The organism is Streptomyces sp. NPDC050534, assembly GCF_044457745.1.
Lineage (GTDB): Bacteria > Actinomycetota > Actinomycetes > Streptomycetales > Streptomycetaceae > Streptomyces.
This window is the reverse complement of sequence record NZ_JBITHF010000021.1, coordinates 57,672-115,342: the sequence shown is the minus strand read 5'-3', so window position 1 is coordinate 115,342 and position 57,671 is coordinate 57,672. Positions and strand designations below refer to the sequence as shown.

Here is a 57,671-nt window from a genome sequence, read left to right as displayed (position 1 = left end):
CACCTGGGCGCGGCGATCGCGGTCGCCGAGGGCTACGCCGACGCCGATCAGGGCAAAGGCATTGGATTGACCGACGCCATGAATGTCGCCCTGGCCGCCGCCTACCGAACCGGCGTCCTGTTCACCACCGACCGACGCTTCCGCATGATCCGGCCCTTGACCGGACACAAGGCATTCCGCCTCCTGCCCGACGACCTGTGAGGCCCGCACAGCAGACGAGTAGCCGCCCGGGGCGCTGGCAGCCGGACGGGCTATCTACCAACAGGCCGTGCGGCAGGCTGCGCAGCCGGACGACGCCGCGGCTGACCATGCATGGTCGATCCCTGAGACCGGCCACCGCACTCCGGTCTGGCGTGGTGCCGGATCGCGACGGGCGATGGACGGGGTCGGCGGCTGCCGTCTCGTCGACGCCTGCGCCGCCTGGCTGCGCCCCTGAGAGTGCTGGCGCCGGCCCCGCGTTCAGCGCTGCAGGCCACGAACCTTCAGGCCAAATGCTGCCGCAGGCGCCCCACGGTGTACCCGCAGGCCCTTCACGCCGAGTTCCACCGCCTCGCGAGAGCTACTTCAGAGTGTTGCTACACGATGCGCGCGGTGCGGGCGGCAGCCATCCACACGGGGAATTCCTGGAGCAGCCGGTCGAAGAGGAACCCGTCACCGACGCTCCGCGGCGTGCGTCCGGCGTGGAAGAAGCCGGCGTTGTCGACGACGCGGCGGGCGGGACCGCGAGGGTGTCGAGCTTGCGCAGGAAGGCGAACTCGTGTCGGCGGGGTCACCGAAGCCGATGAACTGCCAGACGGGCGGCCTTGCACAGGTAGCGTTCGGCGGCGGACCTGCTGGTGGGCCCCCCGTCCGTCTGGAAGATCACCAGGGCCGGGGCATCGCTTGCGCAGTCCAGGTAGTGGTCGATGACCGCGTCCATCGCCCAGTGGTAGTTCGTGCGCCCCATGCGCCCGAGGTTCTCGTGCAACTTGGTGGCCTGGTGCTGTTTGCTTTTTGCAGGCCGCGCCACCTGCGGGTGATGTGGTCGACGAGGCCGTGGGGTTGGTAGGGGTCGTAGCCGGGGTCGGCGGACAGCTGGCGCAGCAGGGTGAATTGGTGGGGTGGGGTGCGCGCCGGCCGTCGCGGACGGGTGCCCATTCGCCGGCGACGAGCCACTGGCCCAGCTGGGCTTGGATGCCGGGGTGCCATGCAGCCCCGGGGAGGTCTTCACGCGCGCACCCGATCTGACGGTCACCCAATTCCGGTGCCTGTGTGGAAACGTTCACCGCGCCGGGCCCCCGTCGATGCTTGGGCACTTTCCGCGGCGGGGTGCGGTGCCCGGCCGCGCACCGTACCGGTAGCCGGCCCGCATCCCGGGTGGGCGCCGCGTTGCGGCGACCGCTCGCTGATCAGAGGGGTGCGCGCCCGTCCTTACGGGCCCTTCCCTGAGCCGGTATCAGCGCGTGAAAGGGCACGATCAGGGCGCCTTCCGGGCTGGGGGCCGGAGGCTGTCATCGAAGGATGTGGCCGGGATCCGTTGATTGCGTGACCACCTGCCCCTTGCCGAGGCGCAACACAAATCGGCATGTACATGCAACAATCGACTACATGAACTTACTCAAAGGATGGGGTAAGGCCACCGTCACGTTTCGCGACACGATCCAATACGCTCCGGGCGTTCCACTGGCCAATGTCGTCGTCTCTGATCGCGTCCGCATCGAAGGCGGGTGCGTGCACATCGTCGTGAAAGAGGAACCCAGCCCAACGGATGTGCGAGTCGTGTCCATCCCCGTGGACCGGGTGGCGCGCGTTGAGTGGAGGATCTCGAAATCCGAGTTTTGAAACCCGATGGCCCCGGGGGCGCATCGAAGCGGATCCGGGCCGTTCGCAGGGTGCTCAACGATGACCGCCGGCAAGCGACGCCGGCAACCGTCGACGGCTGCGCAGGATCTTTGACCGATTGCCTGCTGTGCGTCGGCGGCTGCGCCATCGGACGGTGCGGGTACCGGCGTCGGCGCGCGATCGCCCCGGGCCGGTGCCCCGGGATGTCGGACCATCGCGCCCCGATGTCGTGCGCGGTGCGCCAGCACCGGGCGCACGGCAACGACGTCTCGTCTGACCGCTCCCCGGTGGTGCTCCACCTCAGCGCCAGTCACGGCCCACGCCGAACTGTAGTAGACGCAGCCGTCTGGCCGGCCACCTCCAGCACCCCACACGTCCACAGCGCGCCAGCACCTCGGCCGGTGCCCCACAGCGGCCAGCACCACGGCGTCCTCGTTCGAGTGGTGCGGCCCGCATGTCCTTGACATGGCTGTGGGTTGGAGTTAAGTCGGAAGCAGCTAGCGAAAGTTGCCGGACCCTCACCTGCTCGCATCGCCCGGTTGGCCTCACAGTGCGCCGGGTGCTGACCCCCCTCCTAGCGTGGGGAACTGTCCGTTGCGACAGCCGCGGAGGAGGTCCTCATGGCCACAAGCGATCCGTCCGAGCAGCCTCCCAGGGGTGCGGCTGGAGGCCCGCAGAGCGGGGATCACGGCTGGAGCCGACCGCCGGGAGGTCCACCGGCCCCGCCGCCGAAGCGACGCCGCCGCGGCTGTCTCTGGGGCTGCTTGGGCGTCCTGGCCGTCGTCGTCGTCATCGTGGTCGTTGTGGTGGCCACGAACAGCGGAGACAAGACATCCACTCCGACGAAGCCCGCCCCTGCGGGATCCGGAGCGACATCGTCGCAGCCGTCTTCGGCGGTCAAGAAGACTCCCCGCGCCCTGCCGGCCATCCGCCTCGCGGGGAGGGGCAAGCAGGCGAGCCCCACCTTCACCGTGACCGATGGCCTGGCCGTCTTTCACTCGACGTGTTCCTCGTGTTCGGCCAACTTCGCCGTCGAACTGCTGGACTCCTCAGGGCAGACCAAGGACCTGTTGGTCAACAACATCGGGACGTACGACGGCTCAAAGGCAGAAGGCCTCGATGCCGGACGCTACCGGCTGAATGTCACTGCGGATAATGCCTGGTCGGTCACCGTCACGCAGCCGCGGCATGCATCCTCAGCCGCACTCCCGCACGCCTACGCGGGCAAGGGTGATCACGTCAAAGGTCCCTTCAACGCCGACCATGCAGTCAAGGTTCAAGGAACAAACCGGGGCCAGGGCAACTTCGCCGTGGAAGTTCTCGATGCCGACGGAGCGCTGCAGGACCTCCCCTTCAACGAGATCGGCACCTTCAACGGATCGGCCGTCTCACAGATGATCAACGGCGGGCCTTACTACATCAACGTGACGTCGGACGGGACATGGAAGCTGCAGCTGTCCAAGCCGTAGCTGCCGGTGCTCTTCAGGAGCAGTGGTCGCTGGCCGTCGTATCAGCTCTCATGGCGACGACAAGTGCCCGCCAGTACAAGAGCGTTGGTCCCGTAACCACCACCAGCCGGACAGGACGCGCACGGACCGCTGCTGATCGCACGACGTCCCCGCTGATGGCACGCAACAGCAGGCCGGGGACGTGCTGTCAGTATCAGCCAGTAGCCTGCGGCGGTCGGCTGGCGGCTGTCGTATCTGGAGGCTTGGTGGAAGCTGCTGCTCTGACCCGTCCTGTCCGACTGTGGTCGGCGCAGCAGGTCTTGCTGCGCCCGAGCCCTGTTCCCGCGGTGGCGGGAGTGTATGGGTGGCACTTCGAGCAGGCGCCCCACCAGGACCTGGACGCCGGGCGCCTGCTCTATGTCGGGATAGCCCCGCGGTTCATGGCGAACCGGACCAGCAAGCAAAACCTGCGCAAGCGCGTGCGCTACCACTATCGGGGCAACGCGGCCGGTTCGACGCTGCGGCTCACGCTCGGCTGCCTGCTCGGGCTCGAGTTGCGTCGTGTCGGCAGCGGCAGGCGCATGACCTTCGGCAAGGCGGGGGAGGCCACCCTCAGCCAGTGGATGGCAGACAACGCGCGCGTGTGCTGGATCGAGCACAGCGAGCCGTGGGCCCTGGAATCGCAGTTCATCTCTCAGCTCGATCTGCCGCTGAACCTCGATCAGAACCGCCACAACGCGTTCCATGGCCGCCTCAAGGAGCTGAGGGCCCAAGCTCGCGAGCGGGCACGGGAGTTGCCGATCAGTGCTTAGGCCCGCTGCTGCCAGACGCGGTGAGGTGTGCTCGCGGGCTTGGCCCCGGGGGTGTGCGGTTCTGCCGGCGATCCGATGTGGATTCCCGGTCCTGGGGCCTCGGACTACGGGGAGGTTTCGTTCTCGGCACGCTTGGCTTCCCGGCTCGTGGTCTGGCCGAAGAAGTACCCGAGGAGACAGGGCATCGGTGCGGTGCGGAGTTGGATCGGCTGTCTGGACCGATGTCCGCGGGGCTGTTTCGGTGGAGTCCCGTCCCTGCCGGGGCCCGGTCCCGGGTCGGGGGCGTCTCGGGTGGGACTGCGTCCGGCAGGGACGGGGGCTGGCGGGCCGGCCGGCAGTCCGGCTGGCCCGGGTGGTGTCCGGTATCTCGCCTGATGAGGGATCAAGACTGTTCAGGTGGCGAGGTGTTGGCATCGTCGTCCCGGCTGGCCGTTTCGATTGCGCGGAGTTCGCGGCGTCCGGTGTTGATGAGGCGGTGGACGGGGTCGTGTCTGCACAGGTCGTTGCGGTAGCGGGCTGGGGTGATCCAGAAGGTTCCGGGTGGGGTGGTGCGTTCGAGGGCGGGAACGCCGAGGTAGACGCCCGCGCTGAGTAAGGGGGTGTCGTTGCCGCCCGGCCAGGCGATGTGGCGTCCGTGGGGGCCGAGGGCGTAGTAGGCCGGCCCGACGCTGAGGTGGTCGTGGATGACGGGCCCGTCGAGCGTGTCCCGCAGCATCCGGGAGACCTGGTCGGGGGCGTCGCTGCCGGCGGCGGCGTGGATGAGGCGACCGGGAATGCGGATGGCGTTGAAGCGGCGGCCGAGGGGAAGCAGGGCAACCCCCTGCTCCGACCATTCCAGGTAGGCGCGTTCGGGTGTGGGGTGGGCGGTGGCGAGCCAGTGCCGGATGACCTCGGGAGCGTCGGGACGCCGGTCGCTGCGCCGGGGCAGCGGCGGCTTGGTCAGGGAGCGATGGGTGTGGGGGTCCATGAGGCTGGTCTCCGGGGCTTCCGATGGGCGGATGCAGTTGCTGGCAGACCTGCCGCGGATGGCGGGACCGGGCCATGGCGAGGCAGGTCTTCGCTTGGAGTGTCGGTGTCGGTGCCGGGGCCGTGGAGTGGCGTCGCGGGTCTGCTGGTTGGGCCCCTGCCCCGAGGCTCGGCCTGTCCAAGTGGAGGCTCGGGGCGGGGGATTGAGAGCTGCCGGCCACAGCAGACCGTGGCCGCCGGTGGGCCGGTGCGCCGGTGCGCCGGTCCGATGGAGCGGTGTGGGGTTAGTGGCGGCGGTAGGTCTGGGTGCAGCGGGCGTGGATGCGGCCTACCCGGACGGCGGGGCCGCTGGGGCTGACGTGGTCGTAGGGGAGGGTTTCCTCGTCGTCGTGCAGCGGCTGGTCGCAAGCCAGGCACATGACCACGCCGGTCAGGGCTTCGTAGTGTTCGCACAGGGCCGCCAGCCGGCGGGCGAGCCTGCGCGCGTGAACGAGCGCCCCTCGCGTGCCTGGTCTGAATTGGGTGCGCAGTGTAGTGCGGGCTTGGTCGGTGCAGGCGAGGGCGACGTAGCGGGGCACGTCCTCCGCATCCCGCTCGAGAGCGGCGTGTTCGACCTCGGGGATGAGCAGCTGCAGGTGCCCGCGCAGCAGGCTGTGCAGGATGGCGAGCGTGTCGTCGGTGGGTGGCTGCCTATCCGGATTGATCAGCCGGCTGATGCTGTGGCGCATCGTGTCGATGTCGACCGGCTGTGTGAGAGCGGCGGCCTGCACGGTGGCGTTCATTGCGCGGCACCTGCCGCGGGATGCGCAAGGCGGCGACCTTGTGGCTGTCGGGGCTTTGGCCGATGGGATGCAGGCGCTGTGCTGCGGGCTCGAGGCCCGGTACCGCCCCGGTCGACGTGTGCTCGGGGCGTGAGCCGGGTGCGCGGCGGGTGTTGGCGGGGTGGGACGGTGCGACGCGCCATGGTGGTCCTTCTTGGGGCAGCGTGGGTCATGCTCGGCAGGCCGTAGGGGAGGGGCTGCCGGCTTCTTGGTGCTCCAAGACTCCAGGCGGTCGGCGGCTGTTGGCTTCCCGCCCGTGGGTATCCCCGTGATGGGTAGGCTGGTTGGCTGCTTTCCCGGCTACTTTCTGCAAACGGGGCCTTGGATGACCGGCTACGAACCGCCTACCGCTCTTCCGCGTGCAGTGCTTGAGCGTGCGGACATGCGGGCGGCGCTTGCCGTGCATGATTTCGGTGCCGTGTTCGCGCTCGCCCGCCGTTACGCCGGGATCAGTTACGCGAGGATTGCTGCGGAGTGCGGCATCAAGCCGGAACGCGTGGGCGCCCTGGCGTGGGGCCGGGGCAGCGTGACAACCTTCGAGAAGATCACGCAGATCGCTGATGCTTTGCGTATCCCCGGCTCGCTTCTCGGGCTTGCTCCGCGTGCCTGGGAGGAGCGCGTTCACGCCCCCGATCCGGACGGAGACACTGCTGTGCGGCGCAGGGACTTTGTCAGAGCCTCGGCCGGCACCGGTCTGGCGGCGGGCCTGCCCGATCTGACCCGTCCGCGGGCGGGTGGCCGGCTCGGCAGCGACGTCCCGGTGCGTCTGCGGGAGCGGACTGCCCGGCTGCGGCGCTTGGACGACGTCCTGGGCGGGGGCGATACCTATCGGGTCTACCTGGGCGAGTACCAGGCCACCAAGGCTCTGCTCCGCGACGCCAGTTACACCGAGGAGACGGGCCGCGGTCTGTTGTCCGTCCTTGCCGAGCAGGCGCAGCAGGCGGGCTGGGCTGCCTTCGACGCGGGCCGCCAAACCGATGCGGCCGGTCTGTACGAGGCCAGCCACTACGCCGCAGCCGAAGCACAGGATGCCGCCCTGGCTGGCAACGCCCTGGCCTTCCTTGCCTACCAGAGCGTGGGCGGCAACCGCCGCACCGGCATCGACATCGCCGCCCGCGCGGTTGCCGAAGCAGGCCCCGACGCACCGCCGGGAGTCCGCGCGCTGCTGCAGGAACGCCTGGCCTGGGCGCACGCCGTCGCCGCGCAATCGACCGAGACCGAGCAGGCCTTGAGCGCGGCCGAGACCGCGCTCGCCGAGATCGACGACACCCCCCAGCCCGACTGGGTGTCCTGGGTGGACCACACCGAACTGCAGATCATGACCGGCCGCTGCTGGAGTGAACTGCACCGCCCGCTGCGCGCCGTGCCGGTCCTGGAAGCCGCGCTGGCCCGCTATGACGACACACACGCCCGCGACAAGAGCCTGTACTTGTCCTGGCTTGCCGGCTCCTACCTGGACGCCGGCGAGGTCGAGCAGGCCGCCGCGGCCGCCGACCGTGCTGTCGACCTGTGTGCGGAGGTGGCCTCGGTACGGCCGCGTCAGCGCCTGGCCCCGGTGCTGGGCCGCCTGCGCGAGCACCACTCATTACCAGCAGTAGCCGACGTACTGGAGAAGATCCGGCCCTGACCGCCTACTCGACCGGCTGGGTGCTGGCGGCGATCCACTCCAGGCACCCTTTCGACCCTGCCTCGATCGGCACGGCCGCAAGTTCCGGGTTCCGCCACGGATGCTGCTCCAGCAGATGAGCCTCCAGCTGGGGGTATCGGACACGCGTGGTCTTCAGCAGCAACTGCCACTCCTCGCCGGTGCCGAACTCGCCGTCATGCCAGAAGGCAGAGATCACGGGACCGACGATCTGCGCCCCGGCCGCCAGCCGCTCACTCACCACCGACCGTGCCAGCTCAACAGCCTGCTCTCGTGTCGCGGTTGCGGTGGATACCTGCAGGAAGTCAGCCATGCCCGCGAGATTACCCGGCGTGCCGTGGGCTCGCGTTGACGATGCGCCGTACTGGAGCTCAGGTGCTGGTTCCGCCGATGTAGTCGACGTGGCAAGCCGGGTGTGGCGCGCGGGAGGTCACGAATGGGTGACTGCTACACGTAAATGACACACTTTCTTCACATGCGGCGCTACCGTCAACGCTTCAACGACCTTTGGGGGGACCTGTGAGCAACCCGTACACCATGCCGCCGCAACCACCCGTGCCGCCGGTCAGGACGGCTCCGCGATGGGCCCGCAAGCGGTACGTGGTGCCCGCGCTCGGACTCGCCTTCTTCCTCGGTATCGGCGCAGGCGCCGGAGACCAGGGCAGCGGCAGTGATGCGAAGGCGGCGGGCGCCAAGGTGCAGCCGACCGCCACGGTCACCGCGACGGCCACAGCTACGAAGACCGCGACGCCTGCACCCGCGCCGACGGTGACGGCGACGAAGACGAAGACGGTCAAGGTGAAGGTGACCGTCACCGCGACCGCGGCCGACGGGAGTTCGCAAGGCGGCGGGGGCTCTGCCGGCGGGTCGTCTGCAAGCGGCAGCTCAAGTTCCTCGGGCGGTTCCAACGCCGCCGCAAGTGGCGCAACCGCCCTGTGCAATGACGGCACCTACTCGTATGCCGCCCATCATCAGGGCGCGTGTTCCCACCACGGCGGTGTAGCCGTTTTCTACCGGTAGACCGGCTTCTGGGCTCCATGGGCGCACCACTGAGGGGTGGGCTCTCACGCGAGTGGGGGAAGGAGCAGTGGGCCGACGGCTGCCTCAACGGCCTTGATGGTGCGGGAGCAGGCGGCACTGGCGATGGGGCCTTGAGCCCGTATGCCTCGCACGGTGCCCGCGCCGGGATGATCGGACGCCGTGCCTGCTTTGGGCAAGTCCCGGCGTCCGCGGCCTTGTCTGAGGTGACGTGGAGCGTTTCGTTCATCCGGTGTTGGAGTCGGTCGCCATCCTCAACGAGCGTGGACGCTGAGCCGCCAGCACCCGACCACCGCCGAGGCGTTCGGAGCCGACCCGGAATCAACGCCGCCCCGGACCGTGGCGAGGGTTGCGAAGCGTTCCTCGCAGCGGGCTTCGAGGAGGCCAGCCCAGCACTCGGTTTGATCGCTCTTGTGCCGCACGGGGCCAACGCGGGCGACGGGGGCAATTGGGAGCGGCTTCGGGCCTGGTGGAGTCTGGGTTCGCTGATTGTTTTTTGAGGGATGGGTTGGTTAGGAGCTGCTGGGGAGCAGTGCCAGCACTGTGGTTTGGACGAGTTGGGCTGCGGTGAGCAGGTTGGGGATGCCGCCGCAGTGTTGGACGAGGTTCCGAAGCATGTAGCGCAGGCTGCGTGCCTCGTGTTCGGGCCTGTTGAGGCGCGGCTCGATCTCGTCGAGGTCGTCCAGGGCGGCATCTACTTCGGGGTATTGGCCGCGCAGTCCTTCCAGGCGTCGCCGGAGGGCCTGGATGTTTTCGCGGGCTTCGCTGGCGGCTTCGTTGTTGATGTTGTTATTCATGGTGGCGTTCTCGGAGAACGGGGCGGCCATGGCGGGCCCGGTTATGTCGCCGTTGGCCATGATCCCGAAGTTGGGACCGTTTGGGGTTGGGTCGGGTTGGCGACGGCTGGTCATGCGGGGCTCCTTGGGGTCTTGTTAGTCAGTTCGTCATGGAGGGGTTGGTGGAGAACGGCGTTGCCTGTACGGGCCCGGTCACGGCGCCGCCGCTCATGACGCCGAAGTTGTAGATCGCGGTGGCCTGCTGCTGGTAGGCGGCGATGTCGACGTTGTGGTCGCGCAGGAAGAGCTCGGTGGAGTCGAAGACGCGGCGCTGCATCATCTGCACGTAGTAGCGGGCGTCGTCGCTCATGTGCATGTCCTCGAGCCAGCGAACGCTGTGGACCTCGCGAAGGCTGACCGGCCCGCTGCCGGGGTCGAGTTCGGGGCGCTGGCGTGGCTTGCGACGGATGAGCCGGTCGAGTCCGACGTAGACGTCACCGAGGGCGTTGAACGCCGTGCGAGCAAGCCACTTCACGTGGCGGGGGTCGGTCGTTTTGAGTCTGGCCACCGTTGGGTTGAGCGGGCCCATGATGTGGGGGCGGACGGTGACGCGCAGGAACCCGCCCTGGTAGGCGAAGTGGACGAGGATGGCGGCGATGAGGTCGCCGTTCCAGGCGGTGACACGGGCCCAGATGTAACGGCGGGCGACCTCCTCGGTGGGCTTGTCGCCGAAACTGTCCACGGCCAGGGTGTGCAGGCTGCGCCATGTGCCGTCGTCGATCTCGTCCCACCGCTTGTAGTGGATGCCGGCGATCCCGATGACCTCCATACGCGGGATGGGGTGCTCTCGGTGGTGGGCGGGCGCCGGGTCGTCTAGGCGGCGCGCAACATGGGTGTGCAGCTGGGCGACGGTGAAGTGCCTGAGCGGTTTGCGGGCCACCGGCTTGTTGTGCCTGGCCAGCGCCTCCAGGACGGCCTTGGCCACCTCGGCCATGTCGGGCTGACCCGCGCTCTGCGCCGGCGAACCGAATCCTGGAGGTGGGCCGGAAACGTCGTCTTCCTCGTCCTGACCCTCGGGAGCGGGTTCGACATCGATGCCGATGACCGCCTCGTGCCAAGCCTGCAGACCTGCCCCGAGGAACCGGTGCCGGTCACCGCTTGACCGACGTTCGTAGAGGTACGGCAGAGCGTGCGCCTGCACGATCGGCGCGGGTGCTTGCAGTTCGCCGGCCATCAGCGCGTTGAACCGCACCTGCGCCAGACAGCGCTCGACCAGATACACGCCCCACACACCGCCCAGCAGGGCCACCGCCGCCCATCCTGCTGTCAGAGCCCCGGAGATCGCCTGCCAAACTACGAGCGCGATCACCGCGGTGACAGCTATTCGTCGTCTGCGCATGTGGAGGATGGCACGGTCGCTGGCGTGGATGACGGGCTCCTGGTGGAACCCGTAAATCGGTACCGGTCGCGCCGACTTCTTGATGCGGCGCCGGACCCAGACCGCGAAGTCCTCGCCCAGCACGACCGACGGAGGCGCTGGCTCTGACGCGCCAGCGGATTTCTCTTTCTCCTTGAGAGGAACCAGCCACCGCAGGCGTTTCCGCATGGCTGCCTTGAAGTTTTTCCACTGTCTAACGAGGTGGGCGCGGAGCACGGCCAGCCAGTCCGTGCGTGCGAAGGCGGCGGCACTCAATCGGCGGGTGACACCTTCGGTGTACGCGCCGTGACGGATCACGTCCCCGGCAGCGTCCGCGGTCCCCAGAGGTACTGCAGGCGCCGAAAAGACCGACTGATGCTCTGCAAACGCCAATTCCCCACCCCCGTGTCCACTGAGCCGGCCGGGATGATGTCTCGGCAGGCGCAGAGGGGCATCGTCCACGTGCACGGCAAGTGCGGCCATAGCGCAAACCAGCCCAAGTCGCCCATGATGGCGTCCAAGTTGAACATTGACCGAAAGATGCCTCTAGTCCGAAGCCGACGGGCGATGCTGACAATCCACCATCGGTGCGAGACCTGTCTTGGGCTGCGACCAGCCAGGTCTGCCCGGAACCCCTGGCAGGCGCTGGATGTCTGCGGGTACGCAAGAGCCCATCTGGAGGAGCCGATGAGCGCCCAGACCGACGACGCCCCTGTGCCGTCATCGCCACTCGCGCCGACCGCACCCCGAGCCGGGTGGCATGCCTCTGCAGGAGGCGGACGTACACGCCAGCGCAACCACGCGGCGATCGCATCTCTGTCACGGTGATCCCGGCAGTGGGGCAGTCCTGAACCGTGCCGTTCGCGCGGGACATGTACGCGACCAGCCGCCGGCGTCCAAGGAGGGCACGGACCTGGAGCGCTACGCCACCCTCGACGCCCTGGGTAAGGTCGAGTTGGACCTGGCCCGGATGAAGAAGGCCGGAACGGTCGTGCGCGGCAGCATCGGCCACGACGCCAAGGTGACCGCCCTCGATTCGAAAGCCACCCTTTCGGATTGCGTCGATCTCTCCCGCTACGAGACCTACGACGCCCGGGCGCACAAGACGATCCTGCTGTGACAAATCCGTTAGTGATCACTAGGTGGATGACGTGCTGACGTGGGGACCTAGTGATCATCTCAGGATTTCTTGCCGTGGCCTGGAAGGGCTTTGAGCTGCGGCTTCTTCAGAAGCTTGGGAAGCTGCAGGGCCTCTGAGGTGCAAGTTCAGTGATCGTCTTGGAATGTAGCAATCGGCACGGGATTTTGTTATTGCTGTGTGGCTCGGTGGACTGGTTTGCGCTGGTCAGGGCGCTGGCGGGATCGTACCTGTGATCTCCAGAGTCCCGCTCGGCGTGGCGATCGCGAAAGCGTTCACCCAGCACGCCTCGCAGCGTGGCCCAGGATCACCCCGGGCGCCGATCTGTGCGGTGGTGGGTCAGCTCAAGGCCGAGAGTGAGCAGCCGCTGTCGGCCCAGCTCGTCGAACTGCTCCTGGAGTGGGCTCGCGGAAGAGATCGGCCAGCTCACCCGCAGAGGCGGCGAGTTCGCGATGCTGGGTGAGATAGTCGGCCATCGAGGCCCGGTGTACAGCCCGCACTTTCTCCAGTAGTGGACTGTTCACTTTTCCGGCGAGTGTGTGCCGCAGCGCGGTGCTGATGGCCTCGGCGCAGCCCGCGACAGCCTCGACGGTCATCGGAGCCTGCGCGGGCCCGAGCGCGCGCACCAGGCCACTGGCCGCGAACGCGCTGCCCGGCTCCATCACATCCCGTACAGCGTCCAGGAGTTCGGCCCGCCCCCTGCGTGTCAGGGCGCCGCAGGTTCCCCGGGCCGCCCGATAGCCAGACCGTCGTCAGGCTGGTCAGGGCTGTCCAGGGTGGCCGCAAGGCCAGCGGGGAGCGCCGCCGAAGGCGCCCTTGACTGACCGGAGCAGCCGCACACTCAACCGTCGGGCGGTCTGTCACGGCCTCAGCCCAGGTGGGGAACTACGTGACGCTGATCAATGAAGGTCTGGGGAATTACGTGACCGCCGACAGGCCGCGACCGAACAGATACCTGCTTCGCGTATCGGGAAGGACGGTTAGTCGGCAACCCACCAGAGAACTCTCACACGCCGAAAGCACCGCGGATCTGCTGGGCGAGATCTTCAGCGAGGGAGGCCGCGCGGTCCTCGGCCTTGACCGTCCGTACCAGAAATAGCATCGCGGGCCTGTAGGCAACCAACGTCCATACTGGCTGGCCATGGGATCCGCCGGCCGTCGGGGCGAGCGCTATCGCAGACGCCATCTGGAGCGCTTCCCTCAGTGTCGGCCAGTCGCTGGTAGGGGCGTCGAGAAGAGGCACGCATACCTGGGGCGACGTGAGGAATCCCAGCAGGATGCCTGCTCCCTCCGGAGGGACGCTGCACATGCACAGGGCAGCGAGAGCCCCTGTCGCGTTGGACCCCCGGTACCAGGCTGCTGGCCCACCTTCGGGCAAAGGACTGCCACCCGCCAACTCTTCCAGGGCAGCCGTGCTCAGCTCGTCAGGAGTCATATGCTCCTGGACAGTCCGCTCCTCTGCCGTGGTCAGTTGCCGATCGGTTGCACTGATCTCCACGGAGCGCCGGAACGGGAACTCAGGGTCCCCGATATCGACGCTCAGCGAGGCCGCGCGGCAGTAGCTATTCGGTGGGCTCGTCATCGGGCACCTCCCGCTTCCAGTACGCACCTTCGTGGCCGGAGGCGCCAGCGGGAAGACTCTGCTCAGCCGGAGTACGACGCGCGTGGCGTCGCTTCAGACTGCATGGTTTGTGCCGGTATGCGAGCCTGGAGAAGAGGTGGAGCGTGCGTCGGGTTTCGGCGAGGCCTGAGCGGCTGTGGCTAGTTAGCGATCCAAGTGCCTTCCTCTCGGAGATGGTCGAAATGAGCGGAAGTAGTGGACCTACTGAACAGTTGCTTTCCACTCTTGCCGCCGCTGCCGACGGATTCACGCAGGCAGGAGATCGACGCAAAGAAGCTGTGACCCGCTTCGAGCTCGGCAGCTACCTGTTGCAGATGGACCGTGGCGGTGCGGCGTTCGAACAGTTTCGCCGAGCTGCGGAGATCGTGGAGCAGAGGGGGTTCACGGCCCCGGCGGCCCAGGCGCTTCTTGGATGCGGGCACGCTCTAACGGCCGACGGCCGACACGAGGAGAGCCTTCAGTGGTTCGACCAGGCCATCAGCCAGTTCGTTCGTAGCCAGGACGAGGCCGGCGAGCTGGAGGCCTCGGCGGCCAAGCTTGAAGCGCTGGCCGACCTGCACCGGTGGTCCGACACCAAACTGAGCAGCAAAATCATCACCGCTACCGAACGCACTGACGACCCGCGACTGCTCACGTTCCGGCTCGTGGCCTATCGGTACCGGACGCAGGCGCGGCTGCAGTCAGGAGACCCAGTGGGATCCCTTGGGCCGGCACGGCACGCTGCGGACGTTGCCAGTCGGCTGGGAGACCCTCACACCGAGGCGACCTTCCGGCTGGCACTCGCCCACAATCTTCGGCTGCTAAAGGAATCGGACCAGGCGGCCAAGGAATACGAGCATGTGCTGGCCGTGGTGAGTGCTCTGCCTGATGCTGCCGATCTCGAAAGTGAGGCACTGGAGGGCTTGGGGGCAACGATCGATGGCTGACGTCCGAACTGGTGCGGACCGGTTCCTTCAGCTAGCGCATCGGTATGCGGATTCCGGAAATGTCCGCATGGAAGCGCAGTGTCGCTATCTGCGGGCACAGAGTCTGGTCCGCGACGTCCAGAATCTCGCCCGATCTGGGGCAGACGCATCGGCCCGGGTCGAGCTCCGGAAGGAGCTCGCGGCGGAGTACGAGCACGCGGCTGAACTATTCGCCAGCATCGGCTTTACACGGGAGGCGGGACACTCCTGGTACCAGGCTGCGCACGAGTACGACCATCTCGGACTCATACACCCCGAGTATCGCGAGAAGTGCTACGCCACTTGCCACACGGCTGCCGAGTACCTCGGCGCCGCCGGTGACTGGTGGGGGAAGGGACTCGCCGAAATCGTGGCCGGGCAAACCCTGCGGACGGATGTGATCGGCAGCCCGCCGGACTCACGCGGCATCCCCGCCCTTCGCCGCGCGGCAGAGGCATTCACGCACGCGGATCGCCCGGCGGAGGCAGCGGGAGCAAGAATGGCAGAGGCCGTCGTGCTGACGCAGACCGGTGACGAGGCGTGGATCACCGCTGCCGTCCATGCCTTGCACAACTATGAGCAGGCCCGGGCGAGCCTCCAAATACCCAAGGACCGAGAGATCAACGACAGGACCATCGTTGCCAACGGAGCTCTCGTCCTGACCCACGTGGTGAGCAGGACGGCGGCCACCCTGAGCGACCATCCGATGTGGGACGAGCTCGTCTGGCTTCTCAGCGAGGCACCCAAGGCACGCTCATTCCAGGACCAGCACCTACAGGACGACACCTGGAGTCGCCTGGCTGCCGACGACAGCACCCTGTCGGAGCTGATGACGCGCCGCAAGGAACTGACACAGCAACGCATCAACCTCGCGCGCATGATCAACGCAGCAGTAATCACCGGGCGCTCCAGCAAGGTTGAGGCGATGGACCGGGAACACCAGGTAGTTGAAGGTGAGTTGGAGGACATTGCCCGACAAGTGGCCAGGCGGTTCCAGCGACTCAACCATGACGCACCAGAGCGCATCGAACTGCTCAGCACTTCTCCCGTGACCCCGCAGGGGCTGCAGGCCTGCCTGGAGCCGGGCGAGGCGTACATCGGCTATCGATGGAACGACGGCGCTCCCCTGCGCTCCATCGTGACCCAAACCGTTGTGACCGTCGGGCTTGCCCTGGGCGTCACCTCAGAATTCGCCATAAGCGCCGCCTCCGCCGGACGCGACGGCGACAACTTGTCACGCAGCGACTCCGCCGATACGGACCGGCTGATCGGGCCGGTCCCGGAAGAGATCGACACCCTGATCATTTCTCCCCATTCGCTTCTCCTCGGTCTCCCATGGCACCAGTTGCCCAGCCCAAGTCAGACTGAGCCCAACCGCAGCCTTGGAGAGCGATACACGATCTCGATCGTTCCGGCGGCGGGAGTCCTGCGCCATCTGCGAACCAACCATCCGGGCGCCAGACAGGCCGGGCGGAAAACCGCCTACCTGGGCGTAGCCTGCAAGGGAGGCGGCGGCCGTCGTCCCCTGCGTTTCGTGGACCAAGAAGTGGCGGCGATCGGGCAGAACTACTTTGCCGATGACCCCGGGTCCGGCTTCCTTGTAACCGCGGACTGTGGCCAATTCCTGGAACGCGGATGCAATACGGGCCTGCTTCACCTCGCCTGCCACGCTGAACCAGACGGGCTACTGCTCTCCTGCGACGGTACCTGGACACGGCCCACTGACCTGCTTAACGCCCCTGGACGCGCTTTCGGCGCCGAGATCATCCTGCTGACCGGATGCAGTGCAGGCGACTTCTCTGAGGAAGAGAACAACGAGTTCCTCGGCGTCGTCCGCCAGCTCATCGTCGTGACCGGCGCTCAGGCCGCCGTCGTCAGTGTGGCTCCCGTCCCGGACGCCGCTGGTGTGCTCTTCGCCGAGCTGTTCGTATCAGCGCTGAAGGGCCAAAGCCCCGGCCGCCCTTGGCGAGTACCAGACCGGCCTCTTGCGATCGGTCCGGCCGTTGCCTGGGCACGACAGACCATGCGCCGCAGACTGCGTGTCGACGACGTCAAGACCCTGATCACCGGCTGTGAACACCCGCGACCGACGCGCTCCACCTGGTGGTCCCCGTGGTTCGTGGTGGGCGACCCTAAGGCGGCCACAAGCGCCCTCCAGAGGACCTGATCGGACAGTTGGGAGAGCACTGATGGACTACTGGCTGGATGTAAAAACCGCCGACCCCGAGGGCCTTACGGCTGCCGTCGACGCGGACGCCAAGGCTGCCGGCGCGGCATACGCGGTGGTATCTGACGATGGCATAAGCCTGCACAGCGAGTCGGAGGAGAGCCGACATCGGGGGGCAGTCGAACTGTTGTCGCTCCTGCTGACGATCCCGGTCGGGATCACGATTGACGTGGCCGCTGACCAGATCAAGAGCTATCTCGCCCGCCTCCGCCACAAAGATGGGGACCGCCAGATCCGAGAAGCGACGATCCGCTGGACTGAGGAGAGCGTCGACGCCGACGGCAACGTGACAACGAACGAAAGGGAGAGGCGGGTCGAACTCGACGACTCCTGACGCGCACAGCCTTCTCCCCAAGGAGCGCGGCCCGCAAATCAGCTGAAGGCAGGGTGGACTCGCCACATTACCTGCTGGCGTACTCTGTGTGGCATGGCACAGTTCTGCCTGGCCGTTCTGACCGGCGTAGTAGATCCGTTCGGCGAGTGGATCCCGGAATCAGGCCCGTGCATGTTCGTGAACTGGCGCGACCTGTAACCACCCAGGCTGACTCGCGCGATCACCCGAACGTACTGCTGAACTCACAGGCGCCGGTAGACGGCTCACCTCGTTATGTTAGCCACTGTAAGCGAGGCTGGCTTCTGCGCTGCCGTCAAGTGGCAGATCCATGACTCGGGATGAACAATAGAAGTGCGCAATCAGGTGACGAGTTGGAGCTATCGTGTCTCCGAAGGTAACAGCCTAGGCGAGCCCATGCACCATCTCACTTGTCCTCCGCTGCTTGAGTCATTCAATGTCAGGGATCGGTGAGAAAATGCCGCAACCCACCTGCGTAGTGAAATCCTGCCAAAAGCCCACAAATACCGTTCTTCACTTCGATGGCAACGGCCAGTGGCTTGCCGCTTGCCTGATACACCTCGGTATTGAGCAGAAGCAAGCTATTTACATGGTCAGTCAATTCCTCGATGTCTCCCCCGACTCCGTGGAAGTGTTCGATAAACGGCCCGACGAGGGGCTAACTCTGTTCGTCTGCCCGAACTGTGCGAAAAAGGCTCAGTTCCCGCCCCCTGCGAGTTTCGGCATGCCCGTTCCCGTCATCGGCCAACCGTAGGGCTCGGGGCCTGCATAGCCTCCGCCATCTGCTCGGCCGCGTCCGGGCGGACCATGCCCAGATGGACGTACGGCTTACCGGAGTGGGTGACCATCGGGCGCCCGTGCTTCGCGGCTGCCTGATGCACCGGAATGCGCATTGGGTTGCTGCCAGTTGATCGCGCATGCCTTGCAGCCGGGAACCGGCGCGCAGCACGGCGGGGGAGGGGCATCCAGGCAGTATCCGCCCCCCATGTCCCCGCGCGTCCTGATCATGCAGCGAAGCGGCGAAGTAGTGGTCAGAGGACTGAGGAGGCTGAACGCCTCGCGACCTGCTGGAAGCGCGTCCAACGCGCACAGAACCGCCCGTGCGGTGAAGCCGCGGCTCGTGCGTGGCCGGGTTGCGGTACATGCTGAACAAGCCCTTGACCAGGTTCGCCAGGCATTTCTGCTCGTCTAGCTCGGGGCCGGTGGCGTTGCGGTTGATAGCCACCCGGGCGGTGCCCCGGCCGTGCATGAGCACCGCGTCGATCAGACGCGCCCCGTCGAGGTGTTCCCCAGTGAGCTGCTGCAGCCGGTCGGCCACGACTTGACCGCCTCCAGGTCGGCGTGGAACGCGTTCTTCCCGGCCTCGCCTTCGCGGGCCAGCCGGCAAGTACGGCGATCCCTGCGACGATTCTCCCGAGTCGTGGGAGTACCACACGTCAACGGGCCCTTGGAAGTCGTCGCTTACGCAGTGCTCGAGAGACGACCTCAAGCCATTCGACGAAGCCACTTCCGGGCCGTGTAGTACTACCCCAGCCTCTGCGTGGCCCAGCCCCGGGTCACGGTGTTCTTCCATGCCGCATCATCGACCACCTTGGGTCGATGCTCGCGCTTCAGCCCCGTAAGCGGTTCGCCAAGGACACCGTGCTCATCGTGGACGGCCCCTGGTCCCCACCCCCGGTGAGACGGCCACCGGCACACGCAGCCGCGCCCGCAGAAGCGCCGATCGAGAGCCGGCCGCTCATGGGAGTCGACCCGGCGCAGAGCCCGGGCGCGCATGTCAGCTCATGGCGAACCGCACGTGAAGATGTCGCTAGAGGGCGAGGCAGCCGCCGTTGGGCGGCGGGGCCGTACCCGGTTCTCCTGGTTGGTCCGGGTCAAGGCCCGGGTCAAAATGTGGCCTTGGTGCAGGAGGCGGCTGGCACCGGTCCCGCAGAAGTCAGGTGATGTTGAATTCCGCTACCGCCGCTGTGGCTCGTTGGTCTGCTTCTGCTTGCAGGGTTTCCCAGTCGGCGGTCGCCTGGCGTGTTCCTGTTGCGAGGACTGCGGCGCGTACTGCGGTGCGGACGTCGCCGGGGCCCACCCGCAGTCCGGCTTCCCTGAGGTCCTGGATTTCCGACAGCGCCTGCGTGGCGGCCTGGTCGAGGTCGGGGGCTGCCCCGGCAGACGTGTCGTCAGCGTCCCGGCACAGCACGATGACGTCGATGCGGTTGGGCTCCGCCGCTGCGGTCTTGGAGAGACTGGTCGCCACTTCGGCGACCACGGCGCGGGTGGTGGTAACGGTGAAGCCGGCGTCGGACAGCGACCGCATCAGAGCGCACCAGCCCGTGGTCTGCGACTGGTGGAAGCTGAACAGGAGGCAGCCGCCGGGCTTGAGGACGCGTCGGCACTCGCGCCAGACGCGGGCTGCGGTGGCTTGGAATCCATCAGGGGCGGCGTTCTGTACTTCTTGGACGGCCCGGGTGCTGGGCATGTCTGGGTAGCCCTGGTAGGGGCGCATGGCGCTGAGCCAGGCGTGGAAGAAGTCGGCCAGTTCCGAGTAGTGGACGTTGTCGACGTAGGGGGGGTCGGTGACGATGAGGTCCACGCTGTTGTCGGGGAGATCCGTTCGCGAGGCGTCGCCGGTGGTGGTGTAGGCCGTTGCGGGATTCCGCACGAACTGCTGCCACGTCGTGCTCAGGGGGCGGGCGATGGGCAGCGAGGACTGGTCGACGGCGAGGATCCGGTCGGCCTCGGCCTTGAAGTCCAGCGGGGTGCTCTTGTACTGGGCCGCTTTGTGCAGCCGGGTGAGCACCCCGGAGAACCCGGCCGATCCCCCCTGGGCACCCCAGGGGTCTCCTTCGACGCTGCACCGCTCCGGTCGCAGTACGTGGTTGTGGAAGACCGAGCGGATCGGACCGGTACCCTCTCCCTTGTAGGAGCAGAACAGGTTGTGGTGTTCGACGGTTCTGCCGAACGATGCGATGAGCGCCTCGCGTTCCGCGGACGCCCCGGGCAGATCGCGCAGCGCCGCGCCGATCAGTCCGAGGCTGTAACGCTGGCGCTCGTTGAAGAACCGCTCCCAGGAGTCGTACCCCCAGCGCAGCGCCTGGATGGTGCTGACGCCTTCCTCCAGCGCGCCGAGCGGGCGTACGAGCTCATCGGGGGATGTGTCGGCGAGGGACTTCGCCGCCTTGTCGTACAGGCAGAGGTCGAAGTCGTCGATCGCCCGGTACTCACGGATGCCGTCGGCGCGCAGCACCAGCTTCGCGTACATGCGCCGTTCCGGGACGGCGCCGTTCAGCGCGGCGATGACAGGGGTGCGGTGCCCGTGACGGCACGTCATGAACCTTCCGCGGGCGGCTCCTTGGAACGGGAAGGTGATGCCGCAGGCGGGGCAGTGCCCGCTCTCGTCCTTGCTCAGGTCGGTGACGCAGATGCCCCGGCAGCCCGGGCATATGGCCTGGGCGCGCGGGTGCCTGCGCGGGTAGGCATGGCGGGCGAAGACCCGGGTGGTGAAGAGCTCCACGTCCTCGCCGCACTCCGGGCAGTACGCGAGGGCCACCCAGAAGTAGTGCAGGACCGGTTCGTTGGAGGCGGTGCGGTGCAGTTCCTGGACGGGGCGGGCGCACTTCCTGACGACCTGCCCGAAGAGGTCCGCGAGCACCTCGAGATTCCATGGCTGCAGCGCCTGCCGCTGGGTGAGCGTCGCGACGGGGTTGATGTCGCGGCCGACGACGGCGGCCCCGAGTTTGGCCGCCTCGACAAGGGTGGTGCCTGATCCGGCGAAGGGGTCATAGACGACGAGCCCCCGCAGCCTGGCCGCGGCGTCGGCAACGGAGTCGTCCGGCCCGGACACGGCAGCCAACAGTAAGTGGCGTGCGACGCTGCCCAGGCGCCTCGCCCACCACTTGTGCACGTAGGTCGCGGGCCGGTGCACCTCCTTGCGCCACGACTCGTGCTCGGCGATCCGGCTCCACTCCACTGGCGCCGGCCCGGCCTCGAGGAGTGAGACCGGGGGGAGGCCCGCCCCTGGCTTCTCGTTCATGTGTACGCCCCCGGTGGTCCGAACCCGGATCCACCGCCCTCGGATTGGGCCAGGAGCAGGTGACGGCCTGTCAACGTGCGTTACTGTAACGGCAGGTAGTGGGGGGATACCAGGTGGGTGATGGCGCGCGTGACGTATCTGGACTGTCTCGTCCCTCCCGACGCAGACCCGGCCGACTTCTTCGAGCGAGTGCAGGCCCTTCGCATGACGGACCGCGGCCGCACCGTCGATCTCGGCCCGCTGGACCGCGCCACCCTGACCCTGTTGTCCCACGCATTATCGAGTGATCAACGCAGCGTGTACCTGAGCCTCCCGCGCGGGCGCCACGACATGGCCGTGCTGATCGGGATCTACCTCCAGCTCATACGGCGCGGGGCAGAGCTGACCGGCGGATCACCTTGCCCGGTCCCTGACGGACCGGTGGTGATCGTCGGACTGCGCACCAACGTCACCGTACGGCTGGCACAGCTGGCGATCGGCAGGCAGAACCTCTCGCGAGCCCTGCGCATGCAGAGAATCCGCGGTGACGGGCGGGTCGTCGACCTCCAAGGAAAGATCACCAGAGCTGTCGACTCGCCCTCGGGGCTGTTCTACCTCAACACCGCGCTCGGCAGGCCCTCGCTGGGGACCAGCGTCGGCACTGTCGTCATCGACCGCACCAGCATGGCCAACGACCAGTCCTGGGAACGCGCGTTGGCCTGGGCGAGTGAGCACGACGCCGCCCGCGTCGTGGCCGTGGCCGACCTGGGCACCCAGCCGGGCAGCAGCCGGGCCTGGACGCAGTGGCCGTGGACTCCCGCGCTGCGCACCGACGTGCGGCACACTCTCGGGCACCGCCCCGCATACGGCCCCCTGACCAGCAACGCCCTCCTCGCCCACCGCCCGGCAGCCGCACCAAGCGCGGCGGTATACCGCCACGAGCAGCTCGCCGAGCTGTACCGGACGGTCGTGATGGGTGTGGTCGCAGCACGGCGTGTCCACACGTTGGAGCCCTGGCCACAGCCGATCGCCGACGCTGTGCGTCTGCTCAACCTGCTGTGGTCCAGCTGGGGCTCGATCGGGAGGCAAGACGCCTGGCAGGTGCTGATGGGGCGCGGCAGCGGCGCACGGGCGCTGGCCCGCTCGGTGTCCCGCGGGACATTGGAGGGCCGCGCCGGGCCGTGGGGGCTGTTCCGCGAGACCCAATGGCCCGACCTCCGGCGCGCCGTGCTGGACTTGTATGAACTGCTGTACGACGGCAATCCGCGCTGGGACCTGCTGCTTGCGCTGATCGATTGGGCGCGGGCCGATCGGGCAGGCGTCCCCGTTCTCGTCCGCACCCGCTCCCGCTCGGCCGCCGCGGCTGTCGCCGAGGAGCTGGCAGACGCACTCGGCGGTGATGCCGACTCCCTGCTGCTCGCCCCCCGGCCCGGGCCCGCCGCCGGCGGGAGAGCCGGTGCGCTGCACGTGATGCCCTATACGGAACGCCTGGCTTGGGACGCCTCGCCGAGGTTCGAGCTTCACCTCGGTGTCCCCTCGACCTTGCGCACCGGCGTGCTGTTCTCCGGTGCTGCCGATGAACACGTCGCCGTGGTGGAGCAGAGCGAGTACACGTGGCTGGAGCGTTCATCCGGCCGCGCGCTGCAAGACTGGCACGAGCAGGTACGCCAGACCGCCGCGGTGCTGAGGCTGGGCGAGGTACCGGAGCCGACGACGCCCCCGTTGCCCGTCGCGTACGGCCCCGTCGACCTCTCCGGACCGTCCTCCGCACCGGAAGAGCCGCCCCAGCACGACAGCCGGCTTGCCCTCGACCTCTCGGCGCTCTTCGAGGACTACGACGCCCCGGCCGGGACGATCAGCACCCCGGCGGGCCCCGGCCGCGGTGCCACAGCGGCGGCGGATGGGCCGGTGCCGGCCACGGCCGTGCTCACCGAGCCCGAAGGGGCGGTGCTCTGGCTGCGCAGCGACGAGCAGGTCGACGTCCTCATCGGCCAGCGCTACGCCAGGGTGCCCGTGACCGCGCTCACCCCCGGCAGCCGGCTCCTCCGCGCACGAGGCGACGGGCAGTCCAGACTCCACGACCGGCTCGTCATGGTGATGCACGACAGCGCCGAAGTGACCGCCATGGACACGGTGATCGGCTTCTTCCGCCAGGCCATCACCACCGTGTACGAGCAACGAGGGTCGTGGCCAAACGTACTCACCGCCCTGAAGAACCTCGGGAGCGAGGTCTCGTCATGGCAGGCGGTGAGCAAATGGGCCGACGGCAGCGTCATCGCCCCGGAGGACCCGCAAGACATCCACCGGGTTGCCCTGCTGGCCCGGGACACCCGCCTGACCGCAGGGGGCACCTGGCAGCGCCTGGCCCGCATGGCGGAGGAACTACGCCGCTTACACCGGGCGCTGGGCCACACCGCGGCGGCGGCGATGACCGAGGCCGAGCGGGGCACGGAAGGCCCTGCGCTTCGCCAGCTGAAGACACTGTGCTCCGGGATCGACGTCTCGGAGGTCCTCGAGGAGTTCGACCTGGTCGTCGTCCGCCGCGTCGGCGGCCAGAAGAGCGTGTCCGCGGCCGTCCTGGGCCGCGTGCCAGGCCCCCGCAGCGCAAGCAGCTCACCACAGGAGGCGCCGTGAACGATGCCAGCAACAACCCGCTGGCGCTGCACCCCGACAGCGCTGTGGACAACCAGCGGGAGACGGTGCTGATCGACCACCTGACGCAGGTCCTCGCCGACAGGCTCGCCGACCGCAGCGGCGCCCCGCACAAACCCCCGTGGACACCACGCGACCACGTGGTCGTCGGAGTGCTGCCCGCCGTCGCGGTCCCGCCGCCACAACCCCCGGCACCAGACGAGGCGACGGCCGACCCGATCCGTCGGCCCGTCGAATCCCTGCGCGGCACACAAGCGCCCCCGGTCCTGGCACTCGACTTCCGGGTGCGCACCATCCCCGGCCGCAGGACCGCGCAGCTCGCCGTCCACTGCCGATTCGCGCTCTACCTGGAAGACATCGCCAGCTACGCCGAACACATGGAGTACCTGCGCGGCGACGAAGGCCCCTCCGGCGCACAGGCCCGGCCGGGAGAGCTGCTGGGCGTCTGGCGCCGCCACGACGTTCACGTGCCGGACCTGGTGATTGAAGTGCCGCTCGGGGAAGGCGACCTCGATCCGCACGCGCTCAGCGAGGCCCAGCAGGTGCTGGACCGGGCGGTCCGCCGCGCGGTGGACGCGCACTTCGCCCGCCCCGAGGCCCGTCGCCCGCTCACCGCTGGGCCGCAGGGTCGTCAGGGTCGGCGCAGGCGCAACGTGCTCCCCGCGGAGGCCATGGCCGACGAGGAGGCATTCCACCACCACGTCGCGGCACTGCTGGACCGCGACGCGGCCCCTTGCGCACCCCAGCTGGTGCTGTCCGCGCACGCCCAGGCCCTGGACTGCGGCGACCACCTCATACGCGTCTCCCTGCACAACCAGAGCGACACGGCGCAGAGCGACTGGCAGGACCTCTCCGTGTACGACTGCCGCTTCGCGGTCCTGCCCGGGGACGGCATCAGCATCGTGCCTCAGCGCTTCCACCTCGCCCCACGTGACTACCGCCTGGAGGAACTGGCGGAGGTGATCGGTCGCGGCACCGGCTGCGCAGCAGTTCCCCACGGCGTCGGCCTGCGGACCGAGACCCTGCCCGTCCACGTCCAACGCACCGTCGTGCCTCGCCAAGCCGGGGTGCGGCACCCGCGGTGGCGCGAGCTCGCCGACGACCCAGCCCCGATCCTGGACTCCGTCGAGGTCGCGATGGCCCGCTACGCCCGGGAGTTCGCCACAGCCTGCCGTGCTGCTGAGCAATTGCCGCACCACAAGGCCATCGAAGCCGACCGCGCCCAGTTCGACGACGAGGCCAGGCGGTTCGGCCTCGGCCGCGAGTGCCTGGACATGGACCCGGACCTCAAGCGCGCCTTCCAGCTCGCCAACGAGGTCTTCGCCCGCGTCAACGACGGCCGCCCATACGACAGTTGGCGTCTCTTCCAGCTGGTCTACATCGTCTCCCACCTGCCGGCACTCGCCGTGCGCGAACACCCCCAGCGGGCAGACCTGCGCGCTGAACTCGACCACACCGACGTACTGTGGTTCCCCGCAGGCGGCGGGAAGACCGAGGCGTACCTGGGACTGATCCTCACGGCCCTGTTCTACGACCGGCTGCGAGGAAAACACGCAGGGGTCACCGCCTGGCTGCGCTTCCCGCTGCGCATGCTCAGCGTGCAGCAACTCGACCGCACCCTGCGCATGCTGATCGCCGCCGAAGAACTCCGCGCCGAGCGCGGGATCGGATCCCTCCACGACGACCCCTTCGCGCTCGGCTACCTGGCCGGCGGGGCGGGCAGCCCCAACGACCTCCACTGGGAGCGGGGCTGGTGGCGCGGCTGGGAGACCGAGGCCGCCGCCACCCGGACGGGGACCTTCGCCGAAGACCACCTGCGCGACCGGCTCGTGATCACCTGCCCCTACTGCGAGCGCGACAGCGTAGGGCTGCGCCTGGACACCGACGCGGTCCGTCTGCACCACGAGTGCGCCGCATGCAAGCGGATCCTGCCCCTGCACGTGAGCGACGTCGAGGTCTATCGCACCCTGCCCGCGATCGTCATCTCCACAGTCGACAAACTCACTGGGCACAGCTGGTTCCCCGAGTTCACCGCGTTCCAGCACGGACCGAGACACCGCTGCGCCGAGCACGGCTACTTCTCCTTCCCGCGTTTTGGAGCCTGCCTGGCCGGGCCGAGCCACTGCACCGCGCCGAGCCAGGGCTACCCGCCGGCCCGCCCGATCAAGGACCCGGTACCGGCACTGACAGTGCAGGACGAGATGCACCTCCTCAAGGAGGAGCTCGGCGCGTTCAACGCACACTACGAAGGCATGATCGCCGAACTCCAGTCAGGAGCAGGCAGCGGCCTGCCCAGCAAGATACTGGGCGCCTCCGCCACCATCGAGCAGTACCAGGACCAGCTCCGCCAGCTCTACGGCCGCCGTCCCCGCGCCTTCCCCGCACCGGGATGGACACTCGGCGAGAGCTTCTACACCACCACCCGGCCCGACTTCCGGCGCGTTCACATCGGCGTGCTCCCGCACAAGCGCCGCAAAGCCGACGTCGCCGCGATCGTGCAGGGCGAGCTCCTCACCGAGATCGCCCGGCTCCAGGAGGAGCCCAAGGCCCTGCGCGAGCGCCTCGCCCTGCACGGGCTACCCGACTCGGACCTCCCACGGCTCCTCTTCCCGTACGAGGTCTCCTTGGCCTATGTGAACAGCAAGCAGCACGGCACCCAGCTCGACGAGGAGCTCGGCCAGCTCTCCGACGACCTGCAGCACGCCGGACTCGACCGCGTCGAGCACGCGGTGCTCACCGGCGAAGTCCCGGTCCCCGACCTCGCCGCGGCCATCGCCCGGGTCCAACGCGAGCACCTGGATACCCCGCGAGGGGAGCGGCTTCGCGCCCTGGTCGGCACCAGCGTGCTCAGCCACGGGGTAGACCTCGAGCGTCTCAACCTCCTGGTCCTGGCCGGCATGCCGCCGACCGCCGCCGACTACATCCAGGTCACCGCCCGGGCCGGGCGGACCCACGCAGGCCTCGTCGTCACCGTCTACGATCCCGTCTCGCGCCGCGAACGCTCCATGTTCTCCAACTTCCTGAGTTACCACCGCCTGCTCGACCGCATGGTCACCCCCGTGCCCGTCAACAAGTACGCCTACTTCGCAGCGCGACGCACCCTGCCTGGCATCGTGCTGGCGCTGCTTCACGACGCCGCCCGTGACCCCGCGCTGAAGCCACCACCGGAAGGAGCCGACTACTCCAAAGACTTCAAGCGCTGGTGGAGCGCCCAACGACCACTTCTCGACCCCTGGCTGGAACGACGCATCCCAGCCTGCTACCGCGAGCGTGTGGAGGGCGTCAACGGGCGCGGCCTGGAGAACGACCTCGTTGCGCGGATCATGGACACCTGGCGGCAGGAGGAACGCCCCAACCTCAACAAGGGCGCAGAGGAAAAGCGCACCGCCTACCTGTTCCTCCAACAGCCGCTCACCAGCTTCCGCGACATCGACAAGAGCACAGCGTTCCAGTCACTGACCAGCAGCCAGGACGCCTTCAATGCGCTCGCCACCAACACTGCCGACAGCAAGGGGGGCGAGGATGAACCGCAGCCGTAGCCAGGCCATGACCGCCTTCCTGCCCGGTGCGGTCTTCCGCCACGAACAGCGGCTGCGAGGCAGGGTCCAGGCAGTCGACGGGGACGTGGTCAAAAAACTCAACGAAGACGTCATCTATGACGAAATCTCCCGCTACCTGGAGCGCTGGAGCGAAGACGCCAGAGCCGCCCTGCCCGTGCCGCAGGGCCGACTGCGGCAGAATTTCGTCCTGGTCAGTCCCGACCTCGTCCGCTTCGAGGTGTTCCCGCTCGTCCTCGAATGCGTCCGCCGCTCCTGCCGCCGCGTGCGCACCTACGCGAAGGCCCAGCAACTCGCGGCCGACCCCCGGTGCCGCACCTGCAGCGCACCGCTGCGGCAACTCCCGTACTTCAACGCGCACAACTGCGGACGCATCCGCCCCATGTACGTGCCCAAGTGCCGTGTTCCCGCGCACGGCTACGACCACATCGTGTTTGAGAACACGGGAAGCTTCGTCACCGCCCTCTGGCGCTGCGTCGGCCCAGGCTGCGGCGGCGCGAAGCTCCAGGGCACCTCGCAGTCCCCCTGCGGCTGCGAATGGAAGGACGCCGCCGGCCGAGCCATGATGCGGGCAAGGACGTTCAACGACACCCGCGCCTACCAGGTCCACGCCCTCCAACTCGTCAACATCGACAACTCCGAGTTCCGGCAGTACCAACGCCACCCCCAGCGCGGCCGGATCGCGGCCGCCCACTACCTCAACCTGATCGACTCCACGGCCCAGGGCCTCGGCGACGCCGCCCAGACCGTCACGGTGCCACGCCTGTCCCCGCGGGAATGGCAGCAAAAAGAACAACAACTGCGCCAGATCAACATGGGGGAGGAGGCAATCGAGCAGATCCGCAGAATGATGGGCCCCGAGGAGAGCGGCCTGGCTGCTCTGCCCAGTACGGACGCCGACAACGCGCGGTGGGAGCTGCTCGGTGCAGACCGCCCCTTCGTGGAACGCGCAGCCGTCTTCGACCCCGCCCAGATCCAGCGCATTACCCTCGACGACCAGTGTGCACGCTTCGCCGAGCTCCAGGACCGGCTGGCCCAGCAGACCACGGAACGCGCCCGCGAGCAGGCCCGCACCCTGGGGATCGCAGAGATCGCCGTCACCTGGGAGTTCCCCGTAGCCCGAGTCGCCTTCGGCTACACCAGAGAAGAGCACGAGCCCGAACGGGGCGTCCTGACCGGCTTCCACAACAAGTACCACCACGACGGAAAGTACCCGGTCTACGTCGCAGCATCAGACACCGAAGCCCTCCTGGTCACCTTCTCCGCACGTTCCGTCCTGTCATTCCTGAACGCCAAAGGACTCACCGCCGGGGTGGCCGAAGACGAATCGGCGGCCCGCCGGCGGCTGCTGGAACTGTTCACGGACCAGGACGACCCGGAAGCCGCCCGCGCGGCAGCAACCGTGCACACGGTCATCCACACCCTCGGCCACCTCCTGCTTCGCTCCCTGGACGACGGCCAAGTAGGACTGGCCGAGAACACGCTCGCCGAATGGGTCGTCACGAAGGCACTCACCGTCGCCATCTACGCCGACAACGTCCGTGAATTCACCCTCGGATCACTGTGGACCCTGCTCAGCAACCGCGTGCTCAGCTGGCTGGAGAGCACCGCCGACTCCGTGCTCAGCTGCGAGAACGACCCGCTGTGCCATCAGTCCTCACCACGATGCTGCGAACGCTGCGTCTACCTCACCTTCGGCTGCCAGCTGTTCAACGACGACCTCGACCGGGGCCTCGCCGCAGAGTTCCTCCGCCACACCGCCGCCTCGAGCCACACATGACCGACGAACTGCGACCGCTGGTCCCGCTCGCCCAGCTCCTGGAGCGCCTCGCGGGCAGCTACGCGGCAGCCGCCGAATGGACACGGGAGATCGCCAGAGCCGACACCCTTGACGCCCTCCGCGTCCACGGGGTCGCAGACGATCATGCTACCGCCGTACGCCAGCTCGCCGCCGAGTGCGGCCTACTGGGCTCAGGCCGGCACGCAGGGCTCGTCCCTGCCCGCCTCTCCCAACTCCAGGTGCTCCTGGACGTCCTGGACGGCCTTGACCCACCGCCCGCAGCACCACCATCCGAGCGCCCCCTGGTGTTCACCACCCCCCGAGCCGCCGCCCACCTCGTAGCGCCCCCCGTCCGACGCCTGGACCTGCTAGTCCAGGACGTCATCGCCGGAGCCAACAGCGAACTCCACATCGGCGGCCCCTTCTGGAACCGCCACGGCTGCGACCTACTGCGCGAGGTCCTGCTGCCCGCCGTCGCCGAGCGCCAAGTCGCCGTCCACTTCTACGCCCACGACCCGAGCAGCCGGGCCCAACCCCTGACCGACCTCGTCAAAGACTGCGCCGACTACGGAAGAACGTCCTTGTACTGGTGGACCGGGGCCAACCCCGGCATCATGCACGCCAAGTTCGTGGTCGCCGACCGCGCCACCGGCTACTTCGGCAGCGCGAACCTGTCCTCCCTTGGTCTTCAAGAGCACTTCGAGATCGGCATGGAACTGGGAAGCGCCCAGGCATCCTCACTGGTGGACCTGTGCACCCGGCTGCGCCAGGAAGGCTTTTTTGCCCAGGTCACCGAGGGGCCGGGACGCGCACCGGACCCGCTCGTGCTCGTGGAGACCGCAGACGGGAAACGCCGCTTCGGCCAGCTGCGGTCCTGGCACACCACCAGGGACGGCCGCCGCGAAGCGGACGTGCTGTGCCGCCTCTCGGACGACGCTCCGCGGCCAGCCAGAGTCCGCGTCGATGAGAGCCGCATCCGGCTCTTTCCCGGGGTCGATTACGCCAACGTGCCGGCAGACGGCGCTCGTGCGGGCGGCGGCGAAACCGGATCCACCGGGTAGTTCATGACACGAGACGAACGGCCCGCTGCCCGCCATGGCTCGTTTCAGGGGGCGAGGTCGGCCCGGCTTCACGGCTGGTTTGCGGCTGGTTGCCAGGGGCAGAGCTGGGCTGTCGCGGCTTTGAGCTCTTTCTCGGTGATGTTCTCGCTGCCGCTGTGGATCGCGATGACGGCGGCGGTGGAGATGACGTAGGTGAGGGCTTTGAAGTAGCCGCCGGTGAGCTGGTGCAGTTGGGCGGCGTGCTTGCTGAGGGCGTTTTCCTCGAGCCGGTACAGGCTCAAGTCCGCCTCGAAGCTCGCCAGTACGCGCCGGAATACCTCCTGCTCCTTGATCTTGGTGCCCAGGGGCAAGGGGTGCAGCCAGGTCACGGGCAGCAGTGCGGTGGGGGAGGGCGAGACGGGATCCGCCGGGCGGCCCGCCTGCTCGAGCCGTACCCGGTTCTCCGCGCTGACTCGGGTCAGGTCCTGGGCCATGATGCGGGCCTGGTGCAGGAGGTGGCTGGCACCGGTGCCACAGAAGATGAGCGAGATGCCCAGCTTGTCGCGCAGGTAGTCGAAGTAGGGCAGTACGTTGGCCAGTTGCTGCGGCGAGGCGCGGTCGATGTCGTCGAGGAGCAGCAGGCGGGTCTGCGCCGTCTCCAGGACGTAGTTGACCGGCAGGGTCACGTCCTGGTGCCTGCGCATCTCCAGGACTTCCGTGAGGCTCTTCGGCTCGGGGTTGAGACCCAGGTAGGAGCCGATCTCCCAGATCCAGTTCACCTTCAGCTCCGGGTCCGCGGGGGTGGTGATGTGCACCACCGGGATCGTGTTGGGCTGCCTGCCGTTCGTGGCGGTTTCGATCTCCTGCTGGGCGGTGCGTCCGATCGCCCGCAGCAGGCAGGTCTTGCCGGTGCCCGCGGGCCCGTCGATGACATGGTCCATCAGGCCCTCACGGCCCCCGCTGTTGCGGTGGACCGCTTCGACGACTGTCTTCTGCATGTGCGTCATCGCGTCGGTGGGCACCATCCGCAGGTGCCGGTGGTAGGCGATGGCCTGTTCATCCGTCTTCCTGTCCTCGGTGGGAGTGCTGCCCGACGCCAGGACAGGCGGGTTCACCTCCTCGTCGACGAAGTGGGTCCAGCCGGTGAGCTGGAACAGCGGCAGAGGCCGCATCGGGGTGTCCCTCAGCTGCTGAAGCAGGCGGGCTTCACGTTTGTCACGCAGTTCGACGGATGCCTTCATCACGCTTCTCCCTCATCACGGTTCCTGCCTCGACACCGGCAGACCAGCCCCGGGCCGGAGAACGCGTCCGCCCCCATAGGGGCCGGCCTGCGGCTGCGTCGTTCACGGCCCCTGCCCCAGGTCGCCTACATCTCCCATACGTCGTCCTCGCCGTCGTCGTCCGGATCGGGGTCGTCGAGGAGCTCGGCCTCGACGACCTCGTCTACAACTGCCGGTACTTCGGCCGTGAGGGTCTGCGGCCCGCTGCCGTCGCCGTCGTCAGGGAAGAGTGCTGCCAGCGGATGCAGAGCCTGCCGGCTGTCCGAAGTCGGCTCCCCGTCGCCTGCGGGCAGCGACGGCGGGGCGGACGCAGAGGGGGGTGCCATCGGGGAGATGGGCAGCGCCGGGTAGGGCCGCAGCGTCGACAGGTCGAACTCCTCCAAATCCGCGTAGGGGTCCTGGGGCGGCTGCTCGGTCTCCAACTCCAGCCCCTGGAAGGGGGGTTCGGGCCCGGTACGCCTGGGCGGCGGTCTGTGGCTGCGGCGGCGCCGGTTGCGCTGCGCCAGGGACAGGGCGATCGCCTCTTCGTCCCGCTCGCTGCCGCCGGCCGCACGGTGCCGTTCGGCGTGCTCCTGCCACATGTCCGCGGTCCACGGGTCGGTGAGCAGGTGCCGCAGCCGGAAGTCGCACGTCACCCAGGTGCCCGCCGTATGGTCGTAGAGCCACACCCGCTCGGGACGGTAGGGGTTGAAGCGGCACTCCCACTTGCCCTCTGCGCCGGGAAGCTTCGAGCCGCCGCGCAGGAGAATCTCCCGATAGTGTCCGGCGTCCTGCGCGACGGGCTGATAGGTCCGATAGTCGATCATGAAGCCGCCCTTGCCGGGGGTGACCCACTGCGACAGCAGGAAGAAGCGGTTTTGGGCGGGGGAGAGCGGCACGGCCCGGTAGCCGCTGCGGGCCACCTGGACGGCGTACATGTCGTTGGGTGACAGCGCGATTCCCGGCCGGAAGGGATCGCACAGTCCCGCATCGGGGGTCTGCTGGTACTCCAGTGCCACCCATTCCTGGGCCATCTGCTGGAGTTCGGCGATCGTGTACAGCGGCATCCGCTCGATGCCGCGGCCGCGTTTTTTATGGCTGCGGCCCTGCCAGCCATGCAGTACGTGCTGGCTGAAGCGGTGCGCGAGGGTGATGAAGAATCGCTCGATGAGCGGCTTGTCGGGCGCGGTCCTCTTGCGCGCCGGGCGGCGGGCGATGTGCAGCCGGTCGCAGACCTCGGTGAAGTGCTCGCTCACGTAGGGGCTGCCCTGGTCGTAGATGATCAGTTCGGGGCGGATCACCGGACGGGCGGCGGTGGCCTCCGTGAACCGTTCGTCCGCCGCACGCAGTGCCCCGAACGGCAGGCTGGAGGTGGCGGCCGCGCTCAGCGGGTCCCAGCCGGGCATCACCGGCCAGGGCGCGAAAGCCTGAGCCAGCATCAGGGTCAGGTCGATCGCCCGGGTCGCTTGCCCGGGCCGGCCGCTCTCCGCGTCCCGGGGACGGCTGGGTGTGATCATCAGCGCGCACATGCTGTGACTGGCCACGTCGATCAGGGAGGACATCTCCGTGGCGGTGGGCCGGCCGTCGTCGCCGCGGGCCAGGACCCGCAACGGCGTGGTGTCGACCTGAGTCACCTGTCCCGGCCGCAGTACGACCTCACGCCCACCATGAGGCAGCGGCGGGGTTGAGGCGAGGGCTGCCCGGGCCCGCGTCGGCCGGTCCAGGGCATCAGCGAGACCGGACTCCTTCATCCGCAGGTAGAAGGTGGACCGAGAGGGCAGCAGGGCCGCCACGGCAGCCGGATCGCCGAGTTCCTTGCCGTAGCGGGCGTGCAGGAGATCCTCGACCTCTTCGCGGATCACGTCGATGGTCACGTCCGACGCGTGTGCACGCCGGGCCACCACCTCCTGCATGGCCGTCAGACACCGCGGGTCGGTGAAGCCCCCCGGCCGTCCCTCACGCGGCCGAGGCAGCAGGACGACCGGGTTCTCCCCGGCCGCTTTCCACTTGCGCCGCTTGGCGGCGAGGGTATGGGCGGAATAGGGGACGCCTTCGGTAGCCAGCCGCGCAGCCATCGCGGCACACCGCTGAGCCAACGTCGTTTCCGGCCCGAATCCCCGCGCATGCTCGCTGCCGCCCGGCGCCAGACCGGTATCGATCTCCACCATGCGCGCCTGCCACAGCGCGGCCTCCTCCTCCCGGCCCTCCTGACGCCCCCACCCGTTAAGAGCCGCCCCGTCCGTGTCCGGTGCCCCGCCGCCGCTGAGGACAGCGAAGTCGTCCGAGCCCACCAGCCACCGGTACGACACCGCACGCGGTGCCTCCTCGCTGTCCTGCGGCAGCAGTGTGACCTGTGACCCCTGCCATGCCACCACCTCCCACTCGCGCTCTTGCCAGCGCACCCGCGCCCCGATGGACAGCGACCCCGCAAGTCGGCCCTCACCCGATCCCGCCATGCGCCCCCCTGTTCAGTCCTCAGGCCGCCCAAGCTGCGGCATCGGGCAGCAGCGGCTGTGCGATGTCGAACAGCAGCCGCCGCTGCCAGAGCATCCGGTAGGCGAGGTCCAGCCCTGTCAGCTCGTCCAGCCCGCTCGCCGCCACCCCTGCCCGCAGGCCCGTCGGCTGCCTGAACGCCTCCAGCAGCGCCCGCCCTTGGTCCTCCTCGTCGCCCGCGGGAAACCGGTAGCCAGCCAGCCAACCGAGATTGCGTACGCGCAGCCCCGACACCTCACGCACCTGCCGCACCCGCCATCCGGCCGCCTGCGCCACCTCCTGAAGCACCTCGAGTCTCACCGCGGGCAGGCTCTCCTGCCGGGGCGGCTTCAGTGCCAGCACCTCACGCTCGCCCTCGGCCGTGCGCGCCACGAAGTCGGGGCGCCAGCGGCGAAGGCGGCCTCCCGCCCGCCACCGCAGTTCCACCGGGCCAGCGCTGAACGCCGCCCAGGCCGGCTCGAAGTCCAGCTCTATCGCCAGCCGCCACTGCCGCAGGCTGCCGCACACCACGGTCTGCTCCCGCGTCGCCACCGGCCAGTAGGTGATGATGCCCTTGCGGCCCCGGTAGGGCACCGGCTCGCTCACCGGCCCGAACTCCTCCAGTGCCACGTCCCGAAGCCCGGCCGCGCTGCACAGGCGCACTGGTCCGTACGGCTCGCGGTACAGAGCCACGACGCCCTGCCCCGCTTTCGGCACGGCCTCGCCTTCCATCAGGCCACCGGGGCCCTCCTCCGCATTCATGCCGCACATCCCTTGCCGTGCCGCCGCAGGGTCCCGCATACCTGTCCAGTCGGCAGCCCCTTCGGGCCCAGTCCCTGACCTGCACCGGCCAGCCCACGAAACCGCCCGCCGTCGACTGCCCCCGCACGGGCACGGGCTGGCGGGAGCCGGACAGCCAAGCTCCCGTCACCTGTTCACCCGCCCCTGCCTCTTTCGGCGATGACTGCTGCCGCAGCCCGGCATGCCCATGCTGCTCCGCTTCGCGCCGCGAGAACTTTCCCGCCCGCCGGATACACCTGAAAGGGTGAACAAGGCGGCGACAATGAAGGGTCACCGGGCGGTGCCCGGTCGGCATCCTGCGCGGCGGCTCGGCTGCTGAACTCGCCTGCCACGAAGCCGACTTCGGCTCGCTGGACGGTTTCTGCGCCGATCAGGAGTGCTCAGGCAGCTCCCATCGCACCTCGTCACCGTCGTGATGGAGGCGCCAGGCGGTCACGAGACGGGCGCGGATCAACTGGTCGAGGAGGTCCTCCAGCTGCTGAGGGGACTGCCCGCACTGGCGGGCGAGAGCATCGAGCTCACCCCCGCCCGCCCTGGCGGTGCTGTGGGCGGCCAGGGCCAGTGCGGCCAGCCGCAGAGCGGAGGGCAGGGCGGCCGAGAGAGCCAGCGGGGCGGGGCGCAGCGCCCATTGGGCGGCGCGGACGCGCGCGGTGCGTTCGGGAGTCTGGTGGAGGACGGCGGCATCGAGCAACTGCGCCTGGACGGGAGAGCATCTTCGTCCGGAGCGGTGCAGCCAGCCGGCGTGTTCCAGCTCCAGCCACAGTTCTACGCGGCCGTGCAGCCGCATGCCGCGCAGGAAGCCGTGGGGCAGGCGGATCCGCCCGTGGTGGTCAGCGCGCAGCGCGCACTGCAGGGCGAGCAGCCGGGACGCGGGGGAGGAGAAGCGCGGCAGCGCTGTGGCGAGGTAGGTGAGCATTTCGCGTACGCGTTGCTGCTCTGCCGGGCCGAAGGGCGGTGCGATGCGCGCAGAGCGCGACGTGCTGGAGTGCGGCTGGGCGCGGTCGGCGCGGAGCAGGGTGGGCGGCACGACGGCGGTGCGGCTCATCGCCGCCGCGCAGGCGGCGCAGGCATCGGCCAGCCGCCAGGTACGGCCGCCGCTGTCGCAGGTCAGGGCGAGCAGAACGGGCCCCGCGCAGCCGCGGTGGCGGGGGTGCCAGCGGCAGCCCAGCGCCCGGCACTGGCAGGTGCGCAGATGCCCGGGCAGCGCGTCGGCGCGGGCGTGGCGGGCCAGATGAGTGAGGGCGACTGAACGTGCGGAGACGGCCTGCAGGACGGGGCTGTGCGCGCAGCGGGGGCAGGCCAGGGCCGGTCCGCCCGTCTGCGGGCGCAGGTGCACTGTCCAGATGCGCTGCACCGTGGCGTGTGTGCTGGCAAGCCGCATCGGCTCGTTGTCCCTCCGCTCTGGTCTGCGCCGGCGTCGTTGCGGTGGTCTCCCGGGACGCGTACGGGAGCCGCCCGCACCGTAGTGCAGATTCCTGCACTCGCGCAGAAGCGGGTGCCCGGTGCGCTCACCTGCACTGATAGTGCAGAAATCCGCACTGACAGGGCAGGTGTCTGCACCGTCGGATGGTGGGGTGACGATCTTGCCGCCCGACCCGGACCGCGACGCCCTGCGTGTGACGCTGGCACGGTTGAGGAATGAGCGCGGGTGGACCTTCGATGAACTCGCCGGCCGCAGCGGCCTGGCCCGGCGCACGCTGATCGACCTCGAACACGGCCGAGCCGCCGGCACCGTCACCACCTGGCATGCTCTCGCGCACGCCTTCGACGTCCCCATCGAGCAGCTGCTCGGCTCGCTCTGCGAAGGCCACACCCCGCCCGGATCCTTGGGCGCCTGACTCCGGTCGCGCCAGGCCTGCGGCGCGGCACAAATCACCCGAACCGGCGAGCACGCATAGAACGCACACTCGCTGAACCGCGTCACTGTTCGATACTGCTGGGCCGGCCGGGGGACTGTCCGCCCGCCGGCCCCGGCCCCGGCCCGCCTCGCCTGGCACGGTCTCGCCATGCGCCCCAACACCGCCCCCACCGGCTGCCACTGGGACGGCAGCCCCCGCACCGCACCGGTGCGCCGTTCGCTGCGGGTGGCCGCCACCAGCCCCAGCCGCCTGCTGCGCGCCGGCCAGAGCAGCCGCTGCCACCAATGCGGCAACCGCATCGACCTCTACCCGCGTACGGACGGTCGGCCCATCGCCCTGCATCCCGCCGAACTCGCCACCGCCCAGGTCCCCGCGCCCTGCCGCTGGCACCTGAGCTCCGGCATCGCCCACCCGCACGACGACGGCCGTACCTGGTGCCGCATTCCGCACGCCGTGCTCTGCCCGCAGCGCACCCCCGTCTGCCGGATCAACCGGCCTCTTGAGTCCGTGCGCCGCCAACTCGCTGTACGGACCCGTCGCCTGATCGACACCGGCGCCTTCATGCTCACGGCTTGCCCCACCACAACAGCGCCCACCGACACCGCCTGCCCCGACCGTCCGGTCGTACGGATGCTGCTGTGCCTCTACCTCGCCGACGGCCCCGTGGAGGCCGTCCGCTGCGTAGCCCAGACGAACCACCGCCACCGCTGCCCCCGCCCCGTCCTCGCCCCGGACGGCCCGGCCGGATCCTGGGGCCTGCTGCCTGTCGGCCCCCGGCGCGGCCAACTTGCCCTGCCCGAACAGACGGTGGCCGTCTACGACCTCAGCCGGCTGCCTCACGCCGAACAACGGCGCTGGCGCATCCAGCGCTGCTCCGCGCACGCCGTGCCCCACGGCACCGCCGATCTGGCACTGGCCGGATGGCAGGTCTTTGATCCCGTTCTGCACGCCGAGCACCTGCGTACCGATCTGCTCTGTCCACCGGCACACGACAGCAGAGAGCGATGACGATGCCGCACCACGCCCTGGAAGTCGTCCTGACCCGCCCTGTGAGCTCAGCCGAACTCCGCGAAGCCGTCCACGTGCTGCCGCTCGCCACCAACCACGACACCACCCGCCTCATGACCCTCGTACGCGCCAAAAGCCCCGGCCGCGCCGCGCACCGGCTGCGCCAACGCCTCGCCGCACGGCTTCCCGTGGACGTGATCACCACCCACTACCCGGACACCGCAGGGCAGGTCCTGCTCAACCTCGCCTTCCCGCCCGCCGTTCATGCCACGATCCGCCAGGCTGCCCATGGAGCGGGGCAGAGCCCGGAACTCTTCGTGAAGCTGGCCCTGCACCGGGTGCTCGCCCAGCACGCCAGCGATGAGTCCGACCGCCTCGACCGTGCCGTGCAGCAACTGCTCGCCAGTACCACGCCTGCACACCTTCTGGCAGCCGTCGGCCACGTCCTGACCCGCACCCCCGGAGCAGCCCCTGCATGAACCCGACCGACGAACAGACCGCCGCGGCCGACGCCTTCCACGCCGGGCAGCACCTTGCCCTGCAGGCTGGCGCCGGCACGGGCAAGACCACGACCCTGGCCCTGCTCGCCCGCACCACGAAACGTCGCGGCCGCTACCTCGCCTACAACCGGGCCATCGCCCAGGACGCCCGCACCCGCTTCCCCGACACCGTCCAGTGCAAAACCGCCCACGCCCTGGCCTACGCGGCCGTCGGCCACCGCTACACCCACCGTCTGAACGCACCCCGCCGCCCCGCCTGGCAGACCGGACAGATGCTCGGCATCACCAAAGCCGTCCGTATCGGCGACCGCAAGGTGACGCAACGAGCCCTCTCCAACGCCACCCTGCGCACCGTCGCCCGCTTCTGCCACACCGCCGACGAGGCCATCACCCCCCATCACGTGCCCCGACTCCGAGGACTGGAAGACACCGACCTCCACACCCAACTCGCCGCCCACATCGTGCCATTCGCCCACAAGGCGTGGACCGACCTGCAGCACCCCGCCGACGGCGCCGTCCGCTTCGACCACGACCACTACCTGAAGATCTGGGCCCTGACCCGGCCGCGCATCCAGGCCGACTTCCTGCTGCTGGACGAAGCCCAGGACACCAACCCCGTCGTCGAACAGATCTTCCTCGCCCAGCGCGACCACGCTCAGCTGGTCATGGTCGGCGACTCCGCCCAGGCCATCTACCACTGGCGCGGCGCCAAGGACATCATGACCGGCTTCGACGGCACCCAGCTCGCCTTGTCCCAGTCCTTCCGCTTCGGCCCCGACCTCGCCGCCGAAGCCAACCGCTGGCTGCACCTGGCCGACGCGCCGATCCGCCTCACCGGCACCCCCGCCGTACCCACCGAACTCGGCCTCGTCACCCAGCCGGACGCCGTCCTGTGCCGCACCAACGTCGGCGCCATGGCCCAGGTCATGGCCCACATGGCAGCGGGACGCCACGTCGCCCTGGCTGGGGGAGGGGACAGCCTGCACGCCCTGGCCCTCGCGGCCCGCGACCTCAAAGAAGGCCGCCGCACCCATCATCCCGAACTGCTTCTCTTTCCCTGCTGGGGCGACCTGCAGGACTACGCCGCCCACGACCCCGCCGGCCGCGACCTGCAGCCCCTGGTCAACCTCGTCGACACCCACGGCACCGACGCCATCCTTGCCGCCATCACCCACCTCGCCCCCGAACCGCACGCGCACGTCACCGTCTCCACCGCCCACAAGGCCAAGGGACGCGAATGGCCCAGCGTCCTCATCGCCGACGACTTCGCCCGCTCCCCGAACGACACCGCCGACGACCCGGCAGGAAGCACACCGGCGCCCGCTCCCGACCCCGTCGACGACGCCGAAGCCCGCCTTGCCTACGTCGCCGTCACCCGCACCCGCCGACGCCTTGACCTGGGAGGCCTGTCCTGGATCGACGAGCATCCGGAAGGAGTCCTGGCCAGTTCTCGGTCGCTGCAGTGATCACGCCCTGCGGGCTCTAGCGGTCGGTGGTTCGCCTGGAGGAGTGCAGGGTGGAGCGGCGGGCGCGACAGCTACAGGCGGGACGCAGGACCGCACCGACCCAGGATGGTTCAGGTGCGGTATCCGCGGTCGAAGTCGGCTTCCCGCCGACGCTCTTCCTCTTCGAGGACGTCGAGGCTGTGCAGGGCGTCAGCGGCGAAAGCGCGGACAGCAGCGGTCGGGTCTGTGAGCAGCGGGGACAATGCCTCCCGGCGAGGCTGAAGTGCATCAGGAAGATCGGTTGTCATACCGGGCAGGACGACACCCGCCAGCAAGGCGTCTTTAGTGGCTGCATCGACGCCTGCGGACAGAAGCACCGAGATGATCTCTGCCCACAGCGGATCCTGCCATGAGTGCTGGACGGCGGCCGCGGCCTGCCGACGCTGGGCTGGTGCCCCGGACGCCCACTGCCGCAGGATGTCGGCCCAGGCCGTCGTTCCGTCGCCGAGCACCGTCACAACCCCAGCGGCCGTCAGATCGACACGGGCACTGACTCCCGCCGCAGCGCGGGCTTCGTCCATCCTCCGTTGGAAGGCGATGACGAGCCGTTCGCGCGCCGACGGAGGGAGCTTCTCAAGTGACCGCTTCCAGGCGAGCGGGAGGCCGGATCTGCCGTCGGCGGCCAGCAGTTGCTCGGCTGCGACGGCGGCGAACTCCTCCGGCAGAGAGGAGGCGATCTCGGCGGCGCCGTAGGCCGTGTCCTCGTCGAAGTCGACGGTCGCGGCGATCTGATCGGACTCGCTGAACCGACGGCGCAGCCCATCCGCGTACTTCGCGGCGACGGCGGTGTCGATGTGAAGGCTGCTTTTGCGCGCCTCCTGGAGCAAAAAACCGATCACCTCGAGCGTGGTGGGAAGAGCTGGGGCAGGGCACTGCTCCGCGAGCAAGGCAAGGACGGCCATGCGTTGGGCGAGCGGCTGATTGCACGCGACCAAATGCCACGTCAGGTTCCCCGCCAAGCGGGCCGCGCCCTCGCCCCCTGCCGCCGAGGCAGCGGAGGCGGCCTGCAGGAGCAAGTCGAACAGGCGGGGCTCGCGCGCTGGGTGCTCGTGGGCGAAGGACAGCGCCGCAGCGGCCAGACGCGGATCGCCCACCCGTTCCTCCATCCAGGACCACACGGCATCGGGGTGACGCTGTGCGAGTCCCGCCAGCAGAGCATCTTCGCCGGCCATCGGCGCCTGGGCTATCCGCTCGAACGCCGGCTGGGGATCCGGGGCCGAAGCTCCGACCGTCCGAGTGAAGGCAGGAAGCGCGCTGACTGCTACGCCCGTGACATTCGGGCCGGTCTCCTCCAGCAGCCGGAGCGCCTCCGGTAGATCCATCTCGCTGCCCAGTTGCTGTGCGGCGCGCTGCTGGTCTTCGAGCGCCTCACGCCAGGGAGCGCGGCTGCGCAGCGGCTGCAGCACAAGGAGACGGCGAAGTTGGGTGTCCGTGAGTGCCACGGCTGCCACCGCATCCCCGGCTTCGGCCGCTTCGGCAAGGGAATGGGGCCGTGGATCAGGTCCCAGCACAGCCTGGGCTGCGCTGCGCCTCACCGCCAAAGGAAGCGAGTTCCACCGCGCGGCGATCTGTTCAGTGAACTCTCCCGCCGCGATGTCCAATACGGCGACCGCATGGCTGGCCATGGGCACGCCGGAGAACGCCATCGGCCGCGCTCCTTCGCCACGCAACTGACCGGGCAGGGAGACGAGCGTGTGCAGTACGGGCAAGCCTTCACCACTGCGCATTGTGGGTTCGTCCAGCAGTGGGGCGAGCAGCGTGAGGGCCTCGCGCAGCAGGGTGAGGGTTTCGGGGCGATCGGGCAGCACAGCGGCGTGCAGGGAGATGGTGCTCGCTGACTCGGGTGTGCCGCCAGTGCTCTCCACGGTCAGGCGTAGCAGCGGCTGGAGGGCTCCCACAAGCACGCGCGCCAGGCTGAGGGGGCCACGGATGGCGCTCTCCCCGGCGTCCAGCTCCTGCGGAGGGTAGGCAGCCCGGTCCCGGTGCCACCGGGCGATGACCCGCAGGACCTCGCGACGCCGCTCGAACAGTGCGTCAATTTGCTGCGGCAGGGCGTTGGCCGGCGCGGAGCACCACTGCCCGATGGCACGCAGAACCCCCTCGCGCCGGTCAGAGATTTCCACGTGGAGGGCCGGTTCCATCAACCAGGCCACATCGAGCAGCAGGCTGACCGGACTGGGTACCGCATCGAGCCCGATGCGGTGGGCGAGCTGAGCGAACCGCTCGCCCAAGTGCTGCAGACCGTACCGGTAGTGGGCAACCGGGTCTCCGCCGTCCAGCAAGCGGGGTGCAGGATTTGGCGGCCACCGCTTCACCAGCGTCTCGTGCAGGTCCGCGAAGATAGTGGGGGCGGCCACGGCCACTTCACCGGCCAGGCCGACCACAGCCGCCCACTCGCCCAGATGCGCCTCGGACGGCAGCAGTGCGCGGACAGCCGCAGCCAGCCGAGCACCTACGACATGGTCTGCCCGGTCGTGTGCTGCCTGGGCCAGGACGTTCAGTTGAGGACCGAGTCGTGACGCCTCGAATTCCAGGTTCCGGCCAGCGGACGTGGGCTGCCCGTTCAGCTCGAGCTCGGCCATTCCCGCCACCGCTTGCAGCACCCGGTCCACGTCCAGCCGGACCCGGGCGTGAGGATCGAGCGCGTCGGCGAGGAGAACCGGGGCAAGCAGGGCAGGGCGCACCGAGTACGGCGAAGAATCGGCCAGCCCGGCATCGGCCAGCTCATCCAGCAGGACGGACAACCGGTGCGGCTCCGGCGGAAGCGTCGACACCGCACCAGCCAGCAAGGCGAGATCCTCCCCACTGGTGACCGTGCCCAGCACCGCCAGCGCCACCGCCGCGGCCCGGTGCTCCTGCGCGGGGTCGTCGGCCGGCAGACGCCTCCCGACGGTGACCCGCAGCAGATCGGCCGCGCTCGGCCAGTCGAACCGGTTTGCGGCAAGCCCCGCTTCACAGGCTGCATGAGCGATGAGCGGGTTGCCCTGAGCCAGATTGATGACGGTTTCACGGAAGGCCGGATTTAGGATTCCCCGCCCGGTGACAAGCGCGTCGATGCCTCCTCTGTCCAGGGAACGAAGCGGGACGACAGCACCGCCCCAGCGTTCGATGTTCCAGCGCTGCAGCACCCCCAGGTGACGGCCGGGCCGCATCGTCAGGACAAGACGCACGCGGTCGAAACGGCCGTCGTGCAGGAGCGCGGGAAGACCGCTCAGATCCGGGGCGCGGTCGGCATCGTCAATGAGAACAACCAGGGGAGCATCGACCGGTGCTTCCGTGAACGCGCCGGCATCCAACGACACGCCCGTGGGCGCGACGAGCACCGCCGACACCGACTTCGACGCCTCGATCGCCAGACGGGTTTTTCCGACCCCGCCCGCACCCTCCACCACCACGACCCGCGCTGCCGGATTCGTGTCAGCCAATGCCGCTCTGAGCGCCTGCATCTCCGCCTTGCGTCCCACCAAGGGCGCGGTCATCCCTGGCACCGACACGGACAGGGCGTCGATGTACTGCGCCCACGTCGACAGCCTGCGCGGAGCCCGCGGACGCACACCGAGCTCGAGCTCGGCCACCCACCGCAAGCTGTCTGTCTCCAGTTCGGTGACCAGCTCCGCCAGAGTGACGATTTCTACCTCAACGCCGTACTCCTTGCGTGCTTTCTGTCTCCACTTTTCCTTGGTGATCTCGTTGGTCGAGCGGTTCATCACGTAGATCGCTTTGGCCCGTCGGCTGTGCTTGGCGTTCTTCACCAGCTCGGACTTCAGCTTGTCGGTCCACCGCTGCTGCAGACTCGCCCACAGCACCACTTGGTCGTCCTCGCCGAACAAGGGACGGCCGAACGCATCCCGGCCCAGATCCCCCGTGGAGCTGGTGATCCGCAGTTGCGGAAAACGGACCCGCAGCACATGCAGCGCCACCCGCTCGAAGACCTGATCGTTCTCGAGCTCCTGCAGAGCGGCTCTCGCAGTCTCGTACACGGGTGACTCCGCAAACGTGAGAGGACTGTAGGCACGGTCACCTCTGCCGCACCGCAACTTCATCATCGCGCCACAACGGCACAGGCGTAACCCGGGCGCCAAGCTGTGCACCATGCGGACAGCCACCCAGCATCAGCCCGGGTGACGCACCGGAAGCCCTGTCACCTGCCGCATGCGGAACGGTCCCACCGGCCGTCCTCTGTCCACAGACGGCCCCGGGCAGACTCCTGACGTCATGAACACCAGCTCGCCGGGCATCGCCCGGAACAACAGGAAGGCGCCGCGCTGCGAGCGCCACGACGCCTTCCTCCACCCGGAAGAGCAGGCCGAGTCCGCCGCGCGGTTCCCGGCAGGCCACCAGGCGCAGATGGCATTCCTTCTGGCCGCCTACGTCGGCAACGCCGCTGTGGTCGCTGCGCTCTTGGGCACCCGCGCGCGTACGGTGCACCGTCACTGCCGTGGGTGGCCGCTACCTCCCGGGCCCCGGCTGCGCCGGGCCCTGCGCCGCCGTGTCCTGGACCTCGTGTGCCCTGTGGCGGTCGCCGATTCGGTGAGCAGATCCTTGAGTGCTGACGTGCGGTTTGCTCAGTTCGGAGAGCGGATCGCACAAGAGTTGACCGATGGTCAGTGCCTCCAGTTCACCTGCTGAGTGCTTGAGACCTGCGGGTTTGTGAGGGTGCTGACCGGATTGCTCACCAAGAGCGTTGACTGCTCAGCGTGCGGGAGCCGTCGGTTGTGGTGGTCAAAGAACCGGTTTGATGCCCAGTAGTTGCTGGTTCCGCTGAGGTGAGTTCAACTCCCCTTGCATCGGCGGTAGTTCGGGCTGCAGAGGATCAGTCTGGCGGTGGAGTAGTCCGGACGGGCGGCGACAGCCGCGCACAAGCGTGTGACGCGGCTGGTTTTCGCCGACGGGGAAGGCGAGCGGCCCGACCCGTGGCGCCCTCAGCGTCCTCGTCGGCGAGGTTGTCGTGCTCGCCCTTGCTTCCGGTGCCACCGCTATGCCCAGTGAGCGGCCACGCCGAGCCCCTGCGGTCGTTGGTTCTGCTTGGGCGGCTCCAACGACCTTTGGATGACGGGGCGTTCGTGTAGGCCGGTCGCCTGGGTTGAGTCAGTGCGCCGGCCCCCGGTCGCCGAGGCGGCCAGTAGCACACCAAGAGTGGGCCTCCCGCTGGGACCGATGTCCTGCAGGCGGCGTTGGTGTCGGCCCGGCGGGGACGGGCCTTGAGCAGCGTCTTCGGGGCGGGGGTGGCCGACGACTCCGTTCAACGGACGTGTCCCTCGGGTTTTGGTGCAAGCTACAGGCGGTGGTAGACCACCATGACGACTTTGCAGGGGGGTAGAACCGGTATGGCCGGCAAGAAGATGATCATTGGCATGGTGATGGCGCTGGGGACGGTCGGCGCCTGCACGGCTCACGGGTCCGCTCCGGACAGCAGCAAGCACCCGGTCATAAAGGCGAGATCGAAGGCGAGCAAGGCGGCGAGCGCATCACGTGCTGGAACCAGCCTGCGCTTCAGCGGAGACATCCAGGGGACCGCTCGCGGAGCGCTGAAGGTACGCCACGGCAAGGACGGGGCCCACTACGACTACACCGTGCCCGAAGGCGCCACGCAGTGCGTGATGCCCGCCGATGACGGCTTTTGGCAGGCGCAGTTCACGGTACGCGTGAGCGACATCGACTGGGAGATCTCCATCGGTAACGGTGCTTCCTTCGGTTCGCCGAAGCCGGGCAAGCACCTTGCGGTGTACGACGCCGACACGCAGGGCGAGCCGAACGTGCTGACCTTCGACGTCGCCTCGGACAAGGCTCCGAGCAGCGTCGTGCTCGGCGGCGGGGCGGGGAAGTTCCGGTACGTCTACTACCTCCCTGATGACCGCAACAAGGGCAAGGCGTTGGTCACGATCGACCACGGACTGACCTCCGGCACCCTGGACGCCTGGCTTGCTCCCTGGGAGCAGGAGAACGACCAGGAGAAGCCCCTGTTCCACATCACCGGCCACTGGGCCTGCAACGGCTAGACGGATGGCCTCAACGCCCACGAATCTCACGCGAAGACGCCTCCCGCTGCCTACCCAGCGGGGCGACGAAAGCGCCAGCCCCGCCCCGGAGGGGCGTCTCGTTCCCGGACCCTCATGTCTTCGTCCGCGCCCACCAAGAGCGCACGTGATGAACTGTGTTGCCCTGCCGGTGGTGATCAAGCCCGACGGGTTCGGCGATCAGCCGGTCCGGGAGCCCGCATCCGGGTTCCGGGACCGGCCGATGGTGCCGCGGTCAGACGTCCGACGGCGGCATGAGCAGGCGTACATCGCCGGCCCTGCCGTTCTTGATCACGAACTCGACCTGTTCCCCGGGTTTCGGCGCCCGCGAGAAGACCTTGAAATCCTGGCAGTGAACCGGGACTTCGCGGCCTCGGGTCACGGCGATATAGCCCATGCCCTCGCGAGAGTCGAACCACTTGATGCGGCCCCTCAGCACAGGCTCACCCGGTGAGCCGGCCTGGGCCGGTTCGGAGCCCTGCTGCTCGTTGTCCCGCTGCCGCTCGGGGCGGGGCATCACCCGTGCCCTCTGGATCACCTGGTTGAGGCCATCGCCCAGGCTGATCACGTTATGCAGGGAGTCCACTGCGGAGTCGGACACGGCCGCGACGTACTTGTCGAAAGCCTGATCCTGCAGCTCGTCCTTGTCGAGGTCGTCCCACGGAGTGCTCATTCGTCACCCCCCATGAACCAGTCGCGATTGTCGTTGAGGGCTTCCTTGAGCCTTTTGCGTGCCAGGTGCAGGTTCGAGCGGACACGGCCGGCGTCGACACGGAGCAGATCCGAGATCTCCGAAATGCTGAAACCGTCGTAGCTCCAGGCCATGACTTCACGCTGCCGGTCAGGCAACTTTGCGATGGCATCGATGACATCCTTCTCCTCGTCGAGGAGCTTGAGCTGGTCGAAGGACGGGAAGTAGAACCATTCCGCTTCGGTGGCCCGCCGGACGTCCTCGCTCGAACGCTGCTGCTGCGCCCGGTAGTTGCGCAGTGCGGTGGCCCGCACGTACTTCGCCGGGTAGTCGATGCTGTCCCACCGCTGGAACGTCTCCGCGAAGGCGTTCTGGGTCGCGTCCCATGCGTCATCCCACGTCGCACCGTTCTTGTACACGAACAGGACGATGAGCCTGACCTCTGAGGCGTAGAAGTTGGTGAAGCTCGACTGGCTGGCCCACCTGTCCGCAGAGGGGTCCGGGTCGTCGGGCGTTTTCATGTCCAAGGCGCGCTCCTTGCGGGTACCAGTCCCTGGGCTTGATGCTGCCCCGGGGCGGCAGGCCAGGAGCACACCAAGGAGTTTCCCTCTCCGGCACCGGACCAGGTGATCACACCCCCATCGGGAAGCAGGGGAATGACCGCCCGAAGGAGGTCCTGGCGTGATCGTGCTTCCCGCCCGCTGATCCAGGCCCGGAGGAGGACGCCTGGGTACGGGTAGAAATATCGCAGAGCCAAGAGCATTGCGCTCAGCCCCACCACGGCCGGTTCGGCCATCGGAACCTCCTCGCTACGAGACCGGGTTGTCAGGCGCAGTCACTAAGTAAGAGCGAGACGATCACCGATTCATCAAATAGCTGCCCCGTGAACCCATTTCATGGGGCCGCGGCGCGGCGGAGGCGTGACCCGTCTGCGAAGCCGACCGTGGCCGTCGTGCCGTGGACGATCAGCGATCATCCAGTTCGGGTGCGAGCCTGCCTGGCCACGCCCGTCGTGGTGCAGCGACACCGGGCCATCTCCTCGCTCACGCCGTCGGCAGCGGCAGCATCGGCGGGCTTCACGTCCTTTCTGGCTGCGCTCGGCGTGCCCATACCGCCCGGGGGCGGTACGGCGGTGGCTGTCGCGCCGAGCTTCCAGGTCAGGCAAGGCGTTCGACAGGCGGCCCGTCGCCCCCTTGACACAGGATTCGTGATTAGCGAATCATGAATCATGTCTCAAGAAGCCTTGGAGCGGCTGCGCGAGGTGTCCGTACCGGTGTTCGGCAACCGCTACCGGGCGGAGCTGATGCTGGCGCTCGCCTCGGCGGACGGGCACGGAGTGTGTCTGGGCGATCTCGCGGTGGCCCGTCAGGTGCCGGCGAGTGTCTACCAGGCGCCGATGCGGGCTCTGGTGGAGGCGGGCCTGGCCCGGAAGCTGCCGCGGGTCGCGGGGGAGAGGCGCCGCTGGTACCGGCGCAGTGACAACGACGCGCTCTGGCAGTGTCTTGAAGGCCTGTTGAGCTGTTTGGCACAAGCACCCGTACCCATACGGGTTGGATAGACGACGGGGCCGCCGCGTGCGGCCGAGGCCCGGTGAGGCAGGGTGGAGGCCATGGCGACCTTGGCGAACTCCGTGATCGACCGTTCCGTACGGACGGCATCCGCCGCTCTGCTGGAGACGGGCGCGCAGACCCAGGTTGCATCCCTGCAGGGCGTGGAGGCCCTGTTCTTCTACCGGCCGGATGTGGCCGAGCACGCCCGGCGCCGGCAGGCCGCTGCCACCCGCCTTGACCGGATGGCGGCGCTGGAGACCCTCCTGGACCTCCCGGTGGACGCCCCCGTTCCGCTCGCCACCCTCGATGCCGACCAGCGGCGCGCCGTGCGGGCCCTGCCCGCAGGGTGCGTGGACCGTGATCGCACGTCGGTGACCCGGCGCGCGGTGCGCCCGGTACATGTCGACCTGGCGGTCGTCCGGGCCTCCGGATGGCGCCAGGGGCTGCACGATGCCGGCCGGTTCGCTCCGTTCTGCCGCCGCGCCATGCTGCTCACCCGCCGCCCCGCGCACCTGGATGAGGCGCTGACCGAGGCCGACTTCTACGGCATCGGTGTCTTCCTCGCCGCCGGTGACGGCGTCGAGATGGTGCTGGAGCCGGCCCCGTACCGGCCGCTGCGCCACACCGCTGCCGCATGGTGTTTCATGGAGGAGCTGTATCAGCTCCTGCGGTAGTCATTTGCGTCCGCCCGCGCCGATGCCGCCTCATCGGCCGGGGCGGCCAGCGCCCACCGCTTGAGCTGCGGGGGCACCTTGAACCCGTTGGGCTGCAGCAGCTGCGCGTTCAGCAGTGGATACCGGTCGACGGCCGCCAGGCAGCGCTCGTGCCACCACTGCTGGCGCGCACGGCCGGACGGCAGGGCGGTCAGGGTGCGCAGCCACTCCATCAGGACCGCCACGTTGTGCGCGGCCGCCCGCGTCTGCCGGTCGCCCGCGTTGCTGGCGAACGAATCCAGCGCCCGCACCCCCTCGCACACCGCGCAGCCGCAGACCGGTGCTGCGGCGCCGGCGAAGCGGTCGGCCAGCGTCTTGCCGAGGAAGAAGTGCATCAGCTCGGGAAACAGCACGTGCGGTGACGTCGAGAAGTTCTTGCTGGTCTTGGCCTTCTCGCCGGGGGCGACGATGTGCCGCAGCCGGCTGCCGGCGCCGAACGCCGTGAACGCCGCCCCCGCGGCCAGCGCGCCGAAAGCGGCCAGGTCGGTGCGCAACAGCGCGGCGCCCGGCACCTCGGCGACGATGCGCCGCAGATGGTCGACGGACCTGGGGTGACGGGCGAGCGGGTCCATCTGCCCTCCCAGCATGAGGGCCTTGGGCCCGGGCACCAGCCGCAGGCAGGCGATCAGCTGCCGCACCGAGTCCTCCTCCCGCAGCCAGCCCACGTCGACGGGCGCGGCGAAGACGACCTGCGGATCGTCCAGTGCGGCCACCTGGCGCACCGCCGCCTTGAGCGCCTCGGAGTCCTCCGCGTGGAGGTATCCGGTCGGGCTCATCGGCGCGGTGACGCCTACGGCCCGCTGCTCCGCCAGCGACACGGCCAGCGGATCGTCGAAGGCGAACGTGTCCTCGCAGGCGTTGGGGAAAGGCTCATCCCCGCTCGCCGCCCGCACCTCGTACACGGCCGGGTCCACCAGCAGCGGTCCGCCGAACTGCTCGGCACCGCGCAGCTTCCTGGCCTGCTGCAGGGCGTTGGGGCCGCACAGCACCAGCCCGCTGCGGCCCGCGTCGAGCTGCGGGCGGAAGTAGCCGACGCGGGCCGGGCTCACGTGCAGCAGCAGACGGCCCTGCAGCACGCGCAGCGCACCGGTCAAAACCTGGGGTACGTCGGGCGGCTCGGTAAGATCCGAGCGGGGACGCGGCAGCGGAGCAGACGGGTCGATCATGGCCTCACCTTCGAAGCGGCATGGGATAACGAGCGGTCGCCTGCCACGTACAGGCGCTCAAAGTCCCCGGGCAGCAGGCGGGCACAGGCCGCCGCCCGGTCGATGTCCAGCCCGCGCTCCGACAACAGGGTGTCGACCAGCGCGTCCACGCGCCGCGGCCGTTCCGGGGCGATGTCGACCGGCTCGGCGGTGCGGTAGCCGAGCGCCGACATCTCCACCACCACGGTGCGGTACTGCCAGTCGCTGAGAGCGTTCAGGTCGACCGCGCGCCGCAGCAGGGCACTCATGGACACCCGCCAGATCCGCTTGAGCTCCGCCAGCCGGGCCAGGTCCACCCCGCCGGTGAACGCCTGCCGGATGTCGGCCGCGGGCATCAGGAACTCCGAGGCGAAGGCGTCGGCCTGCTTCTCCTGCTCTCCCGCGGTGCCGGGTTCGCAGTGCATCACCAGATGCCCCAGCTCGTGCGCGACGCTGAAGCGGCAACGGTCGCCCGGAGCACGGTCGTTGACCAGCATCAGCGGCATCTGGCGGCCGTCCCACTGACTGACCGCGTCCAGCAGCCTGCTGCCCAGGTCGCGCACCACGACCCAGGCACCCGCCGTCTCAAGGGAACCGATCACATCGGCCACTGGTCCCGCGGGCAGTCCCCACTCCCGGCGCACCTGGCGCGCCGCGTCCCGGGCGGTCGTGAGATCGTCCAGGACCACCCGCGGGACCCGGTGCCCGTCCTCCGCAAGGGCGGCGGCACCCGCCATCCCCGACACCTGCAGCCGCACCAGGGCGAGTTGGGCGTGAATGCGGCGCAGTGCCGGCGCGGACAGCGAGGCCCGCTTGCGGTGATGGATCAGCCCCACGCCCACGCCGCTCACCTGCGGATCCACGCACAGCAGCTCCGAGGGATAGCCGAGGGCGGCGGCGTACAGCACCAGCCGGTCCTCGCCGACCGACAGCCGTCCCGACTCCGCCCGGCTGACGTAACCCTGGGAGACGACGGCCGCCCCGTCCGACGCCTTGGTCATGGCATCGGCGACCCCGGTCTGCGTCATCCCCCGCGACTCGCGCGCAAGCGCGAGCATCCCGGGATGCGCCTGCAGGTCACCGGACGTCACCACACCACACCACCTCAGATCAGACCTCAGAACATTAACACGGAATATTCCTGGGGTGATTCGGGAATGCCGTTGCGCCGGTCACACCAACTCCCGCCCCACGGCGTCCTCGTGACCGTGCGCACCACGCGCCCGCCCGCTCCATGACGTGCGGGACCCCCGGCGCAGCCCGGGCCCGCCTTCGGGCACCTGCACGTGGGCCACCGCCTGGATCACGCCCACGTGATCCAGGCGCTGACGGCCGCCGCAGCCGCGAGCGCGACCAGGACGACCCACCCAACGGGCACGCGGCGCAGCGGCATTCGCCGCCCCTGCCCGGCGACGCTGGCACTGGCCCTGCCACCGTGCTGCGCCAGCGCGACCGGCGCGTGCACCTCGACGGAGGCGTGGTCACCGGCATGGATGTTGATGCTCGGGAAGCCCTCCAGGACGTGCGCGACCTGGTCCGGCATCGGATCCTGCTGGCCGCGCGGCATCACGGCCTTCAGCTCGGCGACCAACTGGACGAGCCGTGTGCGGACTTGGTCCAGGACGCCCTCCAGCGCCGACACGTGCACGGACCAGTACAACCTGACCACCTGCCGGCCCGACTCCCCGACTCATCAGCGTGGCCAGGCCGGCCGCCATCGGCACACAGCGCCACCGTCCCGCCGCGATCAGCGACTCGACCTGGTGGACCCCCATGCCGAGGCGGAACTCGTCGCCGATCTCGTCCCGTGCGAACTCCGGCAGGTCGAAGAAGCCGACCTGGTGATGCCGGACGACGCCCAGCCCCGCGACGAAGTCCACCATCAAAGGAGCGGGAATCCATGCCTGATGGACGACGCCTTCGTTCCACGGTGCCGACCGCAGCCTTGTCCGCAAGTTCCACCCGGGGCTTCTCACGGTGCGTCCTGGAACCAGCCCTGCTGGTAGGCCCGCAGCGTGAATTGGAGGTGACCTGCACCTCGAGCTCGGCGGCGTCTCCGCAGCCCCGGCAACCTGTGGCGGTCCGAGCCTTACGCCGGTTCCCAGACCGCGCACTCCAAGGACGGCGTGCGTGGAGACGAAGCCTCCTGCCGTGATCATGTCTGCAGCTCCGGTGCCCGTGCTCGGTCCTGCACCAGTTTGGGGAACCGGCTCCGGCATCAACGGCCCAATGAGCGGCCATTGTTGACACCGCACGTCGTGGCGGAGGTCCGAGCGATAGGGTCGGCGTCGGTCTCATCCGCTATACCGTTCCTGCTCACGCCAGCGCGTCGAGCCAGTTATCGCCGGGTGGGGGGACGAAGAAGTAGCCGCCTCCGACGGTGAGGATGTATTTGGCCATGGCTTCGTCCTGCAGCCGCTTCTGCACGGCTTCGAAGCCTTGGGCGAGGTCGCGTTGGAAGCAGGAGAAGATCAGGCCTTGGTCGTCGGTGCTGCGATGGTAGTTGTAGCCGCGTCGAACCAGGGGTGGGGGATGGCGTCGGTCGGGTGTTGCTCGGCGGACGTGTGCGTCGAGCGGTGTGATCTTGCCCTGTGGGTCTGAGGCGAAGACCGCGCGCTCATCGGCGGGGGTGCCATCGAGCCAGCGCCCGTCTCTGCGGCGCCCGATGATGCGCTCTTGGTCGTGGGGTGTCTCCCGGTCCCAGAAACCGGTGGCGAGACGAATGATCCGGATCACCTGATAGCTTCCGCCCACTGTCCAGGCCGGCTCATCCTGGTCAGCTCTGACCACTGCTCGCTCGATAACGCCTGCCGGTGTGCCGGGATTGCCGTAACCCTCGGTGAAGTGGAAGGGGTTGCGGGCCAGCTCTCTGCCGTCCTGCGTGCGGTTTTCGGGACGTGTGCCGTTTATACGCCAGCGTATTCGCCACTGAGGCAACGCTCGTAGCGTCCGGTGCACGGCCTCTCGGAGGGTATGAGGTGACGTCGCGGTGATCTGCAACAGGAGATCACCGTTGGAATATGATGGATCCAGCACGTCGCCGGCGAACGACGGCATCGGCTTGAGACGACGTGGCCTCTCGGCTTTCGAGGGCAGCGCGCCGTCGCCCACTGCCAACCAGGCGGCGATTGGTCCGCCGTCGATCGCAGAAACTGCGCGGTGTGCGGCACGCAGGGCGCTGGCGTTGCCCTCTGTGGCCGCTTGATCCAGGGCTATGACCTGGGCATGAGGCAGCGGGGCTGCGCGCAGGGCAGGCGACTGGTTCGGGCGGGCGGCCGCGCTGCGTTGGACCGCCATACCCGCGGCGGCCAGGCCGCCGGTTCCCAGGGCAGCGACGGCGATCGTGCCGCCCACGACTCCCCGTCTGCTTGGCTGTCTCACCTGTTGGTTTCACGCCCCTTGGCCTCGGGGGAGAGTCGCGAGTCTTCTTCGAAGGACTGCAGCAGCTTGGCGGCGGCTTGCGCGACATCAGGGTCGACGGAAGAGGTCAGGCCCTCGAAGACGTGGTGTCCTGCCCTGACCGCTTCCTGCGCTGCTGCTTCCCATCCCACCTGCTGTGCGAGATGGATGTCTGTACCGGAGGAGAAGGCCTGCGAAGCGGCGCTCCACTGCCGTCCAATGAAGATTTTCCGCAGGAGTTCAAGGACGTCCGCCTTGCATAAGACGTGGGGGGCGCCAGCCAGCTCGACGAGAAAGGGGACGGTGGGCGCGGTCGCCTCCTGCACGACGAAGCCCAATTCACAGACAAGGTCACCGAGTTCGTCCACGGCCAGACGTGCCGTATCCCGGTCGGACCAGGCCGCCTTGGACAAGAGCGCGGGCACCGCGCGCGCCGATGCCCCTCCAGCAGCCTGCAGACGTGACCACTGCACACGCTGCAAATCTTTGAGGATGACACCCATGTCGTCACCCGCCTCCAAAGGTATCGGTGATGCCCAGCCGGCGCATGAGCTGCTGGCAGGCGGGGCATCCTGGGATGAGCCGCCTGTTGGCCGGGTTGTCGAACGGCTTGTGGACCATCGCGAGACTGCTGCTCCCCTTGATCCTTTCACCTGCATTGAGGGCATCAGTGATGCAACCGATCTCGGCGCAGCCACCGTGGTGGTCGAGCTGTCTGACGACCCTCCTGAGGACGAGCGGCAAATCCCCTAGTTCGGCGGGCGAACGGAATCGGCTGACGTTGAAGTACATGTTGCCGGATGGGGTCCACAGGACGCTGGTTGCACCGCTGTTGGACCCGGGGCCCATTCTGAGGAGGTCGGTGTAGACCCTCAAGGGGCAAACGAGCGGGTTGTCGTTGTGAACGAGGACTGCAGTGCCTGCCGCGAGGACGTAGTAGGTGTGCAGTTCGTCGACGGTGAGGTTGTAGACCGCGGTGCGCCTGACATGGTGCCGGGCAGCACTGATCTGGACCCAGGTGCCGGAGCTGGTCTGCAGCCATTGGCCTGCGACGAGGTCGCCGGCTTTGACCCATTGATGGAGTTGCGGGACCCAGAAGGGGTGGCCGTCAGTAGCGGTAATGGTGCCGGTCTTCGTTCCGGTGGGTCCGTCGGTATCCAGGGTGATATCGACGACGTTCTTGCGACCGTCCCCCCTGATCAGGGAGGTGACCTTGCGGGGCCCGGTTTCCCCGGTCCGGGGATCGCTGGCGATCACTGTGTCGCCGATGGCGACGTCCCTGATGGGCTTGCGCGTTCCGTCGGCCATCAGGACGGGGGTGTCTCCGGTGAAGCTGTTGGGGGCGGCGCAGCCCGCCACGCGGGAGCCTGCCCTGCCCTCGGCCAGGGCGCCGAAGCCTTCACCGAGCATGCCGGACAGACAGCCGATGGCGGCGGACTGGCCGACCTGTCCCCAGTTGACCTTGCGGCCGGACAGGCGCTGGGAGAGCCAGTCCAGGCCGCCGTCCATGAGACCGCCGACGACGCAGCCGGCGATCAGTGGATTGTTACCGGTGGGGTCGGTGTAGGTGGTGGGGGAAGCGAGAGCGTACTGGTAGAGGTTGGTGCCCCCGGCCTGGCCGCTCGGGTCCTGGGAGATGAAGCGGCCGGTCTGGGGGTCGTAGTAGCGGTCGCGGTAGTAGAGCAGACCGGTGTGGTCGTCCTCGCGGCCGGTGAAGGTGTAGGGGTTGGTCGAGGTGGCGCCGGAGACGGTGGGGGTGCCGTTCGGGTCGTAGGCGTAGGTGGTGGCGACGGTGCCGTCGGTATTGGCCAGACCGACCACGCTGTCGAGGGCGTCGGTCAGGTAGACCTGCGTCGTGCCGCCCTCGTTGCGGGTGAGGTATTCGTCGAGGCCCGAGGTGGCCACGGTGGCTGTGGTTGTCCCCGAGCCGTTCTGCTGCACCAGCGGGTTGGAGCCGTCGGTGAGGAACCGGCTGGTGGTGCCGCCGATGGTCTTGGAGATGCGCCCGCCGATTGGGTCGTAGCCGAACGTTGAGGTGGTTCCTGCCGTGGACAGGCCGGTCAGCTCGCCGCGGGCGTTCCAGGTGTAGGTGCGCAGGCCGTCGTTGGTGAGCTGTCCGTTGAAGTTGTAGGTGAAGGTCCGGCCGCCGTAGCTGGAAACACGGTTGTCCTTGCCGAACTGCGTGCCGCTTTCCGCTGCGGGAAGAGCCACTTTGGCAAGCGATCCGCTCAGGCTGGTCTGTTGGGCGCGCTGGTCCCGCGTGTAGGCCAAATCGCCGATGGTCTTGGAGCCTTGGGTGTAGGCGATGGAGGCTATGACACCGGTGGTGTCATAGCCGGTGGTGCGGGTGATCCCGCCCGGCAAAGTGGCGGTCTTTTCCCGGCCCACCGCGTCCAGGCCGAAGGTGACCTCCTGGGATCCGGATGTGATGGAGGTCAGGATGTCCGAGGTGTCGTAGCCGTAGGTGGTGCTGGTCCCGGCCGCGGTCATCTTGGTGCGCCGGTCGCCGTTGTCGTAGTCGTACGTGACGGTGCCGGTGGGGCCAGTGGTCGACTTCAGGCGGTCGTAGACGTCGTAGGTGAAGGACTGGGCGCCGGCCTGGCTGTCGGTGAGCTGTTTGGGAAGGTCATTGTCGTAGTAGTCGTAGCTGACGGTGGATTCGGCCTGGTTGAGAGCGTTGACCCCGTACTGGGCGGTCTTGGGGCGTCCGAGCAGGTCGTATTCGGCGGTTGCTGCCTGGCCTGATCGGTTCGTTGTCTGCTTCAGGTGACCGGCCGCGTCATAGGTGAACAGGGCCTGCTTGCCAAGGGGGTCGGTGGCCGTCTTGGGCCGGTCGGCGTCGTCGTAGCCCCAGGTGGTCGTGTTGTTGCGGGCGTCGGTCAGGGTGGTGAGGTTGCCGTTGGCGTCGTAGTCGAGGGCGGTGGTGTGGCCGAGGGGGTCGGTGATCTCCCGGGTCTGGTTGAGCTTGTCGTAGGTGACGGTCGTCAGCGAGCCCGCTTCGTCGCGCAACGCGGTGACGCGGCCGGCCGCGTCCGTGAACTGGCGGCTGGTGCGTCCCTCGGAGTCCTTCACCGAGGCCAGGTCCCCGTGGCTGTAGGTGTATTCGGTGACGGCGTCGGCGTTGTCGGTGGCCGATTTGAGCTGGCCGTCCGCGCCGAAGCCGAAGGTCGTCTTGCGGCCTTCCGGGTCGGTTGCGGTCTGCAGGTCACCGCTCGCGTCGTAGGTGAAGACGGTGCTGTGGCCCAGCGAGTCGGAGGAGGTGGAGGGCTGGTCGTAGGGCCCGTCGAACGTCGTCGTCCCACTAGAGCGGGCATCGGTGGTGCCGGCCAGCTCGAGCGCGGAAGTGGCGTGCCCGTGGGCGTCGTAGGACAACTCGGTGCGCCGCCCGTAGGGGTCGACGATCGCGCTGACGCGGTGGTTGGTGCCCCGCTCGTAGATCGTCTTGCGGGCCAGCGAGGTCCCGTAGGCCTCGGTGTCCGCGACGCCGAAGCCAGCAGTGTCGAACTCCACCCGCCGCACGGCACCGCCTGGTTGGGTCACCTGCGTCGCGGTGACCTGGTTGGTGCCGGTGATGGTGTAGGCGAAGGAGTACTCCTGCCCCTCGGTCAGCGTCTGGTGCTTGACGCGGCCGTCGGTGTCGTAGTCGTTGCTCATGTAGACGATGCCGCGGGCGTCGGTGGCCGTCTTGATGCGGTTGGAGGCGCCGTTGTAGGTGTATGAACTGGCCTTGCCCGCCGGGTCGGTGACCGTCTTCAGCCGTCCCGCGTCGTCGTAGGTGTAGGACGTGGTGCGGCCGGTGTTGTCCCGGGCGCCGCTGACGCGGTGCTGGTCGTCGTAGGTGAGGGAGATCCAGCGGCCGCCCGGGGTCATGATGGTGGTGATGTCGCCCTTGGTGCCGTTGGAGCGGGTCAGGCGGATCGCGTTGCCGTGCCGGTCGCGGATCTCCTGCAGCGGCCCGTACCAGGGGAAGATGTAGTCGCTGCCGTCGCGCAGGCGCAGGTGCCATCCCCCCGACTCCTGCTGGATCTTGGAGCCGTCGAGGCCGGTGGGAGTGCCTTCGGGTTCGAAGACGGCGTCGCCGTAGGAGGTGCCGGCCGAGGTGCGGACGAAGTGGACCTTCTTCCCGCCCGGCAGATACAGGTCCACCTCGGTGTAGAGGTGTTTGGAGTGCAGGTACATGTTGTACGACAGGTCGCGGCCGATGCCGAAGGCGCGGGAGCGGGTATCGCCCTGCCAGTAGGTGCGGGTGACCTCGGCCGAGCCCAGCGGGTCCGCGACGCCGAGGTCGGTGCGGGAGTCGGTGAGCAGGCCGGTCTGCAGGTCGACCGGGTCGCCCGACAGCCAGTCGAAGACGTCGCCGATGGCGGAGATGTCGAAGGGGATCGCGTCGGAGACGCTGATCATGGCGCCGGTGAAGGACCAGATCTTCGTCTTCGTGTCCGGGACGACCTGCTTGCCGTCGCGGCTGACGGTGCCGTGCCCGTAGGTGTGCCAGCCCTTACCCGCCGGGTCGTAGGCGAGGAAGTCGACCCGGGCGCCGGGGGCTTCGTCGGTGTAGTTGGGGTAGATGATCTGCGCGCCGTCGGGGAAGACGTAGCTGCCGCCCGGCTGCACCGTGAAGAAGATCGGCACGACGCTGTTCTTCGGCAGCGGGA

43 protein-coding genes and 2 pseudogenes (2 of these 45 cut by a window edge) are annotated in these 57,671 nt (G+C 68.6%); 24 read left to right on the top strand and 21 right to left on the bottom strand.

What is annotated here, in order from left to right; all coding sequences use genetic code 11:
* A protein-coding gene (locus ACIBN2_RS43740) for a PIN domain-containing protein (RefSeq protein ID WP_399143376.1) crosses the window boundary here: on the top strand, window positions 1-201 show its end. 246 nt of this gene lie to the left of the window's left edge; the window shows 201 of its 447 coding nt (coding positions 247-447); its start codon lies off the left edge, out of view; it ends in the stop codon at window positions 199-201.
* Window positions 202-575: 374 nt separating this feature from the next.
* Here the strand turns inward: ACIBN2_RS43740 and ACIBN2_RS43735 are convergent.
* Window positions 576-970, bottom strand: a pseudogene (locus ACIBN2_RS43735) (VWA domain-containing protein); the annotation flags it as partial.
* Window positions 971-1,587: 617 nt separating this feature from the next.
* Between ACIBN2_RS43735 and ACIBN2_RS43730 the strand changes: the two are divergent.
* From ACIBN2_RS43730 to ACIBN2_RS43720, 3 genes are all read left to right on the top strand, one after another.
* Window positions 1,588-1,821 (top strand): hypothetical protein, encoded by a 234-nt coding sequence (locus ACIBN2_RS43730; RefSeq protein WP_399143364.1) that lies wholly within the window; start codon window positions 1,588-1,590, stop codon window positions 1,819-1,821.
* A 764-nt stretch (window positions 1,822-2,585) separates the two neighbouring features.
* A complete protein-coding gene (locus tag ACIBN2_RS43725; protein WP_399143363.1) occupies window positions 2,586-3,290 on the top strand; it encodes a hypothetical protein in 705 nt (234 codons plus the stop codon).
* Window positions 3,291-3,535: 245 nt separating this feature from the next.
* A complete protein-coding gene (locus ACIBN2_RS43720) occupies window positions 3,536-4,081 on the top strand; it encodes a GIY-YIG nuclease family protein (RefSeq protein ID WP_399143362.1) in 546 nt (181 codons plus the stop codon).
* A 382-nt stretch (window positions 4,082-4,463) separates the two neighbouring features.
* Here ACIBN2_RS43720 and ACIBN2_RS43715 read toward each other — a convergent pair whose 3' ends face one another.
* A complete protein-coding gene (locus ACIBN2_RS43715; protein WP_399143361.1) occupies window positions 4,464-5,048 on the bottom strand; it encodes a hypothetical protein in 585 nt (194 codons plus the stop codon).
* A gap of 283 nt (window positions 5,049-5,331) precedes the next feature.
* Window positions 5,332-5,829 (bottom strand): DUF6415 family natural product biosynthesis protein, encoded by a 498-nt coding sequence (locus ACIBN2_RS43710; RefSeq protein ID WP_399143360.1) that lies wholly within the window; start codon window positions 5,827-5,829, stop codon window positions 5,332-5,334.
* A 364-nt stretch (window positions 5,830-6,193) separates the two neighbouring features.
* Here ACIBN2_RS43710 and ACIBN2_RS43705 point away from each other — a divergent pair, with 364 nt between their 5' ends.
* Window positions 6,194-7,495, top strand: a complete 1,302-nt coding sequence (locus tag ACIBN2_RS43705) for an XRE family transcriptional regulator (RefSeq protein WP_399143359.1) — start codon at window positions 6,194-6,196, stop codon at window positions 7,493-7,495.
* A gap of 4 nt (window positions 7,496-7,499) precedes the next feature.
* On the opposite strand, the gene cutA is transcribed toward ACIBN2_RS43705, so the two are convergent.
* Entirely contained in the window at window positions 7,500-7,826 is a 327-nt protein-coding gene (gene cutA, locus ACIBN2_RS43700) for a divalent-cation tolerance protein CutA (RefSeq protein WP_399143358.1), read from the bottom strand.
* Window positions 7,827-8,116: 290 nt separating this feature from the next.
* Between cutA and ACIBN2_RS43695 the strand changes: the two genes are divergently transcribed.
* Complete coding sequence (locus ACIBN2_RS43695) at window positions 8,117-8,533, top strand: DUF3761 domain-containing protein (protein WP_399143357.1); 417 nt, start codon at window positions 8,117-8,119, stop codon at window positions 8,531-8,533.
* Window positions 8,534-9,063: 530 nt separating this feature from the next.
* On the opposite strand, the gene ACIBN2_RS43690 is transcribed toward ACIBN2_RS43695, so the two are convergent.
* The gene (locus ACIBN2_RS43690; protein WP_399143356.1) at window positions 9,064-9,462 is read right to left on the bottom strand and encodes a hypothetical protein; all 399 of its coding nucleotides are present in this window, start codon (window positions 9,460-9,462) and stop codon (window positions 9,064-9,066) included.
* Window positions 9,463-9,487: 25 nt separating this feature from the next.
* A complete protein-coding gene (locus ACIBN2_RS43685; protein ID WP_399143355.1) occupies window positions 9,488-10,726 on the bottom strand; it encodes a hypothetical protein in 1,239 nt (412 codons plus the stop codon).
* A 778-nt stretch (window positions 10,727-11,504) separates the two neighbouring features.
* Here ACIBN2_RS43685 and ACIBN2_RS43680 point away from each other — a divergent pair.
* The 5 genes from ACIBN2_RS43680 to ACIBN2_RS43660 all read left to right on the top strand — a co-directional run bounded on the left by ACIBN2_RS43680 (window position 11,505) and on the right by ACIBN2_RS43660 (window position 17,780).
* Complete coding sequence (locus tag ACIBN2_RS43680; RefSeq protein WP_399143354.1) at window positions 11,505-11,864, top strand: hypothetical protein; 360 nt, start codon at window positions 11,505-11,507, stop codon at window positions 11,862-11,864.
* A gap of 1,917 nt (window positions 11,865-13,781) precedes the next feature.
* Window positions 13,782-14,429 carry a hypothetical protein gene (locus ACIBN2_RS43675; protein ID WP_399143353.1) on the top strand — a complete coding sequence of 216 codons (648 nt, stop codon included), beginning with the start codon at window positions 13,782-13,784 and terminating at the stop codon, window positions 14,427-14,429.
* Between the two features lie 67 nt (window positions 14,430-14,496).
* Window positions 14,497-16,614, top strand: a complete 2,118-nt coding sequence (locus ACIBN2_RS43670; RefSeq protein ID WP_399143352.1) for a CHAT domain-containing protein — start codon at window positions 14,497-14,499, stop codon at window positions 16,612-16,614.
* A gap of 22 nt (window positions 16,615-16,636) precedes the next feature.
* The gene (locus ACIBN2_RS43665) at window positions 16,637-17,008 is read left to right on the top strand and encodes a hypothetical protein (RefSeq protein WP_399143351.1); all 372 of its coding nucleotides are present in this window, start codon (window positions 16,637-16,639) and stop codon (window positions 17,006-17,008) included.
* A 454-nt stretch (window positions 17,009-17,462) separates the two neighbouring features.
* A complete protein-coding gene (locus ACIBN2_RS43660) occupies window positions 17,463-17,780 on the top strand; it encodes a hypothetical protein (RefSeq protein ID WP_399143377.1) in 318 nt (105 codons plus the stop codon).
* Here the strand turns inward: ACIBN2_RS43660 and ACIBN2_RS43655 are convergent.
* Window positions 17,685-18,599 carry a TIGR02391 family protein gene (locus tag ACIBN2_RS43655; RefSeq protein ID WP_399143350.1) on the bottom strand — a complete coding sequence of 305 codons (915 nt, stop codon included), beginning with the start codon at window positions 18,597-18,599 and terminating at the stop codon, window positions 17,685-17,687. The two genes, ACIBN2_RS43660 and ACIBN2_RS43655, sit on opposite strands and share 96 nt — an antisense overlap.
* Window positions 18,600-18,601: 2 nt before the next feature.
* On the opposite strand from ACIBN2_RS43655, the pseudogene ACIBN2_RS43650 reads away from it, so the two are divergent.
* Window positions 18,602-18,697, top strand: a pseudogene (locus ACIBN2_RS43650) (IS5/IS1182 family transposase); the annotation flags it as partial.
* 265 nt (window positions 18,698-18,962) lie between these two features.
* On the opposite strand, the gene ACIBN2_RS43645 reads toward ACIBN2_RS43650, so the two are convergent.
* A complete protein-coding gene (locus tag ACIBN2_RS43645) occupies window positions 18,963-21,050 on the bottom strand; it encodes a DNA methyltransferase (protein ID WP_399143349.1) in 2,088 nt (695 codons plus the stop codon).
* Window positions 21,051-21,170: 120 nt separating this feature from the next.
* Between ACIBN2_RS43645 and ACIBN2_RS43640 the strand changes: the two genes are divergently transcribed.
* From ACIBN2_RS43640 to ACIBN2_RS43625, 4 genes are read left to right on the top strand one after another with little or no spacing between them, the layout of a single operon-like run.
* On the top strand, window positions 21,171-23,663 hold the full coding sequence (locus ACIBN2_RS43640; RefSeq protein WP_399143348.1) for a hypothetical protein: 2,493 nt from the start codon (window positions 21,171-21,173) through the stop codon (window positions 23,661-23,663).
* Window positions 23,660-27,220: a helicase-related protein gene (locus ACIBN2_RS43635; RefSeq protein WP_399143347.1), complete on the top strand. Its 3,561-nt coding sequence runs from the start codon at window positions 23,660-23,662 to the stop codon at window positions 27,218-27,220. The genes ACIBN2_RS43640 and ACIBN2_RS43635 overlap by 4 nt, the downstream gene beginning before the upstream one ends.
* Window positions 27,204-29,018: a hypothetical protein gene (locus tag ACIBN2_RS43630; protein ID WP_399143346.1), complete on the top strand. Its 1,815-nt coding sequence runs from the start codon at window positions 27,204-27,206 to the stop codon at window positions 29,016-29,018. Before ACIBN2_RS43635 ends, ACIBN2_RS43630 begins: the two co-directional genes overlap by 17 nt.
* The gene (locus ACIBN2_RS43625; RefSeq protein ID WP_399143345.1) at window positions 29,015-30,079 is read left to right on the top strand and encodes a phospholipase D-like domain-containing protein; all 1,065 of its coding nucleotides are present in this window, start codon (window positions 29,015-29,017) and stop codon (window positions 30,077-30,079) included. Before ACIBN2_RS43630 ends, ACIBN2_RS43625 begins: the two co-directional genes overlap by 4 nt.
* 68 nt (window positions 30,080-30,147) lie before the next feature.
* Here the strand turns inward: ACIBN2_RS43625 and ACIBN2_RS43620 are convergent, their stop codons facing one another.
* The 4 genes from ACIBN2_RS43620 to ACIBN2_RS43605 form a co-directional block, all read right to left on the bottom strand.
* A complete protein-coding gene (locus ACIBN2_RS43620) occupies window positions 30,148-31,299 on the bottom strand; it encodes an AAA family ATPase (protein ID WP_399143343.1) in 1,152 nt (383 codons plus the stop codon).
* Between the two features lie 125 nt (window positions 31,300-31,424).
* A complete protein-coding gene (locus ACIBN2_RS43615) occupies window positions 31,425-33,773 on the bottom strand; it encodes a transposase (RefSeq protein WP_399143341.1) in 2,349 nt (782 codons plus the stop codon).
* Between the two features lie 19 nt (window positions 33,774-33,792).
* Entirely contained in the window at window positions 33,793-34,551 is a 759-nt protein-coding gene (locus ACIBN2_RS43610; RefSeq protein ID WP_399143339.1) for a TnsA-like heteromeric transposase endonuclease subunit, read from the bottom strand.
* Between the two features lie 409 nt (window positions 34,552-34,960).
* Window positions 34,961-35,971 carry a hypothetical protein gene (locus tag ACIBN2_RS43605; RefSeq protein ID WP_399143338.1) on the bottom strand — a complete coding sequence of 337 codons (1,011 nt, stop codon included), beginning with the start codon at window positions 35,969-35,971 and terminating at the stop codon, window positions 34,961-34,963.
* Between the two features lie 193 nt (window positions 35,972-36,164).
* Here ACIBN2_RS43605 and ACIBN2_RS43600 point away from each other — a divergent pair, with 193 nt between their 5' ends.
* The 4 genes from ACIBN2_RS43600 to ACIBN2_RS43585 all read left to right on the top strand — a co-directional run bounded on the left by ACIBN2_RS43600 (window position 36,165) and on the right by ACIBN2_RS43585 (window position 39,423).
* Window positions 36,165-36,428, top strand: coding sequence for a helix-turn-helix transcriptional regulator (locus ACIBN2_RS43600; RefSeq protein ID WP_399143336.1), 264 nt, complete (start codon window positions 36,165-36,167; stop codon window positions 36,426-36,428).
* A gap of 168 nt (window positions 36,429-36,596) precedes the next feature.
* Window positions 36,597-37,457, top strand: a complete 861-nt coding sequence (locus ACIBN2_RS43595; protein WP_399143334.1) for a DUF6083 domain-containing protein — start codon at window positions 36,597-36,599, stop codon at window positions 37,455-37,457.
* On the top strand, window positions 37,454-37,936 hold the full coding sequence (locus ACIBN2_RS43590) for a hypothetical protein (protein ID WP_399143332.1): 483 nt from the start codon (window positions 37,454-37,456) through the stop codon (window positions 37,934-37,936). Before ACIBN2_RS43595 ends, ACIBN2_RS43590 begins: the two co-directional genes overlap by 4 nt.
* Entirely contained in the window at window positions 37,933-39,423 is a 1,491-nt protein-coding gene (locus tag ACIBN2_RS43585) for a UvrD-helicase domain-containing protein (RefSeq protein WP_399143330.1), read from the top strand. The genes ACIBN2_RS43590 and ACIBN2_RS43585 overlap by 4 nt, the downstream gene beginning before the upstream one ends.
* 110 nt (window positions 39,424-39,533) lie before the next feature.
* Here ACIBN2_RS43585 and ACIBN2_RS43580 read toward each other — a convergent pair whose 3' ends face one another.
* Complete coding sequence (locus ACIBN2_RS43580) at window positions 39,534-43,442, bottom strand: hypothetical protein (protein ID WP_399143328.1); 3,909 nt, start codon at window positions 43,440-43,442, stop codon at window positions 39,534-39,536.
* Window positions 43,443-43,677: 235 nt separating this feature from the next.
* Between ACIBN2_RS43580 and ACIBN2_RS43575 the strand changes: the two genes are divergently transcribed.
* Window positions 43,678-44,091, top strand: coding sequence for a hypothetical protein (locus ACIBN2_RS43575; protein ID WP_399143326.1), 414 nt, complete (start codon window positions 43,678-43,680; stop codon window positions 44,089-44,091).
* Between the two features lie 698 nt (window positions 44,092-44,789).
* On the top strand, window positions 44,790-45,461 hold the full coding sequence (locus ACIBN2_RS43570) for a hypothetical protein (RefSeq protein ID WP_399143324.1): 672 nt from the start codon (window positions 44,790-44,792) through the stop codon (window positions 45,459-45,461).
* A 253-nt stretch (window positions 45,462-45,714) separates the two neighbouring features.
* Here the strand turns inward: ACIBN2_RS43570 and ACIBN2_RS43565 are convergent, their stop codons facing one another.
* Together ACIBN2_RS43565 and ACIBN2_RS43560 are read right to left on the bottom strand one after the other, a co-directional pair.
* A complete protein-coding gene (locus ACIBN2_RS43565; protein ID WP_399143323.1) occupies window positions 45,715-46,152 on the bottom strand; it encodes a cold shock domain-containing protein in 438 nt (145 codons plus the stop codon).
* Window positions 46,149-46,691: an RNA polymerase sigma factor gene (locus ACIBN2_RS43560; protein ID WP_399143321.1), complete on the bottom strand. Its 543-nt coding sequence runs from the start codon at window positions 46,689-46,691 to the stop codon at window positions 46,149-46,151. Before ACIBN2_RS43560 ends, ACIBN2_RS43565 begins: the two co-directional genes overlap by 4 nt.
* Window positions 46,692-47,398: 707 nt before the next feature.
* On the opposite strand from ACIBN2_RS43560, the gene ACIBN2_RS43555 reads away from it, so the two are divergent.
* On the top strand, window positions 47,399-47,728 hold the full coding sequence (locus ACIBN2_RS43555) for a hypothetical protein (RefSeq protein ID WP_399143319.1): 330 nt from the start codon (window positions 47,399-47,401) through the stop codon (window positions 47,726-47,728).
* Window positions 47,729-47,779: 51 nt separating this feature from the next.
* A complete protein-coding gene (locus tag ACIBN2_RS43550) occupies window positions 47,780-48,394 on the top strand; it encodes a hypothetical protein (protein ID WP_399143317.1) in 615 nt (204 codons plus the stop codon).
* Here the strand turns inward: ACIBN2_RS43550 and ACIBN2_RS43545 are convergent.
* The 6 genes from ACIBN2_RS43545 to ACIBN2_RS43520 all read right to left on the bottom strand — a co-directional run.
* The gene (locus tag ACIBN2_RS43545) at window positions 48,379-49,599 is read right to left on the bottom strand and encodes a hypothetical protein (RefSeq protein ID WP_399143316.1); all 1,221 of its coding nucleotides are present in this window, start codon (window positions 49,597-49,599) and stop codon (window positions 48,379-48,381) included. The two genes, ACIBN2_RS43550 and ACIBN2_RS43545, sit on opposite strands and share 16 nt — an antisense overlap.
* Window positions 49,596-50,708, bottom strand: a complete 1,113-nt coding sequence (locus ACIBN2_RS43540) for an ImmA/IrrE family metallo-endopeptidase (RefSeq protein WP_399143315.1) — start codon at window positions 50,706-50,708, stop codon at window positions 49,596-49,598. The genes ACIBN2_RS43545 and ACIBN2_RS43540 overlap by 4 nt, the downstream gene beginning before the upstream one ends.
* A 212-nt stretch (window positions 50,709-50,920) precedes the next feature.
* Window positions 50,921-51,286 (bottom strand): hypothetical protein, encoded by a 366-nt coding sequence (locus ACIBN2_RS43535; protein WP_399143313.1) that lies wholly within the window; start codon window positions 51,284-51,286, stop codon window positions 50,921-50,923.
* Between the two features lie 647 nt (window positions 51,287-51,933).
* Window positions 51,934-52,971 (bottom strand): Dyp-type peroxidase, encoded by a 1,038-nt coding sequence (locus ACIBN2_RS43530; protein WP_399143311.1) that lies wholly within the window; start codon window positions 52,969-52,971, stop codon window positions 51,934-51,936.
* Between the two features lie 23 nt (window positions 52,972-52,994).
* Entirely contained in the window at window positions 52,995-53,519 is a 525-nt protein-coding gene (locus ACIBN2_RS43525; protein ID WP_399143310.1) for a hypothetical protein, read from the bottom strand.
* Between the two features lie 4 nt (window positions 53,520-53,523).
* Window positions 53,524-57,671: the 3' portion of an RHS repeat-associated core domain-containing protein gene (locus ACIBN2_RS43520; RefSeq protein WP_399143308.1), read on the bottom strand. 2,920 nt of this gene lie beyond the right edge of the window; the window shows 4,148 of its 7,068 coding nt (coding positions 2,921-7,068); its start codon lies beyond the right edge, outside the window; its stop codon occupies window positions 53,524-53,526.

Excerpts from the sequence above, each read along its gene's own strand:
- ACIBN2_RS43730 (WP_399143364.1), top strand. The coding sequence starts at position 1,588 with ATGAACTTACTCAAAGGATGGGGTAAGGCCACCGTCACGTTTCGCGAC.
- ACIBN2_RS43715 (WP_399143361.1), bottom strand. The coding sequence starts at position 5,048 with ATGGACCCCCACACCCATCGCTCCCTGACCAAGCCGCCGCTGCCCCGG.
- ACIBN2_RS43710 (WP_399143360.1), bottom strand. The coding sequence starts at position 5,829 with ATGAACGCCACCGTGCAGGCCGCCGCTCTCACACAGCCGGTCGACATC.
- ACIBN2_RS43705 (WP_399143359.1), top strand. The coding sequence starts at position 6,194 with ATGACCGGCTACGAACCGCCTACCGCTCTTCCGCGTGCAGTGCTTGAG.
- cutA (WP_399143358.1), bottom strand. The coding sequence starts at position 7,826 with ATGGCTGACTTCCTGCAGGTATCCACCGCAACCGCGACACGAGAGCAG.
- ACIBN2_RS43690 (WP_399143356.1), bottom strand. The coding sequence starts at position 9,462 with ATGACCAGCCGTCGCCAACCCGACCCAACCCCAAACGGTCCCAACTTC.
- ACIBN2_RS43685 (WP_399143355.1), bottom strand. The coding sequence starts at position 10,726 with ATGCGCAGACGACGAATAGCTGTCACCGCGGTGATCGCGCTCGTAGTT.
- ACIBN2_RS43680 (WP_399143354.1), top strand. The coding sequence starts at position 11,505 with ATGCCTCTGCAGGAGGCGGACGTACACGCCAGCGCAACCACGCGGCGA.
- ACIBN2_RS43670 (WP_399143352.1), top strand. The coding sequence starts at position 14,497 with ATGGAAGCGCAGTGTCGCTATCTGCGGGCACAGAGTCTGGTCCGCGAC.
- ACIBN2_RS43665 (WP_399143351.1), top strand. The coding sequence starts at position 16,637 with ATGGACTACTGGCTGGATGTAAAAACCGCCGACCCCGAGGGCCTTACG.
- ACIBN2_RS43660 (WP_399143377.1), top strand. The coding sequence starts at position 17,463 with ATGTCAGGGATCGGTGAGAAAATGCCGCAACCCACCTGCGTAGTGAAA.
- ACIBN2_RS43655 (WP_399143350.1), bottom strand. The coding sequence starts at position 18,599 with ATGGAAGAACACCGTGACCCGGGGCTGGGCCACGCAGAGGCTGGGGTA.
- ACIBN2_RS43645 (WP_399143349.1), bottom strand. The coding sequence starts at position 21,050 with ATGAACGAGAAGCCAGGGGCGGGCCTCCCCCCGGTCTCACTCCTCGAG.
- ACIBN2_RS43640 (WP_399143348.1), top strand. The coding sequence starts at position 21,171 with ATGGCGCGCGTGACGTATCTGGACTGTCTCGTCCCTCCCGACGCAGAC.
- ACIBN2_RS43630 (WP_399143346.1), top strand. The coding sequence starts at position 27,204 with ATGAACCGCAGCCGTAGCCAGGCCATGACCGCCTTCCTGCCCGGTGCG.
- ACIBN2_RS43625 (WP_399143345.1), top strand. The coding sequence starts at position 29,015 with ATGACCGACGAACTGCGACCGCTGGTCCCGCTCGCCCAGCTCCTGGAG.
- ACIBN2_RS43620 (WP_399143343.1), bottom strand. The coding sequence starts at position 31,299 with ATGAAGGCATCCGTCGAACTGCGTGACAAACGTGAAGCCCGCCTGCTT.
- ACIBN2_RS43615 (WP_399143341.1), bottom strand. The coding sequence starts at position 33,773 with ATGGCGGGATCGGGTGAGGGCCGACTTGCGGGGTCGCTGTCCATCGGG.
- ACIBN2_RS43610 (WP_399143339.1), bottom strand. The coding sequence starts at position 34,551 with ATGAATGCGGAGGAGGGCCCCGGTGGCCTGATGGAAGGCGAGGCCGTG.
- ACIBN2_RS43605 (WP_399143338.1), bottom strand. The coding sequence starts at position 35,971 with ATGCGGCTTGCCAGCACACACGCCACGGTGCAGCGCATCTGGACAGTG.
- ACIBN2_RS43595 (WP_399143334.1), top strand. The coding sequence starts at position 36,597 with ATGCGCCCCAACACCGCCCCCACCGGCTGCCACTGGGACGGCAGCCCC.
- ACIBN2_RS43590 (WP_399143332.1), top strand. The coding sequence starts at position 37,454 with ATGACGATGCCGCACCACGCCCTGGAAGTCGTCCTGACCCGCCCTGTG.
- ACIBN2_RS43585 (WP_399143330.1), top strand. The coding sequence starts at position 37,933 with ATGAACCCGACCGACGAACAGACCGCCGCGGCCGACGCCTTCCACGCC.
- ACIBN2_RS43575 (WP_399143326.1), top strand. The coding sequence starts at position 43,678 with ATGAACACCAGCTCGCCGGGCATCGCCCGGAACAACAGGAAGGCGCCG.
- ACIBN2_RS43570 (WP_399143324.1), top strand. The coding sequence starts at position 44,790 with ATGGCCGGCAAGAAGATGATCATTGGCATGGTGATGGCGCTGGGGACG.
- ACIBN2_RS43565 (WP_399143323.1), bottom strand. The coding sequence starts at position 46,152 with ATGAGCACTCCGTGGGACGACCTCGACAAGGACGAGCTGCAGGATCAG.
- ACIBN2_RS43560 (WP_399143321.1), bottom strand. The coding sequence starts at position 46,691 with ATGAAAACGCCCGACGACCCGGACCCCTCTGCGGACAGGTGGGCCAGC.
- ACIBN2_RS43555 (WP_399143319.1), top strand. The coding sequence starts at position 47,399 with ATGTCTCAAGAAGCCTTGGAGCGGCTGCGCGAGGTGTCCGTACCGGTG.
- ACIBN2_RS43550 (WP_399143317.1), top strand. The coding sequence starts at position 47,780 with ATGGCGACCTTGGCGAACTCCGTGATCGACCGTTCCGTACGGACGGCA.
- ACIBN2_RS43545 (WP_399143316.1), bottom strand. The coding sequence starts at position 49,599 with ATGATCGACCCGTCTGCTCCGCTGCCGCGTCCCCGCTCGGATCTTACC.
- ACIBN2_RS43525 (WP_399143310.1), bottom strand. The coding sequence starts at position 53,519 with ATGGGTGTCATCCTCAAAGATTTGCAGCGTGTGCAGTGGTCACGTCTG.